The sequence below is a fragment of the Thalassotalea coralli genome (genome assembly GCF_055786205.1).
This window is the reverse complement of sequence record NZ_JBVVBK010000012.1, coordinates 1-57671: the sequence shown is the minus strand read 5'-3', so window position 1 is coordinate 57671 and position 57671 is coordinate 1. Positions and strand designations below refer to the sequence as shown.

General features: G+C 40.5%; 51 protein-coding genes, 1 tRNA gene and 2 rRNA genes (1 of these 54 running past the window's edge). 33 read left to right on the top strand and 21 right to left on the bottom strand.

Annotated features, from left to right (window positions below; genetic code table 11):
* Positions 1 to 224 carry the 5' portion of a DcaP family trimeric outer membrane transporter gene (locus ACOB80_RS20645; RefSeq protein WP_473167774.1) on the bottom strand. Its footprint begins 838 nt before the window's first position, so 224 of the gene's 1062 nt are visible here — the first part of the coding sequence; it begins with the start codon at positions 222 to 224; its stop codon lies beyond the left edge, outside the window.
* Between the two features lie 327 nt (positions 225 to 551).
* Here ACOB80_RS20645 and ACOB80_RS20640 point away from each other — a divergent pair, with 327 nt between their 5' ends.
* Positions 552 to 2837 (top strand): S9 family peptidase, encoded by a 2286-nt coding sequence (locus ACOB80_RS20640; protein WP_473167773.1) that lies wholly within the window; start codon positions 552 to 554, stop codon positions 2835 to 2837.
* A 122-nt stretch (positions 2838 to 2959) separates the two neighbouring features.
* A complete protein-coding gene (locus tag ACOB80_RS20635) occupies positions 2960 to 3886 on the top strand; it encodes an alpha/beta fold hydrolase (protein WP_473167772.1) in 927 nt (308 codons plus the stop codon).
* Here the strand turns inward: ACOB80_RS20635 and ACOB80_RS20630 are convergent.
* Together ACOB80_RS20630 and ACOB80_RS20625 are read right to left on the bottom strand one after the other, a co-directional pair.
* A complete protein-coding gene (locus ACOB80_RS20630; protein WP_473167771.1) occupies positions 3864 to 5528 on the bottom strand; it encodes an RluA family pseudouridine synthase in 1665 nt (554 codons plus the stop codon). The genes ACOB80_RS20635 and ACOB80_RS20630 overlap by 23 nt on opposite strands.
* 97 nt (positions 5529 to 5625) lie before the next feature.
* On the bottom strand, positions 5626 to 6519 hold the full coding sequence (locus ACOB80_RS20625) for a LysR family transcriptional regulator (RefSeq protein WP_473167770.1): 894 nt from the start codon (positions 6517 to 6519) through the stop codon (positions 5626 to 5628).
* Positions 6520 to 6675: 156 nt separating this feature from the next.
* On the opposite strand from ACOB80_RS20625, the gene ACOB80_RS20620 reads away from it, so the two are divergent.
* The 6 genes from ACOB80_RS20620 to ACOB80_RS20595 all read left to right on the top strand — a co-directional run bounded on the left by ACOB80_RS20620 (position 6676) and on the right by ACOB80_RS20595 (position 12195).
* Positions 6676 to 7044 carry a Cif family virulence factor gene (locus ACOB80_RS20620; RefSeq protein ID WP_473167769.1) on the top strand — a complete coding sequence of 123 codons (369 nt, stop codon included), beginning with the start codon at positions 6676 to 6678 and terminating at the stop codon, positions 7042 to 7044.
* 61 nt (positions 7045 to 7105) lie between these two features.
* Positions 7106 to 7921, top strand: a complete 816-nt coding sequence (locus ACOB80_RS20615; protein WP_473167768.1) for an alpha/beta hydrolase — start codon at positions 7106 to 7108, stop codon at positions 7919 to 7921.
* 124 nt (positions 7922 to 8045) lie between these two features.
* A complete protein-coding gene (locus ACOB80_RS20610; RefSeq protein WP_473167767.1) occupies positions 8046 to 8357 on the top strand; it encodes a TraR/DksA family transcriptional regulator in 312 nt (103 codons plus the stop codon).
* 13 nt (positions 8358 to 8370) lie between these two features.
* On the top strand, positions 8371 to 8622 hold the full coding sequence (locus ACOB80_RS20605) for an HP1242/YdcH family protein (protein WP_473167766.1): 252 nt from the start codon (positions 8371 to 8373) through the stop codon (positions 8620 to 8622).
* 232 nt (positions 8623 to 8854) lie between these two features.
* Positions 8855 to 10990, top strand: a complete 2136-nt coding sequence (locus tag ACOB80_RS20600) for a TonB-dependent receptor (protein WP_473167765.1) — start codon at positions 8855 to 8857, stop codon at positions 10988 to 10990.
* 80 nt (positions 10991 to 11070) lie between these two features.
* A complete protein-coding gene (locus tag ACOB80_RS20595) occupies positions 11071 to 12195 on the top strand; it encodes a PepSY-associated TM helix domain-containing protein (protein ID WP_473167764.1) in 1125 nt (374 codons plus the stop codon).
* A 40-nt stretch (positions 12196 to 12235) separates the two neighbouring features.
* On the opposite strand, the gene gloA2 is transcribed toward ACOB80_RS20595, so the two are convergent.
* Genes gloA2 through ACOB80_RS20575 form a run of 4 tightly spaced genes read right to left on the bottom strand, consistent with a single transcriptional unit; the run spans position 12236 to position 13611 of the window.
* Complete coding sequence (gene gloA2 / locus ACOB80_RS20590; RefSeq protein ID WP_473167763.1) at positions 12236 to 12625, bottom strand: SMU1112c/YaeR family gloxylase I-like metalloprotein; 390 nt, start codon at positions 12623 to 12625, stop codon at positions 12236 to 12238.
* 24 nt (positions 12626 to 12649) lie between these two features.
* A complete protein-coding gene (locus ACOB80_RS20585; protein WP_473167762.1) occupies positions 12650 to 12985 on the bottom strand; it encodes an outer membrane protein assembly factor BamB family protein in 336 nt (111 codons plus the stop codon).
* Between the two features lie 18 nt (positions 12986 to 13003).
* The gene (locus tag ACOB80_RS20580; protein WP_473167761.1) at positions 13004 to 13312 is read right to left on the bottom strand and encodes a chorismate mutase; all 309 of its coding nucleotides are present in this window, start codon (positions 13310 to 13312) and stop codon (positions 13004 to 13006) included.
* Positions 13312 to 13611: a putative quinol monooxygenase gene (locus ACOB80_RS20575; RefSeq protein WP_473167760.1), complete on the bottom strand. Its 300-nt coding sequence runs from the start codon at positions 13609 to 13611 to the stop codon at positions 13312 to 13314. Before ACOB80_RS20575 ends, ACOB80_RS20580 begins: the two co-directional genes overlap by 1 nt.
* A gap of 176 nt (positions 13612 to 13787) precedes the next feature.
* Between ACOB80_RS20575 and ACOB80_RS20570 the strand changes: the two genes are divergently transcribed.
* Together ACOB80_RS20570 and ftnA are read left to right on the top strand one after the other, a co-directional pair.
* Positions 13788 to 13964 (top strand): hypothetical protein, encoded by a 177-nt coding sequence (locus ACOB80_RS20570; protein WP_473167759.1) that lies wholly within the window; start codon positions 13788 to 13790, stop codon positions 13962 to 13964.
* Positions 13965 to 14090: 126 nt separating this feature from the next.
* The gene (gene ftnA, locus ACOB80_RS20565; protein WP_473167758.1) at positions 14091 to 14618 is read left to right on the top strand and encodes a non-heme ferritin; all 528 of its coding nucleotides are present in this window, start codon (positions 14091 to 14093) and stop codon (positions 14616 to 14618) included.
* Between the two features lie 81 nt (positions 14619 to 14699).
* On the opposite strand, the gene ACOB80_RS20560 is transcribed toward ftnA, so the two are convergent.
* On the bottom strand, positions 14700 to 15035 hold the full coding sequence (locus ACOB80_RS20560; protein ID WP_473167757.1) for a winged helix-turn-helix domain-containing protein: 336 nt from the start codon (positions 15033 to 15035) through the stop codon (positions 14700 to 14702).
* Between the two features lie 17 nt (positions 15036 to 15052).
* Positions 15053 to 16573, bottom strand: a complete 1521-nt coding sequence (locus ACOB80_RS20555; RefSeq protein WP_473167756.1) for a hypothetical protein — start codon at positions 16571 to 16573, stop codon at positions 15053 to 15055.
* 255 nt (positions 16574 to 16828) lie between these two features.
* Here ACOB80_RS20555 and ACOB80_RS20550 point away from each other — a divergent pair, with 255 nt between their 5' ends.
* Positions 16829 to 18016 (top strand): BaiN/RdsA family NAD(P)/FAD-dependent oxidoreductase, encoded by a 1188-nt coding sequence (locus ACOB80_RS20550; RefSeq protein WP_473167755.1) that lies wholly within the window; start codon positions 16829 to 16831, stop codon positions 18014 to 18016.
* A 280-nt stretch (positions 18017 to 18296) separates the two neighbouring features.
* Here ACOB80_RS20550 and ACOB80_RS20545 read toward each other — a convergent pair whose 3' ends face one another.
* Positions 18297 to 19463: a helix-turn-helix domain-containing protein gene (locus tag ACOB80_RS20545; RefSeq protein WP_473167754.1), complete on the bottom strand. Its 1167-nt coding sequence runs from the start codon at positions 19461 to 19463 to the stop codon at positions 18297 to 18299.
* 214 nt (positions 19464 to 19677) lie between these two features.
* Between ACOB80_RS20545 and ACOB80_RS20540 the strand changes: the two genes are divergently transcribed.
* The 6 genes from ACOB80_RS20540 to ACOB80_RS20515 all read left to right on the top strand — a co-directional run bounded on the left by ACOB80_RS20540 (position 19678) and on the right by ACOB80_RS20515 (position 26338).
* Positions 19678 to 20166, top strand: a complete 489-nt coding sequence (locus tag ACOB80_RS20540) for a gamma-glutamylcyclotransferase family protein (RefSeq protein WP_473167753.1) — start codon at positions 19678 to 19680, stop codon at positions 20164 to 20166.
* 42 nt (positions 20167 to 20208) lie between these two features.
* Positions 20209 to 20964, top strand: a complete 756-nt coding sequence (locus ACOB80_RS20535) for a ceramidase domain-containing protein (protein ID WP_473167752.1) — start codon at positions 20209 to 20211, stop codon at positions 20962 to 20964.
* A gap of 101 nt (positions 20965 to 21065) precedes the next feature.
* Positions 21066 to 21941, top strand: coding sequence for a hypothetical protein (locus ACOB80_RS20530; protein WP_473167751.1), 876 nt, complete (start codon positions 21066 to 21068; stop codon positions 21939 to 21941).
* 961 nt (positions 21942 to 22902) lie between these two features.
* On the top strand, positions 22903 to 24240 hold the full coding sequence (locus ACOB80_RS20525) for a sigma-54-dependent transcriptional regulator (RefSeq protein WP_473167750.1): 1338 nt from the start codon (positions 22903 to 22905) through the stop codon (positions 24238 to 24240).
* Entirely contained in the window at positions 24227 to 25495 is a 1269-nt protein-coding gene (locus tag ACOB80_RS20520) for a sensor histidine kinase (protein WP_473167749.1), read from the top strand. Before ACOB80_RS20525 ends, ACOB80_RS20520 begins: the two co-directional genes overlap by 14 nt.
* Before the next feature lie 372 nt (positions 25496 to 25867).
* On the top strand, positions 25868 to 26338 hold the full coding sequence (locus ACOB80_RS20515; RefSeq protein WP_473167748.1) for a c-type cytochrome: 471 nt from the start codon (positions 25868 to 25870) through the stop codon (positions 26336 to 26338).
* A gap of 68 nt (positions 26339 to 26406) precedes the next feature.
* On the opposite strand, the gene ACOB80_RS20510 is transcribed toward ACOB80_RS20515, so the two are convergent.
* The gene (locus tag ACOB80_RS20510; protein WP_473167747.1) at positions 26407 to 27081 is read right to left on the bottom strand and encodes a cytochrome b/b6 domain-containing protein; all 675 of its coding nucleotides are present in this window, start codon (positions 27079 to 27081) and stop codon (positions 26407 to 26409) included.
* A gap of 236 nt (positions 27082 to 27317) precedes the next feature.
* On the opposite strand from ACOB80_RS20510, the gene ACOB80_RS20505 reads away from it, so the two are divergent.
* The 3 genes from ACOB80_RS20505 to ACOB80_RS20495 are packed head-to-tail and all read left to right on the top strand — an operon-like array spanning position 27318 to position 31734.
* On the top strand, positions 27318 to 28556 hold the full coding sequence (locus ACOB80_RS20505; RefSeq protein ID WP_473167746.1) for an efflux RND transporter periplasmic adaptor subunit: 1239 nt from the start codon (positions 27318 to 27320) through the stop codon (positions 28554 to 28556).
* Between the two features lie 42 nt (positions 28557 to 28598).
* The gene (locus tag ACOB80_RS20500) at positions 28599 to 29300 is read left to right on the top strand and encodes an ABC transporter ATP-binding protein (RefSeq protein ID WP_473167745.1); all 702 of its coding nucleotides are present in this window, start codon (positions 28599 to 28601) and stop codon (positions 29298 to 29300) included.
* 28 nt (positions 29301 to 29328) lie between these two features.
* On the top strand, positions 29329 to 31734 hold the full coding sequence (locus ACOB80_RS20495) for an ABC transporter permease (RefSeq protein ID WP_473167744.1): 2406 nt from the start codon (positions 29329 to 29331) through the stop codon (positions 31732 to 31734).
* Positions 31735 to 31750: 16 nt separating this feature from the next.
* Here the strand turns inward: ACOB80_RS20495 and ACOB80_RS20490 are convergent, their stop codons facing one another.
* From ACOB80_RS20490 to ACOB80_RS20475, 4 genes are all read right to left on the bottom strand, one after another.
* Positions 31751 to 32212, bottom strand: a complete 462-nt coding sequence (locus ACOB80_RS20490; protein ID WP_473167743.1) for a hypothetical protein — start codon at positions 32210 to 32212, stop codon at positions 31751 to 31753.
* Between the two features lie 47 nt (positions 32213 to 32259).
* Positions 32260 to 34092 (bottom strand): M61 family metallopeptidase, encoded by a 1833-nt coding sequence (locus ACOB80_RS20485; RefSeq protein ID WP_473167742.1) that lies wholly within the window; start codon positions 34090 to 34092, stop codon positions 32260 to 32262.
* 175 nt (positions 34093 to 34267) lie between these two features.
* Positions 34268 to 35281, bottom strand: a complete 1014-nt coding sequence (locus tag ACOB80_RS20480; RefSeq protein WP_473167741.1) for an AraC family transcriptional regulator — start codon at positions 35279 to 35281, stop codon at positions 34268 to 34270.
* 1 nt (position 35282) lies between these two features.
* Entirely contained in the window at positions 35283 to 36206 is a 924-nt protein-coding gene (locus ACOB80_RS20475) for a GGDEF domain-containing protein (RefSeq protein WP_473167740.1), read from the bottom strand.
* 334 nt (positions 36207 to 36540) lie between these two features.
* On the opposite strand from ACOB80_RS20475, the gene ACOB80_RS20470 reads away from it, so the two are divergent.
* The 4 genes from ACOB80_RS20470 to ACOB80_RS20455 all read left to right on the top strand — a co-directional run bounded on the left by ACOB80_RS20470 (position 36541) and on the right by ACOB80_RS20455 (position 43542).
* Positions 36541 to 39339 (top strand): TonB-dependent receptor, encoded by a 2799-nt coding sequence (locus ACOB80_RS20470; protein WP_473167739.1) that lies wholly within the window; start codon positions 36541 to 36543, stop codon positions 39337 to 39339.
* Positions 39340 to 39470: 131 nt separating this feature from the next.
* Positions 39471 to 41366, top strand: a complete 1896-nt coding sequence (locus tag ACOB80_RS20465) for a phytase (protein WP_473167738.1) — start codon at positions 39471 to 39473, stop codon at positions 41364 to 41366.
* Positions 41366 to 42688, top strand: coding sequence for a metallophosphoesterase (locus ACOB80_RS20460; RefSeq protein ID WP_473167737.1), 1323 nt, complete (start codon positions 41366 to 41368; stop codon positions 42686 to 42688). Before ACOB80_RS20465 ends, ACOB80_RS20460 begins: the two co-directional genes overlap by 1 nt.
* Before the next feature lie 116 nt (positions 42689 to 42804).
* On the top strand, positions 42805 to 43542 hold the full coding sequence (locus ACOB80_RS20455; protein WP_473167736.1) for an AraC family transcriptional regulator: 738 nt from the start codon (positions 42805 to 42807) through the stop codon (positions 43540 to 43542).
* Between the two features lie 23 nt (positions 43543 to 43565).
* Here ACOB80_RS20455 and ACOB80_RS20450 read toward each other — a convergent pair whose 3' ends face one another.
* Together ACOB80_RS20450 and ACOB80_RS20445 are read right to left on the bottom strand one after the other, a co-directional pair.
* Positions 43566 to 43790 (bottom strand): cysteine-rich CWC family protein, encoded by a 225-nt coding sequence (locus ACOB80_RS20450; protein WP_473167735.1) that lies wholly within the window; start codon positions 43788 to 43790, stop codon positions 43566 to 43568.
* A gap of 56 nt (positions 43791 to 43846) precedes the next feature.
* Complete coding sequence (locus tag ACOB80_RS20445) at positions 43847 to 44596, bottom strand: TIGR00266 family protein (RefSeq protein ID WP_473167734.1); 750 nt, start codon at positions 44594 to 44596, stop codon at positions 43847 to 43849.
* A gap of 189 nt (positions 44597 to 44785) precedes the next feature.
* Here ACOB80_RS20445 and ACOB80_RS20440 point away from each other — a divergent pair, with 189 nt between their 5' ends.
* From ACOB80_RS20440 to ACOB80_RS20405, 8 genes are all read left to right on the top strand, one after another.
* Positions 44786 to 45430 (top strand): thiol:disulfide interchange protein DsbA/DsbL, encoded by a 645-nt coding sequence (locus tag ACOB80_RS20440; RefSeq protein ID WP_473167733.1) that lies wholly within the window; start codon positions 44786 to 44788, stop codon positions 45428 to 45430.
* Positions 45431 to 45502: 72 nt separating this feature from the next.
* On the top strand, positions 45503 to 46339 hold the full coding sequence (locus tag ACOB80_RS20435) for a substrate-binding periplasmic protein (RefSeq protein ID WP_473167732.1): 837 nt from the start codon (positions 45503 to 45505) through the stop codon (positions 46337 to 46339).
* A 167-nt stretch (positions 46340 to 46506) separates the two neighbouring features.
* Entirely contained in the window at positions 46507 to 47739 is a 1233-nt protein-coding gene (locus ACOB80_RS20430; RefSeq protein ID WP_473167731.1) for an efflux RND transporter periplasmic adaptor subunit, read from the top strand.
* A gap of 12 nt (positions 47740 to 47751) precedes the next feature.
* Entirely contained in the window at positions 47752 to 48459 is a 708-nt protein-coding gene (locus ACOB80_RS20425; protein ID WP_473167730.1) for an ABC transporter ATP-binding protein, read from the top strand.
* A 1-nt stretch (position 48460) separates the two neighbouring features.
* The gene (locus tag ACOB80_RS20420) at positions 48461 to 50950 is read left to right on the top strand and encodes an ABC transporter permease (protein WP_473167729.1); all 2490 of its coding nucleotides are present in this window, start codon (positions 48461 to 48463) and stop codon (positions 50948 to 50950) included.
* Positions 50951 to 51031: 81 nt separating this feature from the next.
* Positions 51032 to 52402: a sigma-54-dependent transcriptional regulator gene (locus tag ACOB80_RS20415; RefSeq protein WP_473167728.1), complete on the top strand. Its 1371-nt coding sequence runs from the start codon at positions 51032 to 51034 to the stop codon at positions 52400 to 52402.
* Positions 52392 to 53684 carry a sensor histidine kinase gene (locus tag ACOB80_RS20410; RefSeq protein WP_473167727.1) on the top strand — a complete coding sequence of 431 codons (1293 nt, stop codon included), beginning with the start codon at positions 52392 to 52394 and terminating at the stop codon, positions 53682 to 53684. Before ACOB80_RS20415 ends, ACOB80_RS20410 begins: the two co-directional genes overlap by 11 nt.
* A gap of 23 nt (positions 53685 to 53707) precedes the next feature.
* Complete coding sequence (locus ACOB80_RS20405; protein ID WP_473167726.1) at positions 53708 to 54154, top strand: YaiI/YqxD family protein; 447 nt, start codon at positions 53708 to 53710, stop codon at positions 54152 to 54154.
* Between the two features lie 17 nt (positions 54155 to 54171).
* Here the strand turns inward: ACOB80_RS20405 and ACOB80_RS20400 are convergent, their stop codons facing one another.
* Entirely contained in the window at positions 54172 to 54873 is a 702-nt protein-coding gene (locus tag ACOB80_RS20400; RefSeq protein ID WP_473167725.1) for a response regulator transcription factor, read from the bottom strand.
* Between the two features lie 234 nt (positions 54874 to 55107).
* On the opposite strand from ACOB80_RS20400, the gene ACOB80_RS20395 reads away from it, so the two are divergent.
* Positions 55108 to 56745: a response regulator gene (locus ACOB80_RS20395; protein WP_473167724.1), complete on the top strand. Its 1638-nt coding sequence runs from the start codon at positions 55108 to 55110 to the stop codon at positions 56743 to 56745.
* Positions 56746 to 57237: 492 nt separating this feature from the next.
* Here ACOB80_RS20395 and ACOB80_RS20390 read toward each other — a convergent pair.
* The 3 genes from ACOB80_RS20390 to ACOB80_RS20380 all read right to left on the bottom strand — a co-directional run.
* A tRNA-Tyr gene (locus ACOB80_RS20390) sits at positions 57238 to 57322 on the bottom strand.
* A 44-nt stretch (positions 57323 to 57366) separates the two neighbouring features.
* Positions 57367 to 57481 (bottom strand): 5S ribosomal RNA (gene rrf / locus ACOB80_RS20385).
* Positions 57482 to 57574: 93 nt separating this feature from the next.
* Positions 57575 to 57671, bottom strand: a 23S ribosomal RNA gene (locus ACOB80_RS20380); the annotation flags it as partial.

The following is a 57671-nucleotide window of genomic DNA, read 5'->3' as shown; positions in this document are numbered from 1 at the left end:
TTGGTATTGGAAACGTCATCTTTAACCACATGACCAATCCAAAAATCATCCTGAGTGAGTGGCGATATAGCGTTACCGTTGATGTAACGAATATCTCCTTGAATATAGCCACCAAAGGTAATGGTATCTTTGTCTGATAGCTTAATTTCGTATCCGGCATTTGCTTGGCTGGCCATCGCCAGTAAGCCTGTTGCTACTAGCAAGCGTGCTTTGTTTATTCTCATTGTACTTTCCCCGTTTTGTGAATAGCCGCAGAAAGAAAGCTGACGTTCTATTGGCTACACTCGATATATTTTTTCATTTTTATTTTTTTTCTCGCTAATACGTTAGAAAGAATAGTCAATGAAAGGAATTAGACCTAAGTCTAAATCTTATTCTTTTTTGATTAGACTTTAGTCGAATTTAACCAGATAAAATCAGACAATTAGTCGCAAATTAGGGGGCACTTAACGATAGCGTAAGGTTATCTTTATAAAATGTGCTAAGCTCCGTGCAGGCTTTTTATAGACGCACTTATTTAAGGCACTTATTACAACGAGAAAGGTTTAAAAATGATGAACAAACAATTGCCATTAGCGGCATTGGCTTTGTTGGTATCTGCTTCATCAGTTGCTGAGGTAACTAAAGCAGATTACGAGCGAGCTGAAAAACAGTTGTCAGCGACCACAAGTAAATTAATCACAGGCACTGTTGACTACCCTAGCTGGACTAAAAACAACACCCTAGTTTACCGAAGCAAAACTGCTGAGGGTCACCAATTTTTTAAAGTAGATGCGGCTACACAAAAAAAATCGTTGGCATTTGATCACCAAAAATTGGCAGAGTCACTAGCTCGTATCACCGAGAGTGAAATTGATCAAAACAAACTACCTTTTGCTCGCGTTAAATTTACAGGTGATAACAAATTAGTTGTATCTGTGAAAGGCAAAAAGTACCAATGTAAATTACAAAGCTACTTATGCCAAAAAGACGCTAAAACAGTAAAACGCGGCGAATTTGTTTCACCGGATGGCAAAAAAGCTGCTTTCATCAAAGACTATAACCTTTGGGTACGTGATATCGCATCAGGCACAGAAAGCCAACTAACCACAGACGGTATTAAAGATTTCGGCTATGCGACAAACAACGCAGGTTGGATCCGCGGTAGAATGCCTGTGCTGAAGTGGTCGCCAGACTCAACAAAAATTGCCACTTTTAAACATGACGGTCGTAAAGTGGGCGATATGGGTATTGTTTCAACGGCAGTTGGCCACCCTAAAATTGACGTGTGGAAATACCCTTTACCAGGCGATGAACACATATTCAAAATTCACCGTGTCGTCATTGACGTAAATAACGCGAAAATCGTTCCGCTTGATATGGCACCAGACGATCACCGTTCAACAATTACCGACCATGTTGCTGATTGGGACGGTACCTTTTTTGATATAGATTGGGCAGAAGACAGCAGTCACTTTGCTTTTGTTTCTTCTTCTCGCGATCACAAGAAAGCGACCTTGCGTTTTGCTGATGCAAACACAGGTAAAGTTCGCACACTGTTTACTGAAACTGAAGAAACTTTCTTTGAATCAGGCGTTGGTGAAATCTCATGGCGTTACCTTGATAAAACCAACGAAATTTTGTGGTTCTCTCAACGTGATGACTGGGGCCATTTTTACTTAATCGATGGTAACTCAGGTAAAGTAAAACACCAGATCACTAAAGGTGACTGGACAGTTTTATCACTTATCGATGTTAACCAAGACACGGGCGATATCTTATTTACTGGCGCTGGCCGCGAAGGTGGTGACCCATACTTCCACTACCTATATAAAGTAAACAAAAACGGTAAAGGCTTAACCTTACTAACGCCTGAGAAGAAGCATCACAGAATTACGTTAAGTAAAGACGCTAAGTACTTCGTTGACCAAGTGTCTACTTACAACGAAGCAGAAACTGTCTTCTTGCGTAGCACTGAGGGCAAACCAAGCTTAACCCTTGAAACAATGGATATCAGTAAGCTTGAGGCTACTGGCTGGAAACCACCTACGCCATTTGTTACTAAAGACCGTAACGGTGAGCACGACATTTACGGCTTAATGTACACGCCAAGCAACTATGATCCTTCGAAGAAATACCCAGTTGTAAACTACTTATATCCAGGTCCTCAAGTAGGCTCTATTCGTGGTCGTCAATTCCGTGCTTCTCGCGGAGATAACCAAGCGATCGCTGAATTAGGATTTATCGTTATCGAAATTGACGCATTAGGAACACCTGGCCGTTCTAAGTCTTTCCATGAGTTCTACTATGGCAACATGGGTGATAGCGGTATTCCAGATCAAATTGCAGCTATTAAGCAATTAGCGAAAAAGCACAAGTGGATTGACTCGACTAAAGTTGGTATTTGGGGTCACTCGGGCGGTGGTTTTGCTTCGACACGTGCATTGTTGATGTACCCAGATTTCTACAGTGTTGCCGTTTCACAAGCAGGTAATCACGATAACCGCAACTATGCTGACGAGTGGGGCGAAAAATGGCACGGTATGTTAGTTAACAACGAAGACGGTACGACTAACTACGACAGCCAAGCAAACCAATTAATCGCTGAAAACTTAAAAGGTAAATTACTTATCGCACATGGCACGACAGATACAAACGTTACGCCATACAGCACTTTAGTTGTTGTTGAAGCATTAATTGCAGCTAACAAAGATTTTGACATGATCATGCTACCGAATCGCGGCCATGGTTTTGCACGCGAACCATTTATGATGCGTAAGCGTTGGGATTACTTTGTTGAGCACTTAAAAGGTGTAACACCACCTAAAGAGTTTGTTTTTGAAACATTGAAAAAATAACCTCTCAAAATGAGCATCTAAAAGCCAACCTCTCAAGGTTGGCTTTTTTTTAACCCTTTTTTATTCATGGTTCCGTCTTGAGTACAGCACACAGAATTTTAAGTATTTTTAAGGATATTCTAATGAAAAAAAGGGGCTATTCACTATTATGCGCAGCAATTTTTGCCACCACATTTCTTTCATTTATTACTAAGGCAAACCAAGCTCCTTCTATTAAAGGCGCCTTCGATGTTGGTGATACAAACCTATACATAGAGTGCTATGGACAGGGCTCACCAACAGTTGTGGTTCATTCAGGTTTTAATGGCTATGGCTCTTCTGGAGGTTGGCGCAAAGTCGTCGCTAAGGTTCAAGATAAAGTACGTATTTGTCTTTACGATCGTGCAAACCTAGGTAAAAGCGACAAATCTACCACTGCTTATCATTTTGGTGATGTCGCCAAGCAACTTAACGCCTTATTAGCCAAAGCAGAAGTAACGCCACCGTTTATTATGGTCGGTCACTCGTACGGCTCATACCCTGTCAGACTTTATCACCACTTATACCCTAAGCAAGTGCACGCCATCATGTTGGTTGATCCTAGTCAGTATGGTCAATGGCAGAATAAAATCGATAAATGGCAACCAGCGACTGAGACTTACTCTGAAAAATTCCAGCAAGAGATAAAAGAGGATCTCAGTTATTGGCTTGACCCTTTTAAAAACCCTGAAAATCTCGACCTTAAAGCTAATGAAAAGCTTGTCGCTAAAAGTAATGACTTTGATGACAAACCTTATGTGCTCATTTGGGCACAAGGGAGTAACAAAATGAGTGACGCACCTTCAAAATATTGGCAAGGTGCAGAACCGGTATGGTTTCGCATGAAAGCTATGTTTGATCAAGCAATTGCAGACATGGAGCAACTATCAACGAACACTAAAGTGGTTTACGCGAATACAGATAAACATAATGTTTACTATCACGACGTTGCAACCGTCAGTGACCAATTGCTTTTACTCGCCGATAACAGCAACGAATCAACGCCTACTAGAACTCATCAGGCAAAGTAAATTCGATTATTTCTTTGGTTACTGGGTGGCTAAATTTTAGGTACTTCGCCTGCAAGTGTAGGCGATTTGCAGCGTTTCCATACAAACTATCACCGACAATAGCCGTGTTTAAACCATCAGGGTGGGCACAGTGTACTCTAAGCTGATGAGTACGCCCTGTGATTGGGTTTAAAGAAAGCTTAGTTGTTGTCTTAGTGCGAGAAATGACTTGCCATTCGGTGATCGCAGGCTTTCCTTCGTTAAAGCACACCATTTGTCTTGGCCTGTCGAGAATATCGGTTTTCAGGGGTAACTCGATGCGCCCAGAGTTTTCATCAACCTGACCTTCAACAATAGCGATATAGCGCTTATCAATTTCTTTATCGATAAACTGATGCTGCAGCTTTTTGTGAGCGCGTGGCGTAAGCGCAAGAACTAATAATCCAGAGGTCGCCATATCTAATCGGTGCAGTATTAAATTTCCTTTGGCATCAGGAAAGCGCTCTCTCACTCTCGAATATACGGAGTCTTGGATATGTTTACCCGGAACTGACAACAATTCGGCAGGCTTGTTTACTACCAAAATATGTTCGTCTTGGTAAACAATCGCCATTTCGCCAAGTGGTTCAGGTGCTTTAAGTAACGGGTTTTGGTCTAACGCCATACCTTCTAACATATGGCCTAGAATTGGCTGACATTTGCCTTGGCATGCAGGGTAATACTGACCATGCTTGCGAATTTCTGATTTGGCCGCGGGCCCCCACCAAAATTCCGCCATACAGATGGGTTTTAAATGATTAGCAAAAGCATATTGCAGTAATTTAGGCGCGGCACACTCGCCTGCGCCAGCAGGCGGTTTACCAAATGCTTCTTGAGCAAAAATCTCACTTAACCCTTTTTCTTCGCCTGCTTGGTTAAGAAACTGATACTGATTAAATAGCAAGCTTTGAAGTTGGTTAGATAGCTTTTTTCGCGACTTTTTCAGCGCTTTAAGCTGATGTTCAAACGGTTGTAATTGCTGCTCTGCCGCTAAAATTCGCTGCTGCCAATAGTCTTTTAAGGCATTAAGCTTTTTCTTTTCAAACACACTCTCTCTTGAAAGCTGAATACTCACTTGTGTTGCTTTTGCAAACCCTTCTGGATCCTTGGTTTTTGCTTCTTCTGTGAGTATTGGCTCGATTTCAATGCGTTTTCGTTTTCGAGCTTCACGTTGTTTAACGTTTTGTTGTTGTTGGCGAGTTATTTGAAAGGCAGCAGCGCTTTTTTCGCTCAACACTAACTGTTGAAGATAGCTAAATAATGGTAGTTGCTCTAAAGCGACAATTTCACTATTAATACGGTTTACTTTTGCACTTTGCTCACCATAAAAACTATCGGCGTCAAACCCTGTAAAAATTGAAGGTACAAAAATATCTAAGTTTTGCTCGCCACCTAACTCGTCGGTAAAAGAACCTGAACAAGCAGCTAAATAACCAATTTCTTGTTGATTATTTTGTACCACTAATACGCCATACATTCGTCCTTTGCCTTGATGCGCTTTTAATTGCGATTGTAATGACTTTGCCGCCAGCTCAGCTAACTGATGAGGTTGGTAGAAAAACGGAAACGTAAACTTATCCGGCAGCTGGATGTCATGAATTGACTGAGTAAATGAATGAAACAAAATGCAGGTTCACTAACTAAAAAGATGTCGTTATTTTAGCGGTAATCTGCAGGAATAGCACCTTATCCCTGTCATAATTGTCGGAAATAAAACAGAGCTATTCTCTACTGAAACTCGCCAATAATCTAAAGTGTTGCTTTAACGTTTTGATAAATAGCTGTACCTTTAACGGTGTTTTGTTAGCGAACATATGCATGGCATGCACAGGCGTCATAGCAAGGTGTTTTATCCTTACCAGCTCCCCTCGTTCGAGATATTTTTGCACGGTAACATCAGGCAATCTCGCGACACCTTGCCCTTGAGTCACTAAATGAATGATATCCGTAACATTGTTACAACGAACTCTTGGCTTTACTTTAATATCAAGCCCCGTCTTGGTTGAGTATCTTACCGGTTGACCTTGCCACTCATGAGCAATGTGCTGCCAATGCTCAAGAGTTTGTAAATCTTCAGGTAAACCGCCATTTGCTGCTACATAGCCCTTGCTCGCATATAAGCTTTCAGACAGCATACCAAGCTTAGTCACTTTGGCGGTTTGCAAATCAAGTTTGCCAACCCTAATGGCTAAATCAACCTGACCATCTATTAGATCCATCGATTTATCATCGGCCAACAACCTTATATCTATATCTCTGTTCTCACTTAACGTTTGCGATACAGCTGGCAGCACTATTGTTTCCATTAAGGTGTGAGGTACTGTTATGGTTAACAATCCAGATGGTTTGGCGCCAAAGGATTTAATGTTTTCTAGCGCATTATCGTAAGATTCTCGCACCTCGCAGCAGTGCCGATAAAACTCAGCGCCAGCTTCTGTTAATGACAACGAACGCGTACTTCGGTAAAGCAAAGTTATGCCGAGATCTTTTTCAAGCCGAGTCACACCTTGGCTCACCGCCGATTTGGTTCGCATCAAGTTATCAGCAGCTGCAGTAAAACTTTTTGCTTCAACAACAGCAACAAAAAACTGCATATCTTCAAAACTTGGTTTCATTGGCCCTTTCCACTCTTGCTTTATCGCTAATTACACACGCCCAATTGTTAAATATTTTTAAACAGTATTATTAAACAATGAGGATTTATCTTAGGTCAACAGCTATTGCACAATATACAACGTCAAAAGCAACTAAGTCTTTTTTAAGGAACACACATGAGCCAACAACTTATCGACAAAACACATGAAGCAAGCAAAAAATGGCAATCGTTTTTCAATCAAGGGGATGCCGCAGGTTGTGCGTCAATGTATGAAGTGTCTGCGTTAATGCACGCTAAACCTTTTGGTGAGTTTAACAATCAAAATGATATTCAAGCCTTTTGGCAACAACTGGTTGATCAAGGCTTCACCGATGTACGTTACATCGAACCCCAAATAGAAGTTGTAGATGAAAATACGACACTATTATCTAGCAAGTGGACGATGAATAAAGCCCAAGGCATTATTACTCGTGAGATTTGGGTGTTACAAGACGATGGCGAAATGCGTTTAAGGGAAGATCATTTCGAAGCATTGGGCGAGTAACGCCAATAAAATCGGAAGCAAAAACTTAGCATCAAAAATTCTAGCAGTGAAAGTTAAAAATATGATTAATTACAACGAGCAATTTAATCTTCGCAAAAGACACCCTATCGCTAAATTTCATATGCTAACCAATGAGCTGCAAAGCAAGATTACGAGATTGCAGCTAACAAACGACCTAGACATTAGTTATGGTGACAACGCAGGAGAGAAGCTCGATATCTTTCCTGCCGCTTCAGATAACGCCCCAGTATTTGTATTTATCCATGGCGGATATTTTCGAGCGCTAGATAAAAAGCAATACAGTTACTTAGCTAAGCCATTAACTCATGCAGGCTATACTGTTGTTGTCACTAATTATGATCTAGCACCAAGCGTTTCAGTAAGCGACATTGTCACTCAAAACCTTAAAGCTTTTTTATGGGTTCATCAGAATATTCATAGATGGCACGGTGATTCAAATAACATCACCCTGTGTGGTCATTCGGTGGGCGCTTTCTTGGTGGCAAAGATCTTAGAGCATCCATGGGATTCGAAAACTAGACAAGCTATTAAAAAAGCATTATTGCTTAGCGGCTTATATGATTTAGCGCCGATGCAACAGTCTTATTTAAATACCGACCTTAAACTCACCGATCACGAAGTTGCGTCATTAAGCCCTATTCACAGTTCATGTACTAACTTTCCAAAGACCCTTATCGCTGTCGGTGATAACGAATCTGATGAGTATATCTCTCAATCTACACAGTATTTTAACAAGTTAAAATCGTACGGCGCTGATTGTGAGCTAATGCTGCTCAAAGGTAAAAACCATTACACGGTGTCACGACTACTATCGAGTACAGACACTATTTTAATGAAGAAAATATTCGAAATGTAGGCTGGCCAGCCGCCAAGATAGCGCACAAGTATTGCGATTTTTTCACTATCCACCAACAACCTTGCGTTAGATCAAAGTATCGTTAGGCAAACGAGTTATGATGAAGAAAAACAAGGAGATCATCATGACTGAACAACTTGTACAGACCTTAAAAGACAAGCAGATAGAATTAGCCAACCGAATCGCTGCCATCGAAGCCGATTTTCGCAAAGGCCGCTCTGCTGATTTTTCTGAACAAACAACAGAATGTGAAAATGATGAAGTGTTAGATGAAATTCATCACGAAGCGAAACATGAATTAACGCTTGTAAACCAAGCAATTAGTAGAATTTCTAAAGGGGAATATGGCTCGTGTCAAGAATGTGGCGAAGCTATCCACCCAGAACGACTAGCAGCTTTACCGTACACCACAAGCTGCATCAACTGCGCTAAATAATGAGGTTTTAACTATGACTATTGAAAAACACGACTTACATCATGAATTTCCTGAATTCAAAGAAGAAATTCATCACCTTAAGATGAACGACAATCACTTTGCCCGACTATTTAAAGAATACCATGAAGTGGATCACGAAGTGCATCGCATCGAACAAGGCGTAGAAAATACATCAGACGACTATTTAGAAGAGCAGAAAAAACAACGTTTGTTCTTAAAAGACCAATTATTCGACATGCTTAAAAAAGCACAAGCGGTAGCTTAAACATATTTACATAAATATCGACATCCCCCAGGACTCCTATCTTACACTTGCATAAGTAAGGTTTGGCTGGTCGAAAGACCAGCCTTTTTTTTAATTAAAATCAAAACGATATAGTTCATTTGTTCAAAACAACCTCGCACAAACATTTTTTACGAACTTTACTCTCACCCATAGTTGCAATTGAAAATCATTTTCATTAAGATCTCGGCGCTTTTTATTAGTGAGAAACGGAATGAAAATACTAAAATCAAAAAAAGGTGTTTTAGCCTTACTTATTGCACACAGCTTAAATGCGCAAGCGCTGGATAATTCAAACGAAAATAGTGAAGATATCGAGCATATTGTAGTGACTGGTAGTCGTATCGTCGAAAGCATTGATGAGGTTCCTGCAACGATCACAATTATTAATAGAGAAGCGATCGAAGCACAGTTAAAAATCTCTTCTGAATTGCAATCTTTACTGTCTGCATTAGTACCAGGGTTAGCACCAAATACTGGGTCCTCAAGCAACTCTACACAAACACTACGTGGACGGTCACCTCTAGTTATGATAGACGGGGTACCTCAATCTACCCCTCTTAGAAACGGCTCTCTTGGGATCAGAACCTTAGATCCAAATGTTATCCAACGCATCGAAGTTATAAAAGGTGCAACTTCTATTTATGGTAATGGTGCCGCCGGCGGTATCATTAACTATATAACTAAAAAGGCGAATGAGAACGATAAGGTGAATGGAAGTTTCAGCTTATCGACTCGCTTTAGTGCAGTAAAACTTGAGGACAGTGCAGGCCACCGCATCGAAGGTTCTATCGATGGGAATATTGACAAATTTACCTATGTGTTAAATGCCAGTTACGAAGAAAATGGTGTTCAACGAGATGCAGAAGGCGATGTACTCGGGCTAATCTATGGCCTATCCGATGCTAAGGTTCAAAATTATTTTTCCAAGTTTGGTTACCAATTTGATGAAGATAAGTCATTACAGCTAACCTATAACCATTATCGCTCTGAACAAGGCAGTGACTTAGTTGATGTTGCAGGCAGTGTAAATTCTGGCACAAAGTCTTACGCAATTAAGGCTACAGATGACATAGAGAAGCCAGGTATTCCGCAAGGCCCGCAAAATGATAACCTAATGATTAAGTATTCTGACGAGGCATTGCTAGAAAATACTCAGATGGTCATTGATGCCTACTCGCAAAGAATTGAAAATATCTTCTTTTTTTCACCTGTTCTGTCTAACCCTAGCGAGGGTTACGACGGCGGTCAATCCTTAATAAAGTCTGATAAAGATGGCTTTAGAGTCACATTCAATAGCCAATTTGAATGGGAAAATACTGATGCGACCTTGATTTATGGTATTGATATTCTTAATGATGTGACGTCACAACCATTAGTTGACGGACGTAAATGGGTGCCAGAAATGGATATGGAAAACCTAGCTGGTTTCTTACAGACCAAGTGGGTTTATAACGATGACATCATTATCAAAGCAGGTATCAGGCGTGAAGAAATTGATCTAGGCGTAAATGACTACAGCACACTAAAACTGTGTCGTACTCCGGATACTTGTTCCATCCCTGTAGATGTTAAAGGTGACACACTAAACTACCGCGCTACAACCTATAACTTTGGCGTTCGCTACAACCTAACCGAATCATTCCAACCATTTGCGAACTACTCGCAAGGTGCAGATATTTCCGATATTGGACGATTGCTTCGCACAGCAACGGTAACTGACATCAGCTTAATTCGTACAGAAGCCTCAATTATAGATAACTATGAGATCGGTTTTGTTTCCGATATTGATAATTTACACCTTGAATTCTCGGCTTACCGCAGCACTTCAGAATTGGGCACCACAAATAAGTATGACGAAGCTACTGGTGTTTACTTGCCCGTTAGAGCACCACAAGAAATATACGGCTATGAAGTTTTAGCACACTACATTTTTTCACGTGAACTAAATCTAACAGCAACCTATTCTTGGGTTGAAGGTAAAGATACAGAGAATGATGTTTATCTAGGAGCAAAACAAATTAGTGCGCCTAAGGGAACCATTAATATGAATTGGCGACCTATAGATAACGCATATTTATCAATGAGCTACCTATATGTTGGCGATAGAAAAAGATTCGATAAAGTTGATGGTCAATACGTTGGAGATAAAGGGCCAATAGATAGTTACCATGTAGTCAATATAAGTGGTAATTACGACTTTAATAAAGCTTGGTCTGGATTTATCGGCATCGAAAACTTGTTTAACCAAGACTACTACCCCGCAAAATCACAAGCCTACACCTACAGTGGATATAATGTAAAAGGCTTAGGTACTACGGTAAACCTTGGTATTAACTATCAATTTTAAATAGTTGATATATCGAACAGTTAGTGTATGGAAGCTGACTTTTGTTAGCTTCCTTCGAATGACTAAAAGGACATAGCTCGGTGTTAAAATTATGGCTTAGGCGCACGCATTTAGCGTTAGCTGTATTTGCAGGAATCCTTTTGCTTAATATAAGCATTTCAGGCGCACTATTGATTTATGCTAAAGAGATACAGGCATTCATCAGTCCAGAGTTTTGGACAGTACCACAACCTCAGAAGCCGTCAGCTCCAACTTTACCTTTATCGCAATTGATTCATAAAGTTGAGAAAGCTCAAAGTGGCAAAATTAAGTTTATTCAGCAAGAGGAACAACCCAATAAAGCATGGCTTGTATCACTCTCTAATGGTAACTATTTAAATATAAATCCTTACAACGGTGAAATCCTCCTAGAACACAGTTACTACGATACACTTTATGGCTTTATCATGTCATGGCACAGGTGGTTGCTATACAAATCATCCTCCAACACAAGACCCTTTAAGGTATGGGTATCCATTGCGAGCCTAGCTTTAATTATAGAAATTTTGATTGGTTGTGTTTTATGGTTACGACCGAAAAACAGGCTTAAGCGATTGAAAATCAAGTGGCACGCAAAACCCAAAATTTTTTACAATCAAATGCATAATACATTAGGTGTAGTCGCGTCGATTCCATTAGTACTCATTGCTTTTTCTGGTATGGCATTTCATTGGCAATCGGCTACCAAACAAATAGTTGAATGGTTAAGTTTGAGCAAGGTGGAGACTCCCGCATTTAGAGGAGACATAGCGGAGCAATACGACGGATTCAGATTAGACTATGCTTATCAACAAGGAAAAATGGCTCTTGAGGGTAGCAAAGTTTTCCGAATTTACTTACCGCTAAAACAAGATGAGCCGTTGAGATTGAGACTAAAAATGCCGGACGAAAGCCACGGATATAGTTGGAGCTGGATTAACCCAAATACCGGAGAAATACTCCAAACCTTTGATGCCTCGAGAGCGAGCCTTGCGACAAGAGTTTGGAACTTTAAATATAAGTTTCATATTGGTGAATTTATTGGTTGGCCAGTTAAGGTTCTTTGGTTTTTATTAAGCTTACTACCTTCTTTTTTAATTTTTTCAGGTACATATATGGTGATAAAACGTAAAAATATTAAAACCCTAGCATCATTCCCAAAACAAATATTAAAACCTAATAGGTAATTACTAACACCATCTTCTATTTAATTCCGAAGAGCATCCATTAATGGCTTATTTGATAAAGCTCTAGCGGTAATTCATCCGGGTCACTAAAAAAAGTAAACAACTTCCCTGTGTAAGGGTCGGTACGTATATCCTCGACAGCGATTCCTTTGTCTTCTAACTGCTGTTTGGCTTGTTGGATATCTTCCACACAAAATGCTAAGTGTCGCAGGCCTTGCGCTTCAGGATAGCTTGGACGGGCAGGTGCATTAGTAAAGTGAAACAATTCAATCTGCGTACCGTCTGGCAGAGCCATATCTAACTTGTAACTACCACGACCTTGCTGGTAATTTTCTGCAACAAGTCGCAAACCAAGCACCTCCAGATAGAAGTGCTTACTTTTCTGATAATCACTGCAAATAATCGCTGCGTGATGAATGCCTTTTAGCACAGCAAAATACCTTAAACTAATCTTTTAAGACGAAGAAGAGGCAGCTACACCTGCGGTGGCAGCAACAACAGCGGCATTGCCCTGCTGCGCTAGTTGATTAGCAATCGCTCCAGCTGCTTGTTGTCCTGCAATAATGCAGCTGCCATACCCCAACCCTTTCAAGTCATTTTCCCAAAGCTCTTTGCCAGTTTTAGCGTCTACTGCGAATAAATGGCCGTTGGCGTAGGCAAAAACTTTATCGCCTTCTAAATAAATATTCGTAAGATCTGCGCTTTTAAGCTTAGTGCGCCAACGTTCTTTACCCGTTTTGCTATTAATACACACTACATGCCCTTTCATACCAATATAAATATTGTCCATATTCGCGTCCTATTTAATTTACTTATCTTTAATTTGTTGCCATTGAGACATTTCTTGTTCGATGAAATGCTCAACCATCAGGCGATACAGCCCTTCAATCATATCTGGTGACAATTGATTTTCTTGTGCCCATTCTCTTCTTTGTTCCAACATAGAAGCAAAGCGCTCTGGTGCACGAACGTCAGTACCGCTCACTTTAAAAGCCGCCGCCGCATGCACATAACCAGCACGTTCACCGATCAATGAAATAATGTGCTTATCTAAGTAGTCTATCTCCGCACGAATTTCTTTCATGTTTTTACAATCTTTTGGCAATTTATCTAGCACTAGCATGCTCCTTTGGTTGTTACCTGAGTGAAATAGCCACCTGTTGGCGCTTGCCCAAACAGCGGCATAGCTGCCTGCATTTTGTCAGCTGGGTAATTAGCTAAACTCGCTTTATGGTCATCTTCACTTTGCCATTGCTCAGCAATGATAAATATTTCTTTTTGTTGTTGGTCTTGCCAAAGCTCACATGAAATGCAGCCAGGACTATTTTGAATATACTCGATAAGCTCGATAAAAAAGTCGCGTAATAACTCAGTTTTGCCTTCAGCTGCGTGAAAAGTATTGAATCGTTGGATCATGTATCACCTTCCTCTGTGTATTTTTTAGCATCGATTATGGAATGCCATTTTGTATTTGTAAATCGATGAGTGCGTTGGATACGCTAGCGAAATTGCTACGATTTCGTTTGGCTTAATGCCCTTATCACTACGATCAGCTACAATATAAGATAGTGAAGTAGTAAGAGTTACCCCTAATGGCAAAATCTTTATGTAAATGGAAAAAGAAAGACATTGAAAAAAGTCTTTCAGAACTAGCGCATATTGTTGATAGGCCTAGATTTATGTGTAAAGACTGTGCCAGATCTGCCCACTCCAAAGGCTTTCTCTGCAAGCCGGTTAAACTACCGTTAACACACAAAGATGAAGGGTAAAACAACGATATAAATGCAAACAGCAATAATTATCATTGATTATCTAGTTGATTTATAAAGATTTTATTTGTCTAACTGCGTAAAATTAGGCAAAATACACCTAATCGCTTTTTATGAGGAATTATCATGCTTAAACCAGATATGGTTTCAAAACTTAACGAACAAATTAACTTGGAGTTTTATTCTTCAAACTTGTACCTACAAATGAGTGCTTGGTGTGAAGAAAATGGTTTTGAAGGTGCTGCAGAATTTATGCGCAAGCATGCTATTGAAGAAATGGAGCACATGAACCGTTTATTTACTTACGTAAGCGAAACTGGCGCAATGCCAATTTTGGGCTCAATTGATGCGCCGCCTCATGAATTTGAATCATTAAGCTCTGTATTTGAAGAAACTTACAAGCACGAGTGCTTAGTTACAGAATGTATCAATCAATTAGCGCATACTGCTTTTACAACACAAGATTACTCAACTTTTAACTTCTTGCAGTGGTATGTTGCAGAACAACACGAAGAAGAAAAGTTGTTTAAAGGTATTATTGATAAGATTGAGCTAGTTGGTAACGATGGCAAAGCATTATTCTTTATCGATAAAGACTTAGCTGAGCTAGCTAAAAGTGGCTCACCTAGCATTATGACGTCGCCTGACGCATAACTTGCGCAGTCTATAAATCCGAATAGAAAAAGGCAAAGGAAGTTCCTCTGCCTTTTTTGTTTGTGGCTATTTATACCACTGCTACATCTCTTTATTGGCAATCACATAGCCAATGTTTCTAACAGCTTGAATATGAATACATGCATCCAATGGCGCAATTTTGTGACGAAGATTAGAAATATGCATGTTAATACTTTTACTGCATAATTTTACCTCGCGATAAAACACGTATTGCGCAATATGCTCTCGTTCAACAATATCAGGATGAGATTCAACCAGTAAGCTCAGCAAGTTATATTCTAAACCAGTTAGCGACAACTCTTTGTTGTGAATAAATACTTGGCGACCGCCTTGATTAATCATCATGTTGCCCAAGGACAAAATCGAGGGGCGTTCTTTGAATGAATGTTGTAGCATGCTCCAGCTCCCCTGTTTTATTCCTGTGTAGCTGTTGGATGCTCAACCACAGTTGTGCGATACCCGGTGGCAGAAAACGGGTCATTTTCCAATACTAAAAATAGATTGTGAGCATCTTCAGACAATACAAGCTCAAGCGTTGATAAAATGATGTCACTGCTGTTTTCTTTCGCGACGACATATATTTGATAGGTATTATTGTTTAAGACGAGATTGTCGTGTCCAGGAAATGGTACACTTCTTTTGTAAGTTGCCGTTTCGATAGTTTCATTAGAGCGAACAAAATACACAGTCACTAATGAAAACTCATCACTATCGATTAGATTAACGAGATCAATTTGATGATCGTAAATACTATCGCGTGTCGAGTTCTCCACCACCAGCGAATGGATATTTACTTCTAATGTATCAATAATGCCATCGCCATTTTCGTCAACATCGCCATCACCATCATCATCAACAGCTACTTCGTCAGCGTATAAAAACAAGGATTTACTCACATTCTCTGACAAAGATAATAAGTGGTTTTTCAATAACGATGTATCTTGACCGCTACTTTTAACATCTAAACTATAATCGCCGTTTTCCAAGACTATTGCATCACTAGACTGACCGAAGCCAAGTGATGAAAACTGCGGTTCTTGGTCTGTTCCATTAATAAAAACGTCAATGTCACCACTATAATCTGCAAGCAACTCGTGCTCAGCAATAGCGTTATATACAGATATTTGTGCTTGTGCATCTTGGTCGATATAGGCCAAAGTCGAAGAATTAGATAATCGATCTATAACGAATGGTGAAATTCCTGCGCCATCGTTTTCACGAATAACAAAAATATATTGGCTTGCATAAGCAAATTCCATTTCGCCCGATTCAAACAGTACCTCTTGGCTACCTGGCTCAGTTAAATAAACAATGTAGTTACCTTGGTCTTGCTTGATGTTTTCAGTAAGCACTTCACCGCTTGCAGTTAGTACTAACTGTGCTTCGTTGAAGCTTTCGTCAGATTGCGACATGTATAAATCGACACTATCAACGCTAGGATGCATATTCAGTACTCTAAAATTAAATAGTTCATAAGTACTGTCGTCATCGTCATCAACTACAGGGATCGGGAATTCTAGTACACGAGGAGCCTGCACATCGCCTGCCATAACGACAAATTGAATAACATCATCGGTAATTGTGATGTCTCCCTGATAGATCATTTCAAGCTCGCTTCGAGCACTACTGTCTTCGTCTTGCCAGGCAAGCTCTAAGGTATAGCTTTGTGAGTTAACTAGGGAGTTACTAGAAGAAAAACCATAATCCACTGGGTTATACGTAATCTCTACTTCATCAGCATCACTGGTTTCGATATCTTCATCAATAGTGACAAAAATAGCTGGCGAATTTTGCGAAGCGTTATAAAACTTTATAAATCCCGCTGAGCTATCATCACTACTACTTGAGCCACAAGCAGACACGAATAAGGCTGCCATGGAAATAGATAAACACTGGCCAAAAGACTTAGGAAGGTGTCGGTTAATAAATGTCATAAATACCCTTATTTTTTTAATTCAAGGTGAGTAGGTAGCTCCCTGCCACCCCGTTTATTTACGCCAGTAGATACGAAAACAACACAAATAGTTCGCACCTTTACACTATGTTTGCAATTCTTTACCTTTCTTTAGTTTGGTTTACGTTTCCATGCGCTTCGTTGTGGTTTCTTTAGCCAATTTGACAGGTATTTAAGTGGAGGATAAAACAATAAAACACTATAATGCGCGGCAATATCACCACGAGGTTTTAATGTGCAACAAGTAGATGTTTTAGTGATTGGCGCCGGCGCTGCAGGTTTAATGTGTGCAGCAACAGCAGGTTATAATGGCAAGCAAGTCACCGTCGTCGACATGGGTAAAAAGCCGGGCCGTAAAATTTTGATCAGTGGCGGTGGTCGCTGCAATTTTACCAATGAAAATGCACAACCGAATAACTACCTTTGCGCTAACCCTCATTTTATTAAATCAGCATTGAGCCGATATTCTGCACAAGACTTTATCGAGCTTGTCGAACGTCATGGCTTAGCCTTTCATCACAAAACCTTAGGCCAGTTGTTTTGTGATAACAGCGCTCAAGATATTGTTGATATATTGATGACCGAATGTGAATGGGCAGGTGTTAATGTGGCGCTGCGCAGTGAAGTACTCGCAGTAGAAAAAACTGAAACAGGTTTTACCGTTACCACTAGTGGCGAGCGATATCATTGCACCTCTCTTGTGGTGGCCTCAGGCGGGCTAACTATGCCAAAACTCGGCGCCAGTCCAATTGGCTATAAAATTGCTGAACAATTTGGTTTAAATGTTCTGCCGACAATGGCAGCGCTTGTGCCTTTTACCCTGCACGACCACGACAAAGAACGTTTTGATGGGTTATCAGGCATTAGTATTCCAACCCATGTTACCAGCGAAGATGGCACCGCGTTTACCGAAAACATTCTGTTTACTCATCGCGGTTTATCGGGCCCTGCTATATTACAAATCTCTTCATTTTGGCGGGCAGGACAAGCAGTAACGATTAACTTACTCCCAGACAACAGTGTTGAAGAATTAGTGCAGCAATGGCGACAAGATTCACCGCAAAAATCATTAAAAAACATGTTAAGCACCCTATTACCAAAACGCTTTGTTGAAGCTATGGTCAGCCAACATGAAATAACCGATAAAGCCATTAATCAACTTTCTAATGCTGAAATTGAAACGCTAAGTACTTATTTGCACCAATGGCAAATCAAACCAAATGGTACTGAAGGATATCGTACTGCAGAAGTCACTTTAGGTGGCGTAGATACCGACGAGTTATCATCGAAAACTTTTGAAAGTAAAAAAGTGCCGAATCTTTATTTTATTGGTGAAGTTATCGATGTTACTGGCTGGCTAGGCGGCTACAACTTCCAGGCATGCTGGAGCCAAGGGGTAGCTTGTGGGCAGGCGGTAACCTAACCTTAGCTGTTTCTTCGCCCCTTTATCGAATACAAAAGCAGTAAAAAAGCTAGTTCAAATTCCAAAATGGACAGTTTAGCCATATCTCTTGTGAACTCGCTGGACTAAGATAGCACCATATTACCAAGGCACGTACACGTTGTTATTCTGTTAGCGCAGAAGGCCTTAGTTAATACTCAGGATTTCTTAATCTATGGGAGTGGCCAGTCCCCACATTTGTGTCACTCCCAACTCTTTTCCTATACCATCTAATTTAGAATAACCACCCAAAACAATTTCGCTAAGCATTTAGTGTCTCTAGTATGTCTGACAAATTCTCGATACCTAAATACTGCGCTTTTTCGAGTATCGTATCCTTCATGTCTTTTTCTGCTTGCTGCTTGTCTGTTGATAAGGAATATAAGCAACCGAGCATAAACTGGATTAGCTCTAGGTGATGGTCACCTTTGTTACCACTGTTATTGTACTTGTCGAGATCTGACAATAGCTTCAAGACATTAGCATCGATATGCCAATGAGACAGCATTAATGCCGAGGCTAAGTAAACACTAATGCCACAAGTTTGATTAAGATGGCGGTTTAATACCTGTATATCTTCAATACCTTGTAACGAGTGACGAACCAATTCATGCTTAGGATTCTCTTTATGGGAGAGTAAGAAAATACCGAGTAAACCAAACACTAGCACTTGTTCAATAATAGGAATGTTCAACTTACTGTTTGTAGGAAGCTGTTTACGTATCATTTGAAATAGCTTCGGCGCTAGCATAAATCCTTGACTGTATTTTTCAAAAAGCGAAAGCGACACTTGCTCGTTAAGAGCGTCTTGCATGGCGAACACTACCGCAAAGTTAACGACGGTGTTTATCCCTAGATTTCGGCTAACCGCTTCACGCAATGTTTCTGGGGTTTTGCCATAAATGGCTTTGCTCGCCTGCCCCATCAAACGACCAGAAAAGATCGGGTCTTTGCCCACTATGTCAATGACGCGCTGAATGTCTAAATGATCTTGTTCTTTTGCTTGAATAAGCTCTTGGCAACTATCCGCCATTGGTGGAATGTTTTGTGCGATGGTTTTAAGTGCTATGGCGTTACTTGATTGACTACCAATGTCATTTAAATCTCGAAACTGTGATGGCGTTAAGCCAAATTTTTGCCTAAAAGCGCGTTCAAAGGTAGCGCGCTCTGAATAGCCCAGTTGAATAGCGAGCTCATCTATTTTTACTTTCTTTTCAGATAGCGCCAGCACACATAATTCGTTCAAAAACTTACTGTGAATAAGTTTGTAACTGGTTTCTTCTTGCTTTAATTTTCGACGAAAGGAAGTAGTACTCATCGCCAACGCCGAAGCACATTGCTCTAACGTTAATGCTGCAGGCAAATTATTTTCTGCTAATAAACGATTAACGGCTTGTGTGACTATAGGATGCTGGTGTCGTAGCGACATAAAATACGGCGTAGTTTTTTATCAGATATCTCTCGATTATCTGGGTTTTTCATTCATTCAACAAGTGCTCTTATGTAATTAGCTATATTTTCCAATACGCTAATGTAAATAAGGACTCTGTTGTTTGCACTAGTAAAAATAGATAAAGTAACCAAAGCACCGCAGTAACTGAGTTTACTTCGAAACATTCGTTACAAGGATTAAGCTGTTATCTATGAAGTATTTTGCTTATGGCTCCAACATGTCGCTTAAACGACTAAAAAAAAGGGTACCAAGCGCCTCTTTAATCGGCCGCTATACCTTAGTTCACCACTCCCTTAGGTTTCATAAAGTGGGTGATGACGGGTCAGCAAAGTGTGACGCGCTATTTACCAAATGCTCGGAAGATCAAGTTATTGGTGCCTTATTCGATATAGATCCAAACGAAAAACAACACTTAGACCTGATAGAAGGCGTTGGTAAAGGCTACGATGAAAAAATTGTCACCGTGTTTAATGACCAAGGACACCATGAACAAGCCTATCTTTATATTGCCACCAAATTAAGTTCGAATTTAAAACCATATTCTTGGTATTTGCAGCACGTTATCGTCGGCGCCAAAGAAGTAAACCTACCTCAAGACTACATTCGCAAAATCGAACAAACAGAATCAATGTTAGACTCAAACACTGCACGCCATGCAAAAGAGCTAAGTGTTTATTAGAACTGCAAACATGAATACTCTCCACGTAATAAAGGATTTACCGTGAATAAAACCACCAGCCAACGGCTGTTACTATGGAGTATCGCGATTATTGCCGTGGTCAGCATTGGGCAAGTACCACCTATTAGCCAAGATGTGAATTACCACCATTTCGCTGACAAACAAACCTTGTTTGGTATTCCTAATATGTGGAATGTACTGTCTAACTTTCCGTTTTTACTGGTCGGCTTGTATGGTCTGCGCTATGCCATACGCGAAAAAGACACGCTACAGTCGCTTTATTTAGGCGCGATAACCTTTTCTACCGGTGTAGTACTTGTCGCATTTGGCTCAGGTTATTATCACTGGCAGCCTAACAATGTCACACTCATTTGGGATCGCCTACCAATGACCATAGGCTTTATGGGTTTATATGCTATGGTGCTGTCGGCTTTCGTTCGGGGAAAAAGTGGCGTTACTACCCTTCCTTGGTTACTTGTAGCAGGTATAGTCAGCGTAGCTTACTGGGCTTTTACTGAATCAATAGGGCAAGGTGATTTACGCTGGTACGCCTTAGTTCAGTTTCTTCCTATCTTATTAACCTTAGTTATTCTGCTGTTTTTTGACGGAAAGGCATTTAATAAAAGTAAGTTGGTTGCGGTACTAGCATGGTACCTACTAGCGAAACTGCTTGAATTTGGTGACGCTGAAATACTCTCTTTTACGGGTGTAATCAGCGGCCATAGTTTAAAACACGTAGCAGCAGCTGTAGCCTGCTTTTATGTGATTCAATGGCTGCGCGCAAGTAAAAACCGTTAAGAAATGTACGTTTATCGCGGATATTTTACTGTCAATTTTTCGACTTTTATTCTTGGCATTAAATTTGATTGTCTTATCGCAACTTATTTAAGGAAGAAATCATGAAAAAGCTCAGTTTATTACCTCTTATTGCGTTACCCCTATTCTCCTTCGCTGATGTTGTCGAGTTCAAAGGTAAAGTTACCGATATGCTTCTTGGGAAATCAACACTCGTTAAGGTGGGTGTTAATCAAAACCAAGAAGACCCTCTCCCTTGTGCTAGCTATAGTGAAGAACAACCCTGGGCCTTTTCATTTGAACGTGGCCAAGAATATTCAGATGCGTGGTTTGAAACTTTAAATACCGTGCGCAGAACGCAAGAAACTATCCGCATTGGTTATATTGCAAATGAAGGAGAGGAATGCCCTATTGAATATATTGCGCTGTTAAAAGGTGACGGTTCGATTGAAGATGATGACCAAGTGGGAGATTACCTCGAGCGTACAGGGCAATACGGTAACATCGCGCAGATTTATACCAATGGCCTGACAGAAGCTAACTATCACGCTAGTGGAAACTATAACGCTGATGTGCCTGCCGCCGCATTTGACGGTCATTTATTTAACGAACAAATTGTCGAAGGTGAAGGTAATTTAATTAATCGCGGTATTTGGTTAATGAAAAAAGATACCGAAAATAGTGATACTGAATACTGGCTACAGGTTGAATTTGAACAACCAGTCACCGTTTCGGGTTTTCGCGTGATGTTAAACAGTAAATCTGCGGAATTAGGAAGAGGACCAAGACTTATCAGCGTACATACGGCACTAGAAGATGAAGAGTTACAAGAACAAGGCGTTTACAATTTGTCTCGCTCAGTTGATCAACGTGCAAATTTACCTGAAAAAGTCACCACTAAGTTCTTTAGACTAAAAATCGAGTCAAACCATGGTGATGCCTACATCGAAATTGATGAGCTAGAAATTTACGCAAATTAATTCGAATGAGTAAATTGAGTCAGAATTATTTCTCATACCAATAGTGAGTGAATATTGCTTAATTTGTGCGGTCAGATTAATAATGTATGTTTAGTCTGATCGCTACTTATCACGGGTAGCTGTTCAGCCTAGACATTCCCTTGCCATGTTTTATCAATAAACCTTCACCACCTTCCTTTTAGTCTTATAAATAGCGAAACCTTTAATACCTAATATATAGACTCGTTTCGGCTCTATCTGATCGTAAATATCTTCAGTAGTGGTGAAATGCTCTTCGGACGTAATAATGTTGAAACGCTTAATTTCCATACACCGATATTCATCACACGTATCCCGCCACGAGATATGTTTTGAGTATATTTCAACTTCTACTGTTTCGAAACTGAAACGATATTGCTGGTATGTTATAAAACCGCCTAAAAAGAGTAAGGTGAAAAAGACCGCAGCGATTTTCTTTAATCGTTTGTAGTTTTTGTCGTGTTTACAATTCATTATTTTAGTTTTACTTCCAGTTTCAGGAGAGAAGATCTCTACTTACTAAGTCGACCCCCCAGTAATACTCACCAACAAAATTCTTTAAAAATATCAGAAAAACACCCAATTTAAAAAATCCGCCCTCACAACTGGCATATCAACAACATAAGATATAAAAACAATGATAATATGACTTATTACACAATGAAAACGTAGTGTTCTACTGGTAGCGTCCTTAATTTCGATAGCGACAGCTTTACATGACGCCCTTGATTTAACGCAATAACTCGATTTTAATTTTGGTTTATTCGAAAAAGCTACACCTGTAACAATCGATTTAATTCCTAACTATTTCTAATTTATTCTTTCTAATGAAAACTTCTGTTAAAGTGTTTTTTATCTTGGTCTAACTCTTGCTGGCAATAGAGTAGGATAAAAACACTGCGTTTTAATAGCAAAGTACCGATAAGAATTTAAATTACATATTATGACAGACATACTAGTAGTCGACGATCGAGAAGATATACGCTTAAGCCTTTCATTATTATTGGAAGACCATAACTATGTCGTTCACGAGGCAGATTGCCCTCAAACGGCGCAACTTGTGCTAAAAGAGCAGCAAGTATCACTGATTTTGTTAGACATGAATTACAGCTTAGATACCACTTCCGGCGATGAAGGCATCGCTTTTTTACAGTGGTTGCAAGCGAGTAAGATTAACGTGCCCGTAATAGCGATGACAGCTTGGAGTAATGTTGACTTAGTCGTACAAGCGATGAAATTAGGTGCCAACGATTTTATTGAAAAACCTTGGAAGAACAAGCACCTACTCCATATTATTTCACAACAACTGTCACTTACCTCATTGCAAAAAGAAAACGCGGCTTTACAACAGCTTTCTCGCAAAGACTCAAGCCATTATCAGTGGCGTTCAGCCTGTATGCGGCAGCTACTAAGCCACTTAGATACAATCGCCGCAACCCAAGCTAATATATTGCTTACAGGTGATAATGGTACAGGAAAAAGCGCTTTGGCAGACTATGTTCATCAACAATCGGGGAATACCCGTCGGCCAATGGTTAGCGTTAATATGGGCGCTATTAGCGAAAATCTGTTTGAAAGCGAAATGTTCGGTCATGTGAAAGGAGCTTTTACTGACGCAAAAACCGCTCGAATCGGTCGATTTGAACTTGCTGACAAAAGCACCTTATTTCTTGATGAAATTGCCAATATCCCGCTTTCCCAACAAGCAAAAATGCTTCGTGTATTAGAAAGTGGAGAATATGAAGTTGTAGGCTCAAGCAAAACCCAGAAAACTAGCTGTCGAATCGTTAGCGCAACAAATGGTGATCTTCCTATGATGATTGCCGAAGGCAGTTTTCGAGAAGACCTTTACTATAGGCTCAATACGATGGAGCTTCATGTTCCAGCGCTACGAGAGCGCGTCGATGATCTCGTGCCACTCGCTAATCATTTCATCGAGTCATTTTGTCTCAAATATCAAAAAGACTTTTGTCAGCTTACCAAGTCTGCACAGCGCGCTATCGTTGAATATCACTGGCCTGGTAATGTTAGAGAAATGTCACACCTAATTGAAAGAGCGGTACTACTTTCACCTAATAACACTATAGACGCCGAAGATTTGAGGCTTACTGCCGCAGCACCACTTACCGAATTGCCACTTATGACTTTGGTAGACGCAGAAATATCCCTGATCAAGAAAGCAATGAAACAAACAGATAATAATGTCGCTAAAGCTGCTGCTTTGATCGGTTTGACCAAATCATCTATGTATCGACGGTTAGAGAAATATGAACTTGCTTAAATCATCCTCCCTCGAGTCTTTCTTAAACAAATGGCTTTTTCTCTTTTCGTTAATTCCTATGGCACTGGTTGCGGTTGTCGTTGATTTATTAGATAAGTCTTGGCACTGGCTAGTCGTCAGCGAATTCATGTTAATTGTCGTTACATTTATACTTATCGCCGTTATCAAACAAAAGGTATTGCGCTCATTTACGCGAGCGACACTTCATGTCGATGCTATTAGGCAAGAAGACTTTAATCAGTTTGCTAAAGCTACTTTTGACGAGGGTAAGGTTAAAGAGTTTCATCAACAACTATATACACTTAGCGAGACACTGCAAGAGCGAAAATCACGCTACGACCAGCATATATTCTTGGTGTATCAGCTGATTTCTCAGCTGGATACGCCAATAATGGTGTTTAATAAAAAGAAATTACTTACCTTCGCCAACGACGCCTTTGTGCAAATTAACCGTCAACCTTGGCAAACTTACAGAAATTCCTCCCCTGAGAGTTTAGGTTTGTCTCTTGAAAATGGTCAGTGGCGCTATGCAATGAATACCAACAAGTGGCAAATAAAACACAGTGAATTTATTGAAGACGATGAACAACACTTAATGCTGATCTTTATCAATATTGAAACCGCATTACGGGACAATCAACTAAAAGCCTGGCAACAAATAATTCGCGTACTGAGCCATGAAATTAGAAATTCATTAACACCGGTATCGTCGATGTCGGAAACCTTGGCAGAACGAGCGTTAGTAGATAAAGACAAAAAAGTACTAAATGTTATCAGCCAACGATGTGAACACCTGCAGCGTTTTGTCGACCGATACTCAACAATCAGTACAAATATTGAGCTACAGCGACAACAAGTATCTCTTTCAGAGTTATTTTTAAGACTAGAGAAACTGTTCGAACATCATGAATTATCATTTAACTCTAGCGTTTCTACCATCTGGGTTGACATTACCTTCTTTGAACAAGTGATGATTAATTTAATTAAAAACGCAATCGAAGCAAACAGTACAAAAACCTCAATAAATGCTAGCCAGCATGATCAACATGTCATCATTGAAGTGGTGGATAACGGTCACGGATTTAGCAATTTGGACAATTTGTTTGTACCGCTTTATACGACTAAACATGACGGCCAAGGGATAGGATTAAGCTTTTGTAGAAATATAATTGAGCAGCACCAAGGGGTAATTGAATTGCATAATAATGCAAAAAAAGGTGTTACGCTCATGATGATTCTTCCTAACAAACCTTGAAAAAACCGCCAGTCCGATTTTGAAAATAATCAGTCCGATTTTGGGAAACAGCGAGAAAAACAAGAACAAGGTTTTGTTTTAAAAGAATTTTATTATCGCATTGAAAAATTGACAGGCGTATGCATTTTATACAAAAGTTACGATAAAAATCGCATATGAATACATGTTTTATCTATGACAAACGCACACGTTGAAACGCTTATTATCATTTCCTTACACAATAATCATTGTTACAGAGGTGAAAAGAAAAAATTTAATTTTGCTTCTGAGAAAAATTAGATAGTATTAATTTACATATAAAATCTATAAAAATTACCACGAGTTATTCATCTGAATTAACTCGTGGCTCTCAATAATAAATAGGGCATAAAAATGAAAAATATATTCAAAATAGCGTTAGCTGGTACTATCGCTTTATCAACAGTAGCAGCACAAGCGCAAGTTGCTAAAAGTGAAAAACACGCAAAAGGCGCAACTGAAACCCGCCAAGCAGTATTCAAATTACTAGGCGCAAACATGGGACCATTAGGCGCTATGGCTAGAGGTAAAATGCCATTTAACGCACAAACTGCTGAAAAGCATGCAACGCGCATTAACCAACTTTCTATGATGATTCTAGACTATACCCGTACTGACACATCAGGATTCAAGGTACAAACTGAAGCTCTTAATACTGTTTGGACAAAAAGAGACTCTTTTGAAAAGCACACACAAGATTTAACTGATGCTTCTGCAGCGCTAATGAAAGCTGCTGCTTCAGGTGATGAAGCAGCAATTAAGAAAGCGATTTCTGGTGTTGGTCGCACTTGTGGCGGATGTCACGACAACTTCAAGCAAGACTAACGCTAGCTTAAGTATCAAAAAAAGCGGCTTTGGCCGCTTTTTTTCTTCTACAACTGAATATCTAATGGTTAATAGTAGAACTCTTCAACCACTGGTGCGTTTACAACAACTAACCAATAAACAAATGCTGCTGTTGCTATAGCAATAACTAAAGCCAATAATAGCTTTGAATGTGGAATCGCATCGCTTTCCTTAACATCTTCAGCCGACTTTTTACCTGTAAGCATTGGTTTAACGAGGTTGTGTTTCTTTTTAACCCGATAAAAAACTATCGCAGCAACATGAAAGGCAATGGCGAACCACAATAGGGAAATATTATTGTGATGCAGCCAGTTCATGGTATTTTCCCACTCTTTATCGAGTACGCCGAAATACGGCCCCTGTGTAAAAATATCGTCAGAGATAAATAAGCCGGAAATCGCCTGTACTAACAGAATGACCAACATCGCGATTACCATTAAGGCGCCAAATGGATTATGCCCCGGTGTTTTTACCGAATTTGTAGAATAGTGCTTGAGGGAAGCAAACGAGGGTATGAAATTAACGAACCTTGCGTGAAAGGTTCCTACCAGTCCCCATAGCACGCGAAAAATAACTAACCCCAGCACGAAATAACCGGTTTTTGCATGCCAATCAATTAGGTTATCGTCAATTTCAGCGCTATACCAAAGAAAAACGATGCTCGCCACAAGTAACCAATGGAAAAGCCGAGTGGGTAAATCCCAAATCAAATACTGCTTCATAACTTGCCTTCATTACGTTATCCAATGTCGGACTAAAACGTCCGGAATCGGAAAAAAAATCTAATATTCTTTAATCACCCAACAAAAAAATCCATGTAAGCCATTGAATTTATTTATCTATAATTGTTGGCACAAACTTCGCTTTTTAACGAATACATTAAAGTAACTAAGACAACACTTTTGATAAAAGCTTTAACCTCGAAAGTGTTGTCATAACGTTGAGTTCAAAGATGGACGTGAAAAAAACTAACACCCGACACAACAAAAATCTAGCAATACTAACGCGTTTTAGCGTTGGCCTAGCGATTTTCGCGATGCTTTATTTACTAAGTCGAAGCTTTGGCGGTGAATCTATCGACAAACAATCTATTGTAGTGGGTCAGATTCAACAAGGAAACCTAGATATTACCGTTGATGGCTACGGTAAATTAGCCTCTAAACGACAGCAACTGATCAGTAGTCAAAGTGCCGCTCAAGTACAAGAAATTCTCCTAAAACCTGGTGCTAGGGTCGTTAAAGGAAGTGTGATCGCTCGTCTTGCTAACCCTGAACTAAATCATCAAGTTCAGCTTGCCAAGCAATTTACCGCTAGACAACGCGCTAAACTCAAACAAGTAAAATTAGAGCAACAACGAGAACTATTAAACGAACAAGCAATTCTTGGTGACTTGAAAAATCAACTAAATACCGCGCAGTTAAAGTACCAAGCACAGGATTCGCTATTCAAAAAAGGTATCGTTAAAGGATTGGAGTACAAGGAAACCGAGTTACTTGTTAATCAACTTGCATCCCGATACAAGCTAATGCAACAGCGTATGATCCAGCTAAAACAAGTGCATGAGCAAGCAATCGAAATCCAAGAAGAAGAAATAGCGCAATCTTTAGTTCAACTAAACATGTCAGAGAAAAGGCTAGATGCATTAAACATTACGGCCGATTTTGACGGGGTATTGCAAAAACTGCCGGTAAAGCTAGGACAGAGCTTGGTAGCTGGGCAAGAGGTTGCTCTTATAGGCAGTACAAAAGAACTTATCGCTGAGATTCAAGTGTCGCAGTCTCAAGCCAATGTATTGAAATTAGATCAACCGGTTCAAATAGATACACGTCAAGGTAAAATTTCAGGTCGAATATCCCGCATCGATCCGATAGTCGCTGACAATAACGTACAGATAGACGTAACGTTTGACGAACCGCTAGCAATTGACGCCCGACCAGAGCAAAACGTTGACGCCGAAATTCTTATCAAACAACTCGACAATGTTCTCTATGTTGAGCGACCAGCTAAATCAAATTCCAACATTGACCAAGAGATCTACAAAATCGATGACGCTTTTACCACGGCTAGCAGGGTTCAAGTCAGCTTTGGTGAAAAGTCTAGGCGGTTTATCACAATAAAATCAGGTGCAGTTGCAGGCGAAAAGCTCATTTTATCGGATCTGTCTAACTATCAATCAGCGCAAATCCGAATTAACTAATAAAGACATCAAATTAAAAAGTATAGAGATTAGGACATAATTATGAATGAAGTCATTAAAATACAACAAGTATTCAAGGTTTTTGAAACAGAAGAGCTAGAAACACATGCTTTGTCTAGTATCGATTTAACCATCTATGAAGGTGAATATGTCGCGATATCTGGCCCTTCGGGCTGTGGAAAATCAACATTACTCTCTATTTTAGGCCTACTTGATGTACCGAGTAAGGGGAAGTACTTTCTTGACGGTGTAGATGTGACTTCTTTGTCGATAAATCAAGCCGCCGAAATTAGAAACGAAAAAATTGGCTTTATTTTTCAATCCTTTAACTTAATTGACGAGCTCTCTGTCTTTGATAATGTCGCTTTGCCATTACGCTATCACAGTCAAAAAATGTCGTCAGCGGATATTCAATCTCGGGTTACCGAGTGTCTAGATCAAGTAGGCCTTTCGCATCGCGTTAATCATAAACCCAACCAGCTTTCTGGTGGTCAGCAACAACGCGTTGCCATTGCACGCGCGCTAGTGGCAAAACCTAGTGTATTACTAGTAGATGAGCCTACAGGTAACCTTGATTCAAAATCGGGAGACTTAGTAATGGATCTACTCGACAAATTATACAGTCAGGGCACAACCATCTGTATGGTTACGCATGATCCGAGATATGCGGATATGGCGGCACGACAGGTTCAATTGCTCGACGGTAAAGTATTAACGGTACCAAGCGTTAGTGAATGTGCGTAAGTTTTAGCAACTAAGTGTGGGACAAATCATGAATTTATTTTTATACCAACTAAAGCTTGCTTTTAACTTGTTAGCTGGCCATAAACGCTTTAGCACTACAGTCATTACCACGATGGCGTTTACTTTTGCGGCGTTAATCACCGTATTTACCTTAACGTACGTGTTATTGCTTAAACCCTTGCCTTACCCTGAACAAGAAAGACTTACCTATGTAGAGCACCGTTTAATCAATGACAAAAAGCAAGTAGACGGGACTGCATTCGTTTATTCCAATTTAATGTACATGATCAACGAACAGCAAGTGTTTGAACAAGGTGTTGCTATGTACTTTGATGGAGACGTTCTAACCTCTGAATCAGACAAGCCGATGGTTGAAATATCATTTGTGACACCAGAATGGTTTAGTTTGCTCGATATTCAATTACATTCAGGCATTGGCTTTACTAGCGAGCAAGGCATCAATACCCACAGCAATGTTACACTGATCTCTCACAAGTTTTGGACTGAACAATTCAACCAAGACCCAAATATTCTTAATCGTACTGTGACTTTTGCAGGCAAAAATTTTCGAATTATTGGTGTACTTGCCGAAGACTATCGAGATGTTGTGGTTCAATACCAAGGGCTAGATACAGATCTTATCGTTCCATGGGATTTTAATTCTGTTTCTGAGCGTGACCGCAAACAATGGGGTAACGATGACGGCAGCTTGATGTATGTAGGCAAGCTTAAAAACGGCGTGACTGCACAACAAGCGCAACAACAATTGACCGCCCTGATTAATGATAACTGGCAGAAAAAAGTATCCGATCGCGAGTTTTTCAAAGATTGGGAAATTGATATTAAAGTAAAACCACTGACTGAATTTCTAGTTGCAGACAGCGAAAGCTATCTATTGATGTTGCTGACTGGTGTAATAGGCTTAGCGATTATCGCAACTGCAAATTTAACAAATTTGTTTGCCGCTAATGCCGTAAAACAACTGCACAGCTTAGCGATTAGTGCTGCTATTGGCGGTAAACCACGCCAGCTTTTCATTCAATTATTTGCCCAAGCATTGATACTTATGGCTATCGCGGCAATATTAGGTTTACTAATCAGTGCTTTGTTATTAAACCTATTGCAAAGCGAATTAGTAGATTATGTAGCCCGCGCATCTGAGCTACAACTCGATATTTTTTCGTTACTAAGTGCTGGATTAGTCACTATAGTATTTAGTTTGGTGTTCGGTTATTTTGTTAATCGAACCATAAAATATCAGCAGTTAATACATCACCTTAATCAAAGCGGTAAGGGCTCTAAGCCTCAAGTGTCGAAACGTGCGAGAAGAATACTGATAAGCTGTCAAATCAGCGTTGCCGTGTCCTTAATTTTTGCCAACGCCCTATTCTTTTTCGATGCTGCGAAAACCCTCAATAAATCATTGGGATATCAAACAGACCAGCTATACGGCCTAGTACTGGCTATTCCGAACGCTAATCAAGGTGTTTCAGAGGACGCCATAGGCAACTTAAAGTCACAATTGTTAGCACACCCTGAAATTAAGGCCGTTAGTCAGAGTATGCGCCCTTCAGCTTTTTTCACCCTCGCCTTATCTGCAAAAGAGTCCAAAATGCGCTTTTCGATTGGCGGTAAGGATATAGACGAAAATTATTTTGATATCATTAAACAGCCATTTCTAAAAGGTGAGAACATTACCGCGCAAGATAGAAAAGATCGTGAGCGTGTGCTTATTATCAACGAGACGTTCGCTAAGCAACTCGCACCTGATGGCGACGCCTTAAACTTTGCATTTGACAACGGCCTGCGTGTAAAAGGCATAGTGAAAGATATTATTGTTCCTGGTGAGATAGAGAGTAGACCCTTGTTTTACTATCCATCGAGCTTAACGAGAAATATGCTGATTGTAGAGTCAGCGACAAATCAGCCTTTAACAAGAGAGGTAGTGCTGGAGGTTATTGAAAGTGCGAGTTCACAGCTCAATATATTTAGCTTCGAACCACTGTCTTATTACACAAACAATCGTTTAATTGCCGCAAAAGTCAGTGCAATATCGACTTTATGTTTAATATTCACAACTTTGGTCTTAACCACAATTGGTTTATTCGGCGTAGTCAGTTACTTTAGCCAATTGCAGCGTACTGAAATCGGTACTCGTTTAGCGTTAGGTGCACGTACTCATCACATATGGGGTTTAATTCTAAACGAAGTAAAATTACCATATCTTGTTGGTGGTATTGTATTTTGTTTGATTACATTTCTGCTTAGTGCCTATGCGCCAGCATGGTTTGCCGAGAACACGTTAATAACCATACTATGGTGTGGCGTAAGTGCATATTTATTGGTAGCACTAATTACTTTAGTAGCGTGTTACTTCCCAGTGAAAAAGTTCCTCAATAAACAAGTTATCAGTAACTTGAGAGAGGCAGATTAGCAGGTCTTAATGAACATTAAGCCGTAAATACACTTTTCAGCCGGTGCCACCACCCTTCTGGTTGCACCGGTTGTTGCTCATTAAATTTCTCAGGTAACGACACTAACCTCAATGAATATGTACCTCCATGACCCCATGGCCACCACAGCGCAACAATACAGCCAGCATCTGTTGTATTGACCGCTAACAGTTCTTGATTTTTGTCTAACTGAGTAACGTCTCCTAACTGCGCTTTAAGTTCTGCTGGGATTTGCTTACGAGTGTTATAGCACCATTGGTGAGTAAACTGTGGTGCGAGTGTCGCCATAACTCCTTGTGCTCGATTTTGCGCAAATTGAGCTAGCATCGCCTGATGTTTATCATCATATTGCCATGTTAACTCTTGGCCAATGGCATCACGTAAATTACTGGTGTGACTGTCAACCTGCTGTTGAAGTGATTCATTGTTATCTGGCGGCTGCATAAGAAACTCAATCATAAAAAAGCCCAGCATAGCTGGGCTTTATAAAATTTGCGAGAAAAGTATTATTCTGAGTCAGAATCGTCTGCTTTATCTTCACCAATCCAACTTGTTAAAAACGCGCGCTGGCCTTCGGTAATTTGCTCATCATCCATTAACACAACTTCAACTTTAGGGTCTGAAGTAAAGGTGATTTTCTTGCTAAGCGTTTCACCGCGTTGAATAAACTCAATCGTTGTAGACTCACCAGGTTTAAAATATTCTAATGCTTTGTTCCAATCAGCCTTTGAACTAATATTAAAACGGCCCAACTTAACAATTTCATCGCCTTTGTCTAAACCTGCTTGGTAAATAGGTGAACCAACAAGTGTGCGATCATCTAAAATAGCATCATGACCAACAAACTTAATTTTAACCTCACCTACATAAGCACTTTCTGTGTCTTTTTGCTGAACAATTAAGCCAGCATTTGCAAAAAGCGAAACATAGTCAGGATCATTTATTCCTTCGATATGTTCTGCGAAAAACTTATCAGCAAATGCTTGATCTGTAACTTTTGCTAAGGTGTTTCTAGCATCGTCGTTTGAATAAGGAATTTCTTCAACACCAAAGTCTTTCCACATTTGGCGCATAAAATCGTCCAACGACTTACCAGGAAATTGACTACGGATCATCAAGTCTAGCGCTAAGCCTTTTGCACGGCCATATGTGTAATAACTGAAGTAGTTATTTACATAGTTAACTTCGTCTTTAGATACACCTGCATCGACAAATGTCGCCATGTGACTTGCACCTTGTGGCGTACGATATTCTCTACCTGGGGTAAACATTGCTTGGTTTAATACATCACCTAAGTGATTTAAAAACTTATCTTGATCCCATAATTGTGCGCGCTTAATCGTTAAATAGGTGTAATAAGTGGTAAAGCCTTCTGCTAACCACAAACTAGGCGTTAAGTTAGGGCCTAAGAAATTAAACGGCTCTAATTCTTTAGGACGAATACGCTCGACATTCCATACATGAATAAATTCATGTGATACGGTGCCAATCTGGCTAAAGTCACCTTCAAACAACGAGTTTTTGTTCGTTAAAATAGTGGAATTACGGTGCTCCATACCATCACGATCTACATGTGGTAAGTACGCTGCAATAAACGTATATTCGCCGTAGTCAAACTTAGGCGCTTCACCAAAAAGCTCAATTTGCTCGTCAACAACAGCTTTGATCATGTCAGTGAATTTATCTACGTCTTCTTCAGTACCATCATGATGAATAGCCAATTTAATGGTTTGCTCATTTGCACCAGAGCCAATTTTCCAAGAACGCGTAGAGTGATCACTTAACGTTGTTGGACTATCTAAGAAGTAATCTAAATCAGGTGCTGTGAATTTATATTTGTCAGCAGTTGGTACTAACTGAGTAGCTACTTTCCAGCGCGGTTGAAACGGTGTGAACTCTACTTCAATCGCGCGATCTTCATGACCCGTTGCCCACGCAAATGTTGCTGGCATATTTAAATGAGCATGTGTTCTATCTATTTGGCTATACGTACCGTCGGCACGATCACCGAACAAAGTATAAGTTAATGTTACTTCACCATCATGGCCTTCAATATGCCACTGATAAGGATTTACACGTTCAACTTCTAGCGGTTGGCCAACACTATTAACAGCACTTACGTTATAAACATTTTTAATGAATTCATGCATCGCGTAACGGCCAGGTGAAGAGCGACTCATTTGAACTTCTAGTACTTGATTTTCAACCTGTGTAAAAGTCGCAGAAATGCGTGCTTCTTGATGCACTGCATTTTCAAATGACACTTGATACAAGGTTTCGCCTTCAGCTAGAACGGCTGTACTTAGCGATAATAAGCTAAGAGCAAAAAGCTTTTTCATGAAAATTCCCTTCATTTTAACAATTTGGCTAACAATCCTACGAATTGTATACATAATACAATTCAAAGTCAGTCAAAGATTACACTTTAATTGCAAATTAGTATAAAAAAAATGGTCACGATACACGAGTAAATTGAGCAATAAAGTCAATTTACTGTGATAAAAAGTAGAAACTTTACAAATAGATCTGTCGGAGTTTGCTTGGTGTCATGCCTGTCCAACGTTTAAACGCGCGTCTAAAATTAGTTAAATCGTTATAGTCGGTATGGGCGGCAACTTCTTCATTATTACAACCTAAAACAACAATATCGAACACGGCTTGTTGTCGCCTAATCTCATCCAAAATTGCTTGAAAAGAACAATTAAACTGTTTTAATTTTCGCTTTAACGTAGCGGGACTCAACTCAAGCAACTGGCAGGCTTCTTCTTGCGTGTGAATTTTACCTGTTTCAACACCTTCCATCAGTAAAACCAACAAGCTTTTGTCTGCAATGCGCGACAATCCTTTTAACTGCTGCCGCATGATATTTACGTTACTTTGAGCAAATGGCGTCGATAAATGATGTTGTGAAAAAGCGACAAAAGTTAATGGTCGATCAAAATGAATCTCTCCACCCAGGTTGGCGTAATATTGCTCTGCATAATCAGGAGCAGGAAAGTCGAACTCAAAGGTAAATTTTGGTAAATGGCCAAATCGCCACTTAACTACGCTGACTAACATTCCTAGCCAAACTTCGAATAAAAATCGCCCACCTTCATCGCTAGAGAGCTGCATCGTCAATTGAGGGAGCATGTAGATACGCCCCTGGTGACGCTTCACCCTACTGAAAACCGTTGGAAATAAATTTTGCTGGTATTTAAAAGCCAAGCGCAATAAATCTGTGGCATTGCGGCAATTTAGCAAAGGTGAAGCAAGAGAACCGATATAGTTAGGAAACAGTCGCTTACCCACCATAAAACTTACGTCTTGATTAGGTGCCAACCTACGTAAATTAGCGATCACTCGCATCATTTGACTGTAATCTACGTTAAGCTCTGTTTTTTCCAATTCTTGGCTAAATAGCCGACTTCCTTTAAGTAACTTATCTGGATGTATATTCCTTTGTTTCGCGACATCTAACAACACCATCAACAAATGGTGACTAGAAATCACCTTGTCTTGGTATTCGATGTAATGCGATTTAGTCATCTTAGGCAACGTCAGCAATATTTTGATGCTTTAATGCAGAAAGGCTCTGATTTAGATCAGCTAAAATCGTTTGGTACTCATGCCAGCCTTGGTATTCGCGCACAAGCGTTACTACCGAAGGGTAAATAGCTTGAACACTGCCACCATGTTTATGGGCTAAGTGACCAATTGCTTGCTCAATATGACCTGCAATGATAGAGGCTTCATGGGCTCGAGTCTCAGGAAACATGACGATAAATCGGTCGTTTGCATAACGACACGCCACATCTTGGTCTCTGGTATTCATTTGAATCAATTGCGCAATTTCTCGTAGCAAGGTATCACCTTGCTCGGTACCATAGGTTTGGTTAAAAAGTGAAAATTGACGAATATCAAGAAGAAGTAAGCTTAAATACTGTTGCCTATCTCCAATTTGTTTAAGCTCTCTTTGCAACTGCAGTTTCATGTACGCTGCGCTATAAAGTCCTGAAGTAAAATCGGTGTAGCTGTGCTCTCGGTAGTAGTTTTCTGTGCGTCTTAATTGCACATTGATTGCGTGTTGCTCTTGATGCCATTGATACAAAGCAATGGTCATTATAATCATACCAATGGGCGCAGGTAGAGACTCTATAGTGGTTAGCCATGCAGATGTTGATTGGTACCTAAAAAACTCATCAAGTAGGTCAAGTAGCATAGAGACATGGGTAAGCATTAGGCCAACAAAGAATAGTTGAGTAACTTTTCCTGCAGGTCTGCTGGCCAAAATAAACAGTAACCAAATGAGGGTCATTAAAGTAATACCAGCCTCGCCAGCGACATCGTACCAATCTATTTCTACAACCAATTTCGCCTGACCAACGGAAAATGTGAAAAACAACACCCCTACCACTACACAAAGTAAAATTGCGATGAGATAGGCATGTTGACGGAGATAAACGAAATTCATAATAACCCTTGGTTTAATTACAAGAACGACTAGCCTAAACGGTTCATTTGAAGATAGTCAGGGTCATATTAGCTCACACAAGTGACAATTTTTTTACACGTGTTTATTCACAACCGCCATTATTCGCGGGCTCTCAACGCATTCCTGCGTCATTTTCATCAATGCCGGGGGGTCTTTTCGGCTCATTTACAATACAAAAACATGACAAATGCCCTATTTTTTCATGATATGGATCCAGGTAGAAACGCAGTGAAATATTTTTGTCATCTAAGTTAGTTAGCGTTGCGCTCCGTGAAATCTAAACAACAAAAACAAGTTAACGATCGGAAATACAATGACAAACACTAATCAATCAAAATCACTCAAGCTTTCGTTGATAGCTATCGCTTGCTCAAGTGCTATGTGTTCGAGCTTAGCTTTAGCCCAAGAGTCAGGGGTACTAGAAGGTAGGATCTCAGACGCAAAGCAACAAGTATTCTTCCAAGGTGCTGAGATAACAATTAAAGAGTTAGGCGTTAGCACTATTAGTAGCCGAGACGGCTCATATCGCTTTGCTAAACTGCCTGAAGGCCAATACACACTACTGGTGAAGTACTTAGGTACTGACACCGTTGAACAGCAGGTAACCATAATTGGTGGTAAAATTTACGCTAGGGACGTTATCATCGGTCAACAAACGGAATCAATCGATAACATCATTGTTTATGGTCAGCGCGCAGGAAAAGCAGGCGCTTTAAACCGTCAAAAAAATTCAAACCGCTTAACAGAAGTTGTCAGTGCAGATTCGATTGGTCAACTACCTGATCAAAACGCTGCTGAAGCCCTTCAGCGTCTGCCAGGATTATTTATTCAACGAGATCAAGGCGAAGGACGCTTTGTTGGCATTCGTGGTATAGATCCTAACCTCAACAACGTAACCATTAATGGCGTGAATGTGCCATCGCCAGAAGCTGGTGTACGTAGCGTTGCTATGGACGTTATCCCAAGTGAGCTCGTCCAAAGCTTGGAAGTAAGTAAAACGGTGACACCTGACATGGACGCGAGTGCCGTGGGTGGCTCTATTGAAGTGAAAAGTTTGAGTGCATTTGACCGCGCTGGTCAATCTTATAGTTTTACTGCACAAGGCTCTCACAACGAACTTACTGGCGACTCAAGCCCTAAACTTTCCGGTAGCTACAGTGACATTTTCCAACTTGACGGTGGCAGCCAACTCGGTGTCGCTGCCGCCCTATCTTGGTACGAGCGATCATTTGGCTCCCACAACATTGAAACCGACGGTGGTTGGGCTGAATTTGAATATGAAGACAATGAAACGGGCGAAGACGTTGAGCAATTTGGCGCAGAAGAAATAGAACAACGCGCATACTTAATTACACGTGAACGCCTAGGTGCCGCATTAAACTTTGATTTATACACGTCATCAACAGACAAATATTACTTACGCACGTTATACAGCCAATTTTCTGATGACGAGTACCGATTGCGCAACGAGTACAAATTCGAAAAAGGAAAAATTCTATCTGGTGCAAGTAATTCAAGTGCGCAATTTGTTGACGCGGAAATGGATAGAGACACCAAAGACAGATACGAAGAACAAGATATTTTGTCTGTAGTTGCTGGTGGTGAAAACCTTATTGGTAACTGGTTAGTTGAATATCAATTAGGCTATTCAAAATCAAGTGAAGCAGAGCCAAATCGAATCGATGCAGATTTTGCTGGCGAAGAGTTAGCACTTGGTTACCAAACGTCAGGTGACATTCCTCAACTGACGCAATCCGCTGCGGCTCACAATCTAGACAACTTCGAGCTTGATGAAATTGTATTGGAAAATAACAACTCAGAAGATGAAGAGTTAAGCATTACCTTAGACTTAACGCGTGATTTTGTTTGGAATAATCACAACGGTGCATGGAAGTTTGGTTTCAAACACCGCGACAGAGAAAAGTTTAACGATGCCGATGTGACTGTTTACGACGGTGGTTTTAATGATGCGGTTGCTTCTCAATTTACCGCTTCAACACCAGATTTTGGAATAGGTGACTTTGGTCCAGGCATCAATCGACATGCCATGCGTCAATTCTTCAATGAGAATGTCAGTGGTTTTGACATAAATGACATCGACTCAAACATGGACTCATTCGGGCAGAGTTACCGAAGCGAAGAGCAAATTACAGCGGCTTATGCCATGGTCACCTTAGATATGAATGAGTGGTTAGTAGTAGCCGGCTTACGCTATGAAGACACTGCTTTTAGTACCAAAGGCAATCGCGTTGAGCTAATCGTTGATGATATTAACGACGAAGAAAAAGTCATGATTTCACCTTGGGCAGTAGAAAAAGACTACGATTACTTACTTCCAAGCTTAAACGTACGTTACACGCCAAGTGAAAAATTAGTGGGTCGCTTTGCATTTACACAAACTATTGCTCGCCCAACATTTGAAGACTCTGCAGCATTTCAGCTAATAGAAAGTGAAACGACTGAAGACGATGGTGAAATTGTCACTGAGCGCAAAGCTGAAGTCGGTAACCCTGATCTTGACCCTTACGAGTCAACCAACTTCGATTTATCACTAGCTTATTACCCAGGTAACATCGGTGTACTTTCTGCAGGATTATTCTACAAAGATATCGACAACTTCATTGTCTTAGAGGAAGTTCAGGACAATGGTCAGTGGGATGGCTTTGAAGAAGTTATGCAGCACGTTAACGGTGGCTCAGCGAGTCTTACTGGACTTGAACTAGCATGGAACAAAACCTTTGATTCAGGCCTATTGCTTGGCTTAAACACCACGTTAGTGGACGCAGACGATAAACTACCTAATCAATCAGACACTGTTGCCAACGCTATGCTTGGCTTTGAAAACCACAAATTTAGCGCACGTTTAAGCGCCAGCTACAAAAGTGAGAGCTTTCAGTTCGAAGATAACGACACTTCGGTATTTGAAGATGCTCACATGCAGTTTGATTTAAGCGCAAAATACTACATTAGCGATACCATCAACGTTTACTTCAATGCCGTTAATTTAACGGATGAACCTCTCTACATATACCACGGTAGCAAGTCCTATAACTACCAATATGAAGAATATGGTCGCTCATTTGAGTTAGGTATTACCATTAACTCTTTGTAGTAAAAGACCAAGAGACACTAGGGCTGTTAAATATCGACAGCCCAACTTAAACAAACAAAAGTAAGTAAAAGATAAAGCGGCTAAGGCTTCAATTAAATAAGCCTTCGCCACTTTAAAAAGAATACAACGCAATGAATATGAAATTTTTTACCTTAGGCTTGGCGGCTATCTCTACTAGCTTAGTAATGAGCAGTGCCTCAAAAGCAAAAGAACCGGCGAATAACACTCTTTATCAATCAGAGTTTATTTATAAGATAGAAAAAACTCAGACATCCCCTACTAGATACTTAAGTGTAAGTGAGAAGTCTGGTATTGGCCTTTTCGACAAAAATGAGCAAACACTTGCCAATTTGCCAAGAAAATCTGAGCATTTAGATGTAAGAAAGATTCCGAATTCACCAGACAGCTATGCACTGGCTTCTATAGATAAGAACTCAGGTGAAATACTGCTAGTTGAGGCAGATTTAAACCAAGATAAACTCACGATACGTTCGACTATACCCTCTACCTCCACAGCGTTTGATGCCTTGTGTTTGCAAACCAAGCGTGAAGGTATTGAGTTATTCACGATTGATGTACTTGGCGAAGTCGTTCATTGGTCGGTATATCGCAGTGACAATCGAGCATGGCAATTGGCGGAAATTAATCGATTTCCAGTCGGCCCTAATATCAAAGCTTGTGCAGTCAGTGAAATCACCGAATCTTTGTATATTACAGAAGAAAACATTGGTGTATGGCGATATCCTACCAACCCAGAAAAAGAGCTGATCCGCGAACTAATCCAGTTACCGAAAGGGTTAGAAGTAGAATATGTTGATACGACACCAAGCGGCGATGTTGCTATCGTATCTCCTTCTATTAATCGACTTTTCCTCTATCAACAAGATACACATGAGTTGAGCCACCTGCCTTTAGAAAAAGGCGTTGCGCCAAAAACAGTTCAATTGACTCGTAAAGAAAATACTGTGAACGCTTACATCTTTGATGATGAATCGGCAGACACAGTAGTTAAACAAATTCAACAACCTTTAGCTAGGTTGTCTACAAAAGCAAGCAAGGTAGAAAGCCTATCGGCTTACGCCCAAACAGACGCTGTAGCAAGTTATGGAGACGCAGCTGACGACCCAGAAATTTGGGTAAATTCGTCAAATCCTGCGGCTAGCTTAGTGTATGGAACTGACAAGAAAAAAGGCTTAAATGTTTATAATTTGCAGGGAAAATTAGTTAAAGCATTAGATATTGGCCGCGTCAACAATGTCGATATTCGCTATCAGGTCATGCTCGACGGCAAACAGATGGATTTAGCGGCAGCAAGTAACCGCACTACCAAGAGTATTAGCTTATTTGCCATCGACAGATCCACGGGGTTACCGAAACACCTTACCGACATCAATACGGATCTGGCTGACCCATATGGGCTATGTATGAGCCAAAATAACGAACATATTTCGGTGTGGATTAACGACACTGATGGTCGATTCCAACAATATGCTCTCACTTTTAAGGGCAACAATATTCAAGGACATAAAGTACTCGAATGGGTTGTTCCTAGCCAACCGGAAGGTTGTGTTAGCGATGATACGACGCAAAGACTGTTTTATGGCGAAGAATCAACCGGAGTCTGGCTTAAAGCTATAGGCACAAATACGCCAGATAAACTCGTTGCCGGCCTAAACCCAGAAATTGAAGCTGATATCGAAGGTATGAGCTTATACAGGCTACACAACAAGAATTACTTAGTCGTTTCGAGCCAAGGTAACAATCGTTATGCAGTATATGCAGTTGACGATAACTACCGTTATCTAGGCGCTTTCAATGTAGGTGCAAACGGGCAAAAGCACATTGATGGTGCTTCTGAAACCGATGGTTTAGCCGCAGCGAGTGTTAGTTTAGGCCACCAATTACCTGATGGTTTATTGGTTGTGCAAGACGGACATAATGTAATGCCCAAGGCCAAGCAGAATTTTAAATTAGTCGACGGCGCCTTATTACGTGCTTGGATAGAAAGCAAAATCGAGCAGCAATAATGAAAACAGTCGTCTTATCAAAACTAAGCCTTGCCGCGATACTGGTCCTTGCCAGTATCGCCTGTACAAAAACGTCAAGTTCAGCGTCTGCACAGAACGAGACTAAAAAAACAACCATTGAAGATAGCAATATAGAATTCATTGCCTTCGGAGATGGTGGTTATAGCGTTGATTACCCAAAAGCCTCAATTTTTCAGAAACCAAAATCAAAAGAAGAATTCATTGCTGCCGAGCGCAAAGATTGGCTAGAAGAGTATCGACCGCTTGAAGAGTTTGATCATGCCCCAATTCACGTTTATCCAGACACTAACATTGCTGCGGAAAAAAGCGGTGCGTTCCCCGTAGGACAAGCAATGGCGAAACTTTGCCAACAGAAACGATGTCAGTTCGGTATTCAACTGGGTGACAATATATATCCAGACGGTGCCGACGCTAACGATGGTAAAGATGATCAGCAGCGAATGGACGATCTTATTCTCGCCCCATTAGCACCTCTTTTTCGCCAGCAGCCAGATTTTATCGTCTATTCTGCTTTGGGAAATCATGATTGGAACTCTTCACGAAAAGGCGTCGCGCTGCAGACAGCTTGGATGCAAGATCAAGCTAACTTTCACATGGACACCCAAGGCTACTACAGCTACAAAAAGGGTATTTCGGGGCAAGATGTCGAGTTTTTCGTGTTAGATACCAACATGTTACTCTCTGGCCAAACATTTTACGAAGTACCGCTGAACCCAGATGGTAGCGAGCAAAATATTGAGAAAGCACTTGCTGAGGGCAACGCCACACTCGAAGATTTTGCTAAACATGAAACGCCAATGCACGGTGAAGATCTCAAACAACTTGCTTGGCTTGAAAAAGGGTTAGCCGAATCAACCGCTAAATGGAAAATAGTTTATGGTCATCACATTTTGTGGTCTATCGGCGGAACAAAGTATGACGAAGGCCATGTACTGCGAAGACTCATTATGCCGACGTTATGTAAACATGCTGACGCTTATATAGCCGGACATGAACATGACCTTGAGCTACTAACCGATGACTGTTCTACTTATGCCAATGGTCAGCATAAGAAACCTTTACCGCTAATCATTAGTGGCGCAGCATCTAAAATGCGCGGCACACATACCCCTTTTGCAAAATGGCAATCTACATATTACCCGCAGGTTGACTTAGTGTGGAATAAAGCATTTATTTGGGGCTTTGCTCATCTCACGTTGAACAACCAGTATAATAAACTAGAGGTTTCCTTTTACACGACACCGAATAGAGGTAGCGGAGAATTAGTGGTCGAGCAGAGTTTCTCATTTGATAAACGCTAAAAACAACCTTGTTCAAATTACAGCCAAACTGATGTAAAAACGAACTTGAAAGTTACACCAGCTCTAGTCATAATCGATATACAGTAAATAATTACATTGAGATTAAGACAAGAGCTATGGGCTATAGTGATATATCAATTGTTCAACGTAATATTCCAGCTGCTTCAGGAATAGACAAATACCAACACAGTCAGTATTTGTTTTTCTATGTTGAACAAGGTGTTTTAGCCCTAACAACGGCCAAAGGCCGTTATATAGTTCCGCCCACTTACGGAGTTTTAGTGCCCGCTGAAACTCCCCATCAACTTTTTGCAAAAACGCCAGTATCGCTAACAACATTAGCCTTTACCGACAGTGTATCGTCTAGCTTACCTAACTCTGTCGGCGTGTGTGCTCTATCAAACTTTATGATCGCTATGCTAACTGAAGTTACACAGCTACCTGATTCAGAAAAGTGGCAGGAAAAGGAGTTTAGGCTTCTACTATTGATTAGAGATTACTTGCAGCAAGCGGAGCAGCTAAACAGTTTTTTACCTTACCCTAGCGACAAACGCCTCAATGAAATCACCGACAAATTACTCAAACACCCATCATTGAAAAGTGACCTAGTTTCATGGGGAAAGTTTGTTAATTTGTCAGCACGAAGTTTATCTCGAAACTTTAAAAAGGAAACAGGCTTAACTTACAGCCAGTGGCGACAAAAACTCAATGTGCAAGTCGCCTTTAAACACTTAGCACTGGGTGACAGTATTCAAACCATTGCAAAATTATTAGGTTATGAATCTAGCTCAGCGTTTATCTTTATGTTTCGCCAACAAATGGGTTGTTCACCTAAACAATTTATTGGTCGGTAGGCGGGCAGTTCTTTTAACTCAAACTAATTGGCAGGATAGCCAAGCGACAAATCAAACTTTTCGACACAGTCCATACATATACATGCTTTACCTTTCTGCTCTGCTGGCACTTTAGCAATGAGTTGAGGTGGAACTTTTGTCTTAGTACACCAGCAGGCACTGGCCTTAACTTGGGCGTTATCGGTAGCCATGGCACAACCATTGTCTTGCCCACACAGTGGGCATCTGGAGGTATCTATTTCAGCCATTTATTAACCGCCGCATACAGGTAATATTAATATTCATTTTATGGTGAGCCGCCATATTAAGACTCACCGATAGAAGAACCTCCTGACGAAGGCGCGTGCTCAATAATACGATCTGCTAATCTAGAAAATGGTAAACTTTGAATCCACACTTTTCCGTGACCTGATAAAGTCGTTAAAAACAAGCCTTCACCACCGAAAAACATACTTCTCAAGCCTTTCGTCATCTCGATGCTATAATCGATTCCTTCGGTGAATGCTACTAAACAACCTGTATCTAGTTTCAAGGTTTCACCAGTTAACTGTTTTTCAATAACCGTGCCGCCAGCATGAACAAACGCCATACCGTCACCTTCCAATCGCTGTAATACAAAGCCTTCACCACCAAAAAAACCACTACCGAGTTTTTTGTTAAATGCGATATCAATATTGGTTCCCAAAGCAGCGCATAGGAAAGCATCTTTTTGACAAGTCACACTACCACCAATTTGCGCCAAATTGAGCGGAACAATAGATCCCGGGTAAGGTGCGGCAAATGAAACTCTACGCTTGCCGTAATCATGATTGGTGAAATGGGTCATAAACAAACTTTCACCGGTAAGTAATCGCTTGCCTGCAGAAAACAGTTTCCCCATTAGCCCTTGCTCAACATTGGAACCATCACCCATGCGAGTTTCAAAGGCGATGCCCTGCTCCATATAATTCATTGCGCCAGCTTCGGCAATAACGGTTTCACCCTGATCAAGCTCGACTTCAACCATCTGCATAGATTGACCAATAATTTCATAATCTATTTCATGACAACGCATAGTGAGTTCCCTTTTCATTAGGCAAATTCAGTGACATATCCAGTTACAACTGGCAGTGAAACTATCTGAAAGTCACAAGGTCTATTAAGCCAGTGTTAATTTATTAATAGTTATATTACCTAAGACAAAGATTAATGGTAGTATCAATCCACTTTCAATGTTCAACATCAATAAGTAAGAGTAACAAGTATGAAAAAAATGTTGATTGCTTTAGTAGCATCGTTAATGTTACCAGTATTAGCAGTATCTGCAGCCAAGTTTGAAGAAGGTAAGCATTATAAAGTAGTACCAGGTGAAGGCACAAAGAAGCCGGAAGTTAGAGAATATTTTTCTTACTACTGTCCTGCATGTCGCGGTTTTGAAGCATATTTACCAGAAATTGAGCGCAGCCTACCAACAGGTACGCCACTGAAAAAGACCCATGTAGACTTTATGGGAGCAGCTTCACCAGACATTCAAATGATGCTAACTAAGGGCTACGTTGTTGCCAAGCAAGCAGGTATTGACGCACAATTCAGCGCAGAAGCTTTTTCATATTTGCAAACTAAACGCAAAGTTGTCACTAGCTTAGACGATGTGAAAAAAATCTTCATTGCGGCAGGTGGCGACGCTGCGTACTTTGATAAAGGCGTAAAAAGCTTTGGCTTAAAGCGAGTTGTGAAAAGCGAGAAAAAAGTTCAAGACAAACTATCTAACGGCCGTTATATCGGGGGCGTTCCTTCATTTGTCGTCAATGGCAAATACGTGATTAATTCTAAAGCGCTTGATAAAAACAATTTTCTAGAAGAATATAAGGCTTTAATAGCTTATTTGCTAACGCTAGAAACTAAATAAGTCGCTTCTTTTATTTAATTCAATTAGCCAGCAAATTTGCTGGCTTTTTTGTTTTTAAAAGAGAGGTAAATTATGCATAACAGGCTTGAATTACTGCTTTTATGCTTTGCTTCTTTACTCTTCTTGTCACTGCCCACTCAGGCGATTACTAACACAGCGACTCAAGTGCCGACAGAATGCGCAGATAAGCCATTAACCCTTTCAATTACCTCCGATTGGTACCCCTATATTTTTCAATCGCACTCAGGAAAAACTCAAGGCATAGATGTTGAAATTTTACGCACGGTACTCAGCACGATGGGCTGTCGCTTAGACATAGAACATTTTCCTGAGAGACGGTCATTGTTTCAACTAACCTGGGGACACTTTGATATCGGCCTAGGAGCAAGCTTCACAGAAGATAGAGCGAAAGATTTTCATTATACTGACGCATATCGAGAAGAAGTGAACCGATTTGTTTTCCAATACAATGACACATCGATTGCTCAAGTTACATCTCTTGAACAGCTCGTTCAAAAGAAAAAAATTATCGCCATTAATTTAGCAGGTTGGTACGGAGAGGAGCTTGAACGAGCCAAACAAGAATATAACGGCTTTGTCTTTTCTGATACCGCACCCAAACGACTAAAAATGCTTCGCTTAGAGCGAGTTGATATTGTTATTGATGACGAAGTTGTACTGTGTAGTGAACTCGAGCGACAACAATTAACAGGGTTATCACTACACCCCTTAGTATTGTCTAGCGCACCTATTCATTTTATTTTTAATAAAAAGACAGTTTCACAGCAATTTATCACTCGGTTTAATCGAGTTCTCAAAGCCATGCAGGACAGTGGCGAACTAGGCAACATAATAAACCAATTTGCTTCTGCTTCCTGTTTGTCAGTATCGCAAAACTTCGGCGATTAGATATAACGGCCTGTTCGTTTTTAACTTCTCGCTAATCAAAAACGAACAAATCAAGCCTATACATCATCACTAAAACCCCATAACAATTTGTAAAATAAAAAGATTTTATATTGGCACACTATTTTCATTAAGGGTAAATAAGCATCTACTTATAACGTACCTATTAAATGAAAATATCTTTAGCACCGTCGAGACGCACACCCAAAATAGTATTCGTTACGATTGTTACCTTGATTACCCTCATCACCGTATGGATAGTCATCACTAAACCGAATGCTACTGTGCCAGCAGAAAAGCTAAGCTTTAATCTGGTAGAGCAAGGTAAGATGTCCCATTTTGCCAATGCTTATGGAGAGCTAATATCAGCACAAGAGCGTTTAGTAACAGCTCCAGCTCAAGGAAAGGTGGCTGAAATCCTTGTTCGACCTGGTGCACAAGTTTCGCCTGATACTGTAATTTTAGTATTAACTAACCCACAACTCGCTCAACAAGTAGAACAAGAGAAAAGTAAACTTGCGCAATTAAAAGCGCGGTTTAAAGCGTTTCAATACGAACAAGAGAGCGCCAAATTAGACTATCTCGGCAGAATTGCAGAGATAGAAGCAAATATTGAAAGCGCGCAATTAGAAGTTGAAGTTAACGAAAGCCTACTCGCAGCTGGCACTGCGCCAAAAGTCGACCTATTACGAGCAAAATTGTTGTTAAAGCAGCGTCAACGTCGCCTTGTGTTTGAAAAACAAAAATTCCAGCAGTATGTCGATATGCAGGGCTATCAAAAGCAACAACAAGAAATTGAAGTCCAACAGCAACAAGCACGGCTTAAAATGTTCGCACAACAGTATGAAGACTTATCGGTAACTGCTGGAATTAGTGGTGCTTTACAATCGCTAGAAGTAAAACTCGGCCAAAGTATTCAGTTAGGCACTTCTCTGGCAAAAGTGGGGAGTACCACCAACCTCATCGCCCGTCTTCGTTTACCCCAGTCTATTGCTGACAAAGTACAACTAAATGCAGTGACCACGATCAGAACACCAAAAGGTGAAATATCTGGGCTAGTCAGTCGCATTGAATCAGTCGTGAATCAAGGCACTGTCACAGCAGAAATACTGCTGACTTCACCATTAACAGCAGATGCAAGACCAAAAACAAACGTATCTGGGCAAGTCTTCGTTGAAGAACTCGCGAACGCTCTTTTTGTTCCTCAGTCTCCCGGGTTAAAGCCCAATAGCCGCCAAGCCGTTTTCGTAAAAAACAACAACCAATTAATTCAACGCAATGTCGTTTTCTCTGAATTATCAAAGGGCCATCTTTTGATAAAATCGGGATTAGCGGCAGGTGATTTACTCGTCAGTTCAGATACCACTGACTTTAACGAATTTTCTCGTATCGAGATCCAATAATAAGGATAAATTATGACAGTCGTGACCTTAAACAAGATTCAAAAGACCTATCATACAGGCCAAGTAGCAACCCATGCCTTACAGGGAGTTTCTCTGACCATTGAAAAAGGGGAAATGGTTGCTATTACTGGCCCATCTGGCTGTGGTAAATCAACGTTACTCTCTATACTAGGGTTAATGGATACGCCAAGTGAGGGAGACTACCAATTAGCCAACCTAACAACCTCCGGACTAAAAGTTGATCAACGAACACAGATCAGAAACCAACACATTGGTTTTGTTTTTCAATCTTTCAATCTCATCGACAGTTTATCTGTTTTTGACAATGTAGCATTGCCATTACAGCACCGAGGCATGAAAGCTGACACCATAAAGCCAAAAGTTGAAACAGTATTAACCCAAGTGGATATGTTAGCGAAAGCACATCACCGCCCGAACCAGCTATCAGGTGGGCAACAACAGCGTATTGCAATCGCCCGAGCGCTAGTTGGCGAGCCAGACTTAATTTTAGTAGATGAACCTACCGGTAACCTAGATAGTAAAAATGGCGATCAAGTCATGAGCTTACTGACGGAACTTAATAAACAAGGCGCCACCATCGTTATGGTGACCCACGATAGTCGATACGCAAAATGTGCGAGCCGCCAAATACAATTGCTGGACGGCAAAATTATTGCTGAGCATTATCAAGATAGCAATACAATGCAAGGAGTAGCCTAACATGTGGTTGCGAGCATTTTATACCGGCATAGCAAAGTTATTTTCACAGCCACGGCTCACTATTCCCCTAGTGTTGACCTTAGGATTAACACTAGGCGCTGTGTTATCGGTTGCTAGCTTATCAAATACGTTGTTTTTAAAAGCGCTACCGGGCGTTTATCAAGAAGACGATATCTATTCTTACGATATTAACCTATCGATTGGTCCTGGTGTTAATGTACCTTTTATCAACGGTCGAAAATTAAATCATTTAAGTGAGCATTTTAGTTCTTCTGGCACTTGGGCGGCAATCTCAGCGAAACACCAACAATTAACCATAGACAATATTAGCCAAGAAGTTACCAGTATCTCTTCAACGCCAAATATCTTGTCCATTTTAGGAAGTCGAGTGTTAGCAGGCCAAGGAGCCTTAATCGAAAACCCAGAACAGTATATATGGCTTTCGAAATCTTTGGCTGAGGAAAACTTTGGCGATGCTGAGAGCGCGTTAAATCAAATCATTACCGTCGAAGGCCAACCGTTATTGGTCGCAGGTGTTATCGAAGATGTTTTAGCTATTAAATCCAGTGATCCAATACTAGCGTACCAATATTGGAAGATACTAAATGTCGCTGAGGCAGCGAAAGTACCTGACGGTAATAACATTTCTGGCGACTTTTCTACAATCTTGCTGAAAAAGCTCCAAGGACAAACGCCACCAAACGAATCAGCCATTGAACAATGGAAGTCGGTGTACATCAATAGCGACTCAGAAACCGAGCAAAACCCTGGCTTTTTAGAATGGATTAACTCACTTAAAGCGAGTACCGTCGTTTCGCCTTATCGAAGTGCACTTCTGGGAGAAACAGACAATTTGTTACTTGCGCTATTAATTGTCGTTACTGGCTTATTGATTATGGCTAGTCTCAACTTACTTAATATGTTTATTGTTCATTATCAAAATCGCTCGCAGGAATTTACCCTACAGATAACCAATGGCGCTAAATTAAACAAGCTTAGAATGCTTATTTGGGTTGAAAACTTACCTATGTTTGTTTGCTCAGCCTTTCTCGGTATTTTAGCGGCAGGCTGGCTCATTAGGCTCATTCCTGTATTAGCAGGCAATTCAATTCCTTTGCTCAGCGAAGTTCAACTAGATTTACAATCGATATTTCTAGCAATCATTATCATCTGTGGGATCAACGCAATATTTAGCTTAGCAGCACTTATTCATATCAATAAAAAGCAATTAATCGTTAACTTGAGTGCTTCTGGGAAAGGAACGCAAAAACAGTCTAGCCACTGGGTTTCCAATAGTTTAATGATAGGCCAAATAGCGATAGCCACTATTCTCCTAACCACCACAATTATGCTGGCTTCCAAAAGCTATCACACGGTTTATCGGGATTTAGGGTATGAACACGCCAATACCTATGAGATCTCATTAAACTCAAATACCTTGTCAGAGGTCACTGTTACAGACGATCCAACGCCGCCAGATGCATCAGAACGTGTTCAACTCAATAGTGATTTAGCGAAAATCATTGTTGAGACGATTGACGATGTCAGTCATGTTTTTACCGGCTCAGCCCCATTATCAAACTCCTTTTCAATTCACGCCATGACGACGGAAGGGAAGCAAGAACCACTGGTATATGAATCAAGAGGCTTAAACGCAGACTACTTTACTGCATTTTCCATCCCGTTTTTGGCAGGCAGCAACCTCACTGAACAAGAAATATTGAGTCAAACAAACAAAGTTGTCATTGATGAACGAATGGCAAAAGTACTCTACCCTGAGTTAGCACTTGATGATGTAATTGGCAAAACATTCGGCGACTCTGGTGGTGATGAATCCAGAACACCCGCGACAATCGCCGGAGTTGTAGCAAATACTGTCTCCAACTTGTTTAATAGCCAAGTCTCTTCATTTCCTGTGGTGTACAGTACCTCAATAAGTTTTGGTGACCCATTATTTACTGTTAAAACATCAGGAAGAAACACCATAGACGATACCGCTACCGCTAAACTTTTTGAGGCAATAAAAGCAGCCTATCCTCAATATGAAGATATGGAAATAAAAAGCGCTAAAGAAATTTGGCTTGAACAAACGCGTTCACAACGTATGGCACTTTGGGTATTGATCACTATTTCGGTACTAACTGCCGCATTAGCTGCCATTGGTATTAGTGGGCTAACGCAAATGTCGATAGCACAGCGTTCTCAAGAATTAGCCATTCGAATGGCTACAGGTGCGAGTCAAAAACGATTAATTGGTTTAGTGTTAAAAAATAGCTGTATGACCTTAGTGCTAGGACTAGTTTTTGGCTTCTTGTTATCAGTATACGGGTATCAAGAAACGCAAAACTGGTTAGACATACTACCTGATTTTGACTGGCAACTAATGATAGCTTTAGACATTGGCCTTATCGCATTGGTATTGATAGCAACATTAATACCCGCTTGGCGAATAATAGGCAAAGACCCTATGAAGGCATTGCGCCAAGAGTAGCTTTTTCTTGAGCTAATTGTGTAAACTAGCACCTAGTCACATAAGAGTACTAGGTGCTTTTTATTTAAGGGAAAAGTAAAATTGAACAGCACAGATATGCAACCCACGATCCTTGTTGCAGACGATGACGAAGATATTCGCTTAGCACTCAACCTATTACTAAATGCTGAGGGCTACTTAGTAGCAGAAACAACAAACCCAAAAGATACTTTATGTTTTTGCCAACGAACACCTCCTAGTGCCCTAATACTCGACTTAAACTTTTCTCGTGATACCACCAGTGGTGAAGAAGGCTTTGCCTTATTGCCGCAAATTGTTGCGATGAATATTCCCGTTATTCTTATGACCGCATGGGGCAGTGTTGAACTTGCCGTTGCAGGGTTAAAACAGGGGGCGCAAGACTTCATCGAAAAGCCTTGGCAAAAAGACAAGCTGCTAGCATCGCTACAACAAGCTGTTTGGTCAGCGGCCAACAAAGGTATCGCGCAAAATAAACAGCATACGACTACAGGAGAAAGCGCGAGCGAATCCGCCTGGGTATACGAATCTTCAGCTATGCAAGCAGTTGAGCAGTTAGTGCAACAAACAGCCTCCAGTGACGCTAATATACTAATACTAGGTGAAAACGGTACCGGAAAGTCTCAACTAGCCAAGCGAATTCACCATCACTCCTCCCGCCTTGAACAAGCTTTTGTTTCAGTTAACATGGCGGCAATTCCTGAAAACCTATTTGAAAGTGAGTTATTTGGGCACGAAAAAGGCGCATTTACCGATGCCAAGCAATCGCGAGAAGGACGATTTCAGCTGGCCAATAAAGGGACTTTATTTCTGGATGAGATAGCCGTTTTACCTGAATCTTTGCAGGCCAAGCTACTACGCGTACTTGAAAGTAAAGAGTTTGAGGCCGTAGGCTCTAGCCAAACTCAAATATCCAACGCTCGTATTATTAGCGCGACCAACGCCAATATTCAGCAGCAAATAAAAAACGGTAAGCTTCGCCAAGATTTACTTTACCGACTAAACACCATCACCATTACTTTGCCCCCTCTTAGAGAACGTCGAGCAGATATACTGCTACTTGCTCAACATTTTTTGACAATGTTTAGCGATAAATATCAAAAATCAGCAATGAGCTTTTCTAAGCAAGCATGTAACAAACTTGAAGGCCACCTTTGGCCAGGAAACATACGGGAATTGAGCCATGTTATCGAGAGGTCGGTATTAATTTGTCCTGATAATGAAATTGATGTTCAACACATACTGTTAGATAGCGACCAAAGTGAAAATGATTCAATCACGGTTCAGCCACTAGAGCAGGCAGAAGTCACATTAATCAAAAAAGCCTTAGCTCAAACACAAGGCAATGTTATCGAAGCGGCAGCATTACTTTCAATCTCAAGGAATGCTCTATACCGTAGGCTAGAAAAGTACAACATCAACTATGAAGCCTAACGCCCTCATTCCACTCGAATATAAACTTCTTTGTTATGTTGTTTTCGCATCGATAGCTATATTAAGCCTATTCACTGGACTGTTAGTTGCGCTGAATTGGAGCTTGCTTGCAGTGCTAACCTGTTTATTTTTTGCAAGCTACCCAGTGATTGCTATTAGTGTATATATCTATCGTCAATGGCATTCCTCTATTGTCGATGCCACTATCTACAGCCAACATTTAACGGAAGATAAGAACCAAGTAGCTAAGTACTCTTTAGCACAAAAAGGATTAATGGCAGACTTAAAAGATGCGATAACTCAGCTCGCTAAAGAAACATTGGGAAGTTCCAATACGCTCGATGTTATTTTTACCACCTTTGACGCTTGGCCTAACCCTGTCGCCGTTTTTGATTGCAATAAAAAGCTCGTGTTTCGAAATCATGCGATGAGCCTGCAAATAGAACAGGCGATGCTAATAGGTAGCGCAGCTAAAGAACTGGGCTTTACTTACCGTAATAGCCAACTATCGCATGTACAATTCGGCCAAGATTGGCAATGCCAAACTATTAAGCTTTATCACCAGCACAATGAACAGCCGTTAACCTTATTTACTGCTATCAATGTCAGCTCTCTGTTGTCAGCTAGCCAATCGATCACACAAAAAAGCTTAGTTAGAGTATTGAGCCATGAGATAAGAAATTCACTCACGCCCATGCAATCAATGACAGACACCCTATTGAGCAACCAACCATTAGATATAAACCAAGCAACAACGGTACTTTCTCGGGTCAATATCCGTAGTCAGCGTCTGCTTTCTTTTATCGATAAGTACGCTAAGCTAGCGCAACTACCTGCACCAACACTGCAATTAACCAATCTAGATACCCTATTAGATAGTATTAATACTAACTTAGATAATGAACAACACTATCAATTCGAATTTGAGGGTGATCCAAGATGTTATGTCGACTCCGACATGATAAGCCTATTGTTTGATAATCTATTTAAAAATGCGATTCAAGCCTACAGTGGCCATGATAGACTACACATATTGGTGACCAGTATTTTCAAAGATAACTCTCACCAAATTGAAGTGCATGACAATGGCCCTGGCTTTTCCAATTTAGACAATACACTAACACCTTTCTATACCACTAAAGAGCACGGCTCAGGGATAGGATTAGTGTTATGTGAAGAGATTATTAAAAAACACCAAGGAACTCTCCAGATTGGACACAGTGATAAGCTTGGCGGAGCACTAGCAACCATTACTTTGCCTTTAGCACGATTAGAAAACTAACTAGATATTGATAGGAAAAATACATGTCAATTTGGGTAGATGCAGATGCATGTCCAGTTGCTATTAAAGAAATAATTTTCAGAGCAGCGGAAAGAACACAAACAGCCACGACACTTATCGCAAACCACGCTATGCGCGTTCCTCCTTCGAAAGTCATTAAGTTTGTACAAGTGGCCAGCGGGTTTGACGTTGCAGACAATGAAATAGTAAAACGCCTAGAACAAGGTGATCTTGTCATAACTGCTGATATCCCTCTCGCTGCGGAGGTCATTGAAAAAGGTGCGATTGCATTAAACCCTCGTGGAGAGCTTTACACGACAAGCAATATCAAGCAGCGACTTAACATGCGAGATTTTATGGATACGCTGCGCTCAAGTGGTATAGAAACAGGTGGTAGTGCCCCACTTAGCCAAAGTGATCGTCAAGCGTTTGCTAATCAATTAGACAAATGGTTAGCCGCTAATAAGTAGATAAGCGTTAGATAACATTAAGAAAGTGCAGCGCGCTCAGCTTTCGGCGGAATAAACTGATAGCCTTTGCCTCGTACAGAAACAATGACTTCTTGAGCTAAACCTGCTTGTTTAAGCTTAGCGCGAATACGGGCAATTTTGATATCTATCGATCTATCAACGCCATTATAATCAGCACCTTTCAACACTTTTAATATCAGTTGGCGAGAAAGTACTTTACCTGCATTTGTGGCAATGAAATAGAAAAGTTCATACTCTTCCTGTGTCAGGCCTAACGCATTAGCTTGATAATGACAATCTGCACTTTGAGGTTCAAATGTCAGCTTGTCAAACACAAGACCTTTAGCCATATCTATTTTTTTCGGTCTGACACCTAGTCGCTTGATACGCTCATACAAGATTTCGAAAGGAGCACTTTTATGGACAAAATCGTCAGCACCCAAACCAAAAGAGGTTAGTTCAGCTTCGACAGTCTCATGTGCTGTCAGAAAAATGATGCCCCCCTCATAGAATTCTCTAAGTTCTTTACATATGTCGTATCCGCTTTTATCAGGCAGGCCAATGTCTAACAAAATGACATCAGGATGGACGCTAATAACTTTACGTATCGCAGCAGAGCCATTAAAGACTTGTGTTACATCAAACCCTTTTTGTTCGAGTTGCGCCTTTAGGGTTAATGAAACAACACTGTCGTCTTCGATAATTAAAACTTTTTGCATGTAAAACAATATACCTAGAAAATTGTACAAGACTAACTATTTCATGAAATAGAGGTAGGTGTAAATCCATATATCGCCTTATAGACTAAAATTATTAACGGCAATTACGTGAAAAGCGAATTGTTAAATAAAAAATTACTACTATTAACGTTATACTTAACATTTGCTGACAAATGGTGAAAAATAGTACTATCAGTTATTAGCTAACTCTTTGCTGTTTTTTAAAGGGATTTCATGGCAGGTATAGATTACGGCGATAAACGGTTTTTAATCGTCGATAGTATTAAACAGTCTCGAGACACATTAAAAATATTCGCTTACAGCCTAGGCGTGCTTAGTGTCGAAACCAGTTACCATAGCCCCGACATAATGGCGTTGTGCGAAGCCTCGACCTTTGATGTTATTCTTCTTGGCTATGACTTAGGCGATAACAAAAAAAACGGCCAGCAAGTTTTAGAAGAGTTACGTGCTAAAGCGCTACTGCCGCGCAATACCATAGTAATCATGATTACTGCGGAAGTTTCACAGGCAATGGTATTAGCGGCCTTAGAACATAAACCTGATGAGTACCTAGTCAAACCCTACACCTTAAAAGATCTTTCGGTAAGGTTAAGTCGTTGCTTCGAAAAGAAAGAAGCGATGAAAGACATTTATCAGGCACTAGATACGAATAATCGAGAGAAAGTAATTCAACTTTGTTCTCACAAAATTGCCCATGATTCCCCTTATAAACATGAATGCCTTGGGATCCGATCAAGACAACATTTTGAATTAGAACAATACGAACAAGCTAAAAAAATCTACTTAGCTTATTTAGGCACGCCAAATTGCCAATGGGCTGCTATTGGTATGGGTAAGGTAGCTTTGGTAGAAAACGACTATTACGGAGCGGCAAAATATTTCCAAGCCGTCGTAGATGACAACCCATTTTATTTGTCAGCTTATGATTGGTTGGCAAAAGCACAACAACTAACGGGCGATACGCTAAAAGCTGAAGAGACCTTAGAACAAGCCTTGATGGTTAGTCCTAGATCAGTTCACAGACTGAGAAAATATGCTGAGCTTTGCCTTAATAACAATAGCTTAAGCAAGGCGACTAAAGCCTTGTCTAAAACTAACGATTTGGCTTATCACTCAATTCATAAAAAACCAGATAACGCCATTCAGTTTGCAGAGGCTCTAATAGACCATTCGGACAATTTAACGGAATACGAAATAAGGAAATTAAATAACAAAGCCTTTATGGTGCTTGGCAATATGGTTAGGGATTTCCAAGCAGATGAGCTAAAAGTTATTGCACAGTTTTTAACGGCAAGATTGCACAACAAGGTTAATGATACAGGGCTAGCAAAAAGCGCTTTAAAAGAAGCGGAGCGCTTGTTTGAACTCTATAAAAACAAAATAAGTACTGACACGACCTTTAAGGTAGCACGTTCGTTAATTGCGCTAAGTAGACGCGGTAAAGCAGAACATTTACTAGAAAAACTTGCACAGGCTCACCCTGACAATATGGAAATCTTGTCAGAAGTTGTCGCAATGTCAGATAGGCCAATTAGTGAGAAAGATAAACTCGCAGCGCAAACTGCCCTAGAAGTCGGCGTTAGTTTATACAAAGCCAAGCATTACACCTTGGCGATCGATAAACTAAACCAAGCACTCTATCATTTTCCAAACCATTTAGGCGTGAAACTTAATCTGCTTCAAGTGCTATTAGTTTCTTATGAAAATAACCCCAAAAGATTAGAAGATCTTAATCAAGCAAGAGTGTTAGTAAAGCATTTCAAAGACCTGTCCCCCGATAGCGAATCTTATAAACGCTATATAAAGCTCAGAAACAAATACGAATCGCTACAAGCGTTGAAAAGTTTATAACCATCATTTGCTCATCTTTTTAATTAAGGAAGGCTAGTACAAACGACAGAGCGCTTAACGTTTACTTTTATGATGAACGGTACTGTTGTGGATCCCGTATGACAAGATAAACACACAACGTTCTAAACAGTTTTTCCAGATATAAAAAAAGCCCGACCAATGTCGAGCTTTGTTTATATGGTGGAGGGAGGTGGATTATAAAATACCTCCATGTATTTTACCCTTCGGGTCGCCTTACGGCGTACCAATATGTTCCATACATATTGGTCGAACGTGGTTCTCATCTCTTTTTTCAGACATAAAAAAAGCCCGACTAATGTCGAGCTTTGTTTATATGGTGGAGGGAGGTGGATTATAAAATACCTCCATGTATTTTACCCTTCGGGTCGCCTTACGGCGTGCCAATATGTTCCATACATATTGGTCGAACGTGGTTCTCATCTCTTTTTTCAGACATAAAAAAAGCCCGACCAATGTCGAGCTTTGTTTATATGGTGGAGGGAGGTGGATTCGAACCACCGAAGGCGGAGCCGTCAGATTTACAGTCTGATCCCTTTGGCCACTCGGGAACCCCTCCAAAACGGGAATAACCCAGCATCTCGCTGGGCTATTAAATTAGGTGCTTAGCAATGTCCTACTCTCACATGGGACCTCCCACACTACCATCGGCGCTATTGCATTTCACTTCTGAGTTCGGCATGGGGTCAGGTGGTTCTACAATGCTATTGTCGCTAAGCAAAATCGTTACAAATTTGGAAAGCTTTTTTATATCTCTACTTCAATCTTCACATTACGTAAAAATCAGTCATTAAAACCATTTGGGTGTTGTATGGTTAAGCCTCACGGGCAATTAGTATCAGTTAGCTCAAGGCCTCACAACCCTTACACACCTGACCTATCAACGTCGTAGTCTCCAACGACCCTTT

What these genes read in the sequence shown, in the direction of transcription:
- ACOB80_RS20410 (WP_473167727.1), top strand. Translation starts at nt 52,392, where the DNA reads ATGAAGCCTAACGCCCTCATTCCACTCGAATATAAACTTCTTTGTTAT.
- ACOB80_RS20445 (WP_473167734.1), bottom strand. Translation starts at nt 44,596, where the DNA reads ATGCGTTGTCATGAAATAGATTATGAAATTATTGGTCAATCTATGCAG.
- ACOB80_RS20450 (WP_473167735.1), bottom strand. Translation starts at nt 43,790, where the DNA reads ATGGCTGAAATAGATACCTCCAGATGCCCACTGTGTGGGCAAGACAAT.
- ACOB80_RS20435 (WP_473167732.1), top strand. Translation starts at nt 45,503, where the DNA reads ATGCATAACAGGCTTGAATTACTGCTTTTATGCTTTGCTTCTTTACTC.
- ACOB80_RS20455 (WP_473167736.1), top strand. Translation starts at nt 42,805, where the DNA reads ATGGGCTATAGTGATATATCAATTGTTCAACGTAATATTCCAGCTGCT.
- ACOB80_RS20395 (WP_473167724.1), top strand. Translation starts at nt 55,108, where the DNA reads ATGGCAGGTATAGATTACGGCGATAAACGGTTTTTAATCGTCGATAGT.
- ACOB80_RS20500 (WP_473167745.1), top strand. Translation starts at nt 28,599, where the DNA reads ATGAATGAAGTCATTAAAATACAACAAGTATTCAAGGTTTTTGAAACA.
- ACOB80_RS20635 (WP_473167772.1), top strand. Translation starts at nt 2,960, where the DNA reads ATGAAAAAAAGGGGCTATTCACTATTATGCGCAGCAATTTTTGCCACC.
- ACOB80_RS20460 (WP_473167737.1), top strand. Translation starts at nt 41,366, where the DNA reads ATGAAAACAGTCGTCTTATCAAAACTAAGCCTTGCCGCGATACTGGTC.
- ACOB80_RS20610 (WP_473167767.1), top strand. Translation starts at nt 8,046, where the DNA reads ATGACTGAACAACTTGTACAGACCTTAAAAGACAAGCAGATAGAATTA.
- ACOB80_RS20480 (WP_473167741.1), bottom strand. Translation starts at nt 35,281, where the DNA reads ATGACTAAATCGCATTACATCGAATACCAAGACAAGGTGATTTCTAGT.
- ACOB80_RS20620 (WP_473167769.1), top strand. Translation starts at nt 6,676, where the DNA reads ATGAGCCAACAACTTATCGACAAAACACATGAAGCAAGCAAAAAATGG.
- ACOB80_RS20400 (WP_473167725.1), bottom strand. Translation starts at nt 54,873, where the DNA reads ATGCAAAAAGTTTTAATTATCGAAGACGACAGTGTTGTTTCATTAACC.
- ACOB80_RS20510 (WP_473167747.1), bottom strand. Translation starts at nt 27,081, where the DNA reads ATGAAGCAGTATTTGATTTGGGATTTACCCACTCGGCTTTTCCATTGG.
- ACOB80_RS20540 (WP_473167753.1), top strand. Translation starts at nt 19,678, where the DNA reads ATGAAGTATTTTGCTTATGGCTCCAACATGTCGCTTAAACGACTAAAA.
- ACOB80_RS20570 (WP_473167759.1), top strand. Translation starts at nt 13,788, where the DNA reads ATGGCAAAATCTTTATGTAAATGGAAAAAGAAAGACATTGAAAAAAGT.
- ACOB80_RS20615 (WP_473167768.1), top strand. Translation starts at nt 7,106, where the DNA reads ATGATTAATTACAACGAGCAATTTAATCTTCGCAAAAGACACCCTATC.
- ACOB80_RS20575 (WP_473167760.1), bottom strand. Translation starts at nt 13,611, where the DNA reads ATGATCCAACGATTCAATACTTTTCACGCAGCTGAAGGCAAAACTGAG.
- ftnA (WP_473167758.1), top strand. Translation starts at nt 14,091, where the DNA reads ATGCTTAAACCAGATATGGTTTCAAAACTTAACGAACAAATTAACTTG.
- ACOB80_RS20585 (WP_473167762.1), bottom strand. Translation starts at nt 12,985, where the DNA reads ATGGACAATATTTATATTGGTATGAAAGGGCATGTAGTGTGTATTAAT.
- ACOB80_RS20440 (WP_473167733.1), top strand. Translation starts at nt 44,786, where the DNA reads ATGAAAAAAATGTTGATTGCTTTAGTAGCATCGTTAATGTTACCAGTA.
- ACOB80_RS20640 (WP_473167773.1), top strand. Translation starts at nt 552, where the DNA reads ATGATGAACAAACAATTGCCATTAGCGGCATTGGCTTTGTTGGTATCT.
- ACOB80_RS20470 (WP_473167739.1), top strand. Translation starts at nt 36,541, where the DNA reads ATGACAAACACTAATCAATCAAAATCACTCAAGCTTTCGTTGATAGCT.
- ACOB80_RS20465 (WP_473167738.1), top strand. Translation starts at nt 39,471, where the DNA reads ATGAATATGAAATTTTTTACCTTAGGCTTGGCGGCTATCTCTACTAGC.
- ACOB80_RS20525 (WP_473167750.1), top strand. Translation starts at nt 22,903, where the DNA reads ATGACAGACATACTAGTAGTCGACGATCGAGAAGATATACGCTTAAGC.
- ACOB80_RS20490 (WP_473167743.1), bottom strand. Translation starts at nt 32,212, where the DNA reads ATGATTGAGTTTCTTATGCAGCCGCCAGATAACAATGAATCACTTCAA.
- ACOB80_RS20625 (WP_473167770.1), bottom strand. Translation starts at nt 6,519, where the DNA reads ATGAAACCAAGTTTTGAAGATATGCAGTTTTTTGTTGCTGTTGTTGAA.
- ACOB80_RS20560 (WP_473167757.1), bottom strand. Translation starts at nt 15,035, where the DNA reads ATGCTACAACATTCATTCAAAGAACGCCCCTCGATTTTGTCCTTGGGC.
- ACOB80_RS20430 (WP_473167731.1), top strand. Translation starts at nt 46,507, where the DNA reads ATGAAAATATCTTTAGCACCGTCGAGACGCACACCCAAAATAGTATTC.
- ACOB80_RS20425 (WP_473167730.1), top strand. Translation starts at nt 47,752, where the DNA reads ATGACAGTCGTGACCTTAAACAAGATTCAAAAGACCTATCATACAGGC.
- ACOB80_RS20495 (WP_473167744.1), top strand. Translation starts at nt 29,329, where the DNA reads ATGAATTTATTTTTATACCAACTAAAGCTTGCTTTTAACTTGTTAGCT.
- ACOB80_RS20485 (WP_473167742.1), bottom strand. Translation starts at nt 34,092, where the DNA reads ATGAAAAAGCTTTTTGCTCTTAGCTTATTATCGCTAAGTACAGCCGTT.
- ACOB80_RS20420 (WP_473167729.1), top strand. Translation starts at nt 48,461, where the DNA reads ATGTGGTTGCGAGCATTTTATACCGGCATAGCAAAGTTATTTTCACAG.
- ACOB80_RS20545 (WP_473167754.1), bottom strand. Translation starts at nt 19,463, where the DNA reads ATGTCGCTACGACACCAGCATCCTATAGTCACACAAGCCGTTAATCGT.
- ACOB80_RS20605 (WP_473167766.1), top strand. Translation starts at nt 8,371, where the DNA reads ATGACTATTGAAAAACACGACTTACATCATGAATTTCCTGAATTCAAA.
- ACOB80_RS20520 (WP_473167749.1), top strand. Translation starts at nt 24,227, where the DNA reads ATGAACTTGCTTAAATCATCCTCCCTCGAGTCTTTCTTAAACAAATGG.
- ACOB80_RS20530 (WP_473167751.1), top strand. Translation starts at nt 21,066, where the DNA reads ATGAAAAAGCTCAGTTTATTACCTCTTATTGCGTTACCCCTATTCTCC.
- ACOB80_RS20515 (WP_473167748.1), top strand. Translation starts at nt 25,868, where the DNA reads ATGAAAAATATATTCAAAATAGCGTTAGCTGGTACTATCGCTTTATCA.
- ACOB80_RS20600 (WP_473167765.1), top strand. Translation starts at nt 8,855, where the DNA reads ATGAAAATACTAAAATCAAAAAAAGGTGTTTTAGCCTTACTTATTGCA.
- ACOB80_RS20405 (WP_473167726.1), top strand. Translation starts at nt 53,708, where the DNA reads ATGTCAATTTGGGTAGATGCAGATGCATGTCCAGTTGCTATTAAAGAA.
- ACOB80_RS20475 (WP_473167740.1), bottom strand. Translation starts at nt 36,206, where the DNA reads ATGAATTTCGTTTATCTCCGTCAACATGCCTATCTCATCGCAATTTTA.
- ACOB80_RS20555 (WP_473167756.1), bottom strand. Translation starts at nt 16,573, where the DNA reads ATGACATTTATTAACCGACACCTTCCTAAGTCTTTTGGCCAGTGTTTA.